The 54,110-nt window shown below is 71.0% G+C and carries 57 protein-coding genes and 2 pseudogenes (1 of these 59 running past the window's edge); 27 read left to right on the top strand and 32 right to left on the bottom strand.

Translation table 11 applies throughout. From position 1 onward, the window contains the following. Window positions 1–350, bottom strand: partial view of an ROK family transcriptional regulator gene (locus AB0H84_RS48045; protein WP_357620166.1) — the start only. It extends 874 nt beyond the left edge of the window; only the first 350 of its 1,224 coding nucleotides appear in the window; its start codon is at window positions 348–350; its stop codon lies beyond the left edge, outside the window. Between the two features lie 323 nt (window positions 351–673). Between AB0H84_RS48045 and AB0H84_RS48040 the strand changes: the two genes are divergently transcribed. From AB0H84_RS48040 to AB0H84_RS48015, 6 genes are all read left to right on the top strand, one after another. Continuing rightward, window positions 674–2,872, top strand: coding sequence for an ATP-binding domain-containing protein (locus AB0H84_RS48040; RefSeq protein WP_357620164.1), 2,199 nt, complete (start codon window positions 674–676; stop codon window positions 2,870–2,872). An 846-nt stretch (window positions 2,873–3,718) separates the two neighbouring features. Then, window positions 3,719–5,338 (top strand): apolipoprotein N-acyltransferase, encoded by a 1,620-nt coding sequence (lnt, locus tag AB0H84_RS48035; RefSeq protein ID WP_357620162.1) that lies wholly within the window; start codon window positions 3,719–3,721, stop codon window positions 5,336–5,338. Further along, a complete protein-coding gene (locus AB0H84_RS48030) occupies window positions 5,335–6,078 on the top strand; it encodes a polyprenol monophosphomannose synthase (protein ID WP_357620160.1) in 744 nt (247 codons plus the stop codon). Before lnt ends, AB0H84_RS48030 begins: the two co-directional genes overlap by 4 nt. Before the next feature lie 82 nt (window positions 6,079–6,160). After that, window positions 6,161–6,637 (top strand): FxsA family protein, encoded by a 477-nt coding sequence (locus tag AB0H84_RS48025; protein WP_357620158.1) that lies wholly within the window; start codon window positions 6,161–6,163, stop codon window positions 6,635–6,637. A gap of 52 nt (window positions 6,638–6,689) precedes the next feature. After that, window positions 6,690–9,137, top strand: a complete 2,448-nt coding sequence (locus AB0H84_RS48020) for a nitrate reductase (protein ID WP_357620156.1) — start codon at window positions 6,690–6,692, stop codon at window positions 9,135–9,137. Then, entirely contained in the window at window positions 9,134–9,616 is a 483-nt protein-coding gene (locus tag AB0H84_RS48015) for a hypothetical protein (RefSeq protein ID WP_357620154.1), read from the top strand. Before AB0H84_RS48020 ends, AB0H84_RS48015 begins: the two co-directional genes overlap by 4 nt. Before the next feature lie 59 nt (window positions 9,617–9,675). Here the strand turns inward: AB0H84_RS48015 and AB0H84_RS48010 are convergent, their stop codons facing one another. The 3 genes from AB0H84_RS48010 to AB0H84_RS48000 all read right to left on the bottom strand — a co-directional run bounded on the left by AB0H84_RS48010 (window position 9,676) and on the right by AB0H84_RS48000 (window position 11,375). Beyond that, window positions 9,676–10,020, bottom strand: a complete 345-nt coding sequence (locus AB0H84_RS48010; protein WP_345002838.1) for an RNA polymerase-binding protein RbpA — start codon at window positions 10,018–10,020, stop codon at window positions 9,676–9,678. A gap of 124 nt (window positions 10,021–10,144) precedes the next feature. Further along, a complete protein-coding gene (locus tag AB0H84_RS48005) occupies window positions 10,145–10,762 on the bottom strand; it encodes a hypothetical protein (protein WP_357620152.1) in 618 nt (205 codons plus the stop codon). 103 nt (window positions 10,763–10,865) lie between these two features. Next, window positions 10,866–11,375, bottom strand: coding sequence for a nuclear transport factor 2 family protein (locus AB0H84_RS48000; RefSeq protein WP_357620150.1), 510 nt, complete (start codon window positions 11,373–11,375; stop codon window positions 10,866–10,868). A gap of 33 nt (window positions 11,376–11,408) precedes the next feature. Here AB0H84_RS48000 and AB0H84_RS47995 point away from each other — a divergent pair, with 33 nt between their 5' ends. Further along, window positions 11,409–11,888, top strand: coding sequence for a helix-turn-helix domain-containing protein (locus AB0H84_RS47995; protein ID WP_357620148.1), 480 nt, complete (start codon window positions 11,409–11,411; stop codon window positions 11,886–11,888). A gap of 8 nt (window positions 11,889–11,896) precedes the next feature. On the opposite strand, the gene AB0H84_RS47990 is transcribed toward AB0H84_RS47995, so the two are convergent. From AB0H84_RS47990 to AB0H84_RS47960, 7 genes are all read right to left on the bottom strand, one after another. Beyond that, complete coding sequence (locus AB0H84_RS47990) at window positions 11,897–13,330, bottom strand: MFS transporter (RefSeq protein ID WP_357620146.1); 1,434 nt, start codon at window positions 13,328–13,330, stop codon at window positions 11,897–11,899. A 65-nt stretch (window positions 13,331–13,395) separates the two neighbouring features. After that, window positions 13,396–14,193 (bottom strand): glycerophosphodiester phosphodiesterase family protein, encoded by a 798-nt coding sequence (locus AB0H84_RS47985; RefSeq protein ID WP_357620231.1) that lies wholly within the window; start codon window positions 14,191–14,193, stop codon window positions 13,396–13,398. A gap of 38 nt (window positions 14,194–14,231) precedes the next feature. After that, the gene (locus tag AB0H84_RS47980; protein WP_345002843.1) at window positions 14,232–14,771 is read right to left on the bottom strand and encodes a TrmH family RNA methyltransferase; all 540 of its coding nucleotides are present in this window, start codon (window positions 14,769–14,771) and stop codon (window positions 14,232–14,234) included. After that, window positions 14,768–15,358, bottom strand: coding sequence for a methyltransferase (locus AB0H84_RS47975; protein ID WP_357620144.1), 591 nt, complete (start codon window positions 15,356–15,358; stop codon window positions 14,768–14,770). The genes AB0H84_RS47980 and AB0H84_RS47975 overlap by 4 nt, the downstream gene beginning before the upstream one ends. 64 nt (window positions 15,359–15,422) lie before the next feature. Further along, a complete protein-coding gene (locus tag AB0H84_RS47970; protein ID WP_357620142.1) occupies window positions 15,423–16,370 on the bottom strand; it encodes a VWA domain-containing protein in 948 nt (315 codons plus the stop codon). Then, a complete protein-coding gene (locus tag AB0H84_RS47965; protein ID WP_357620140.1) occupies window positions 16,367–17,302 on the bottom strand; it encodes a DUF58 domain-containing protein in 936 nt (311 codons plus the stop codon). The genes AB0H84_RS47970 and AB0H84_RS47965 overlap by 4 nt, the downstream gene beginning before the upstream one ends. Further along, window positions 17,299–18,300 (bottom strand): AAA family ATPase, encoded by a 1,002-nt coding sequence (locus AB0H84_RS47960; RefSeq protein WP_357620138.1) that lies wholly within the window; start codon window positions 18,298–18,300, stop codon window positions 17,299–17,301. Before AB0H84_RS47960 ends, AB0H84_RS47965 begins: the two co-directional genes overlap by 4 nt. Window positions 18,301–18,356: 56 nt before the next feature. On the opposite strand from AB0H84_RS47960, the gene AB0H84_RS47955 reads away from it, so the two are divergent. Both AB0H84_RS47955 and AB0H84_RS47950 read left to right on the top strand, forming a co-directional pair. Further along, window positions 18,357–19,127, top strand: a complete 771-nt coding sequence (locus tag AB0H84_RS47955; protein WP_357620136.1) for a hypothetical protein — start codon at window positions 18,357–18,359, stop codon at window positions 19,125–19,127. Window positions 19,128–19,172: 45 nt separating this feature from the next. Then, window positions 19,173–20,036, top strand: coding sequence for a DUF2268 domain-containing putative Zn-dependent protease (locus AB0H84_RS47950; RefSeq protein ID WP_357620134.1), 864 nt, complete (start codon window positions 19,173–19,175; stop codon window positions 20,034–20,036). 118 nt (window positions 20,037–20,154) lie between these two features. Here the strand turns inward: AB0H84_RS47950 and AB0H84_RS47945 are convergent, their stop codons facing one another. Both AB0H84_RS47945 and AB0H84_RS47940 read right to left on the bottom strand, forming a co-directional pair. Then, window positions 20,155–20,799 (bottom strand): response regulator transcription factor, encoded by a 645-nt coding sequence (locus tag AB0H84_RS47945; RefSeq protein ID WP_357620132.1) that lies wholly within the window; start codon window positions 20,797–20,799, stop codon window positions 20,155–20,157. Beyond that, window positions 20,796–22,544, bottom strand: a complete 1,749-nt coding sequence (locus tag AB0H84_RS47940) for a histidine kinase (protein ID WP_357620130.1) — start codon at window positions 22,542–22,544, stop codon at window positions 20,796–20,798. Before AB0H84_RS47940 ends, AB0H84_RS47945 begins: the two co-directional genes overlap by 4 nt. 144 nt (window positions 22,545–22,688) lie before the next feature. Here AB0H84_RS47940 and AB0H84_RS47935 point away from each other — a divergent pair, with 144 nt between their 5' ends. From AB0H84_RS47935 to AB0H84_RS47925, 3 genes are all read left to right on the top strand, one after another. Continuing rightward, on the top strand, window positions 22,689–23,252 hold the full coding sequence (locus tag AB0H84_RS47935) for an ATP-dependent Clp protease proteolytic subunit (protein WP_357620229.1): 564 nt from the start codon (window positions 22,689–22,691) through the stop codon (window positions 23,250–23,252). Window position 23,253: 1 nt separating this feature from the next. Next, window positions 23,254–23,871: an ATP-dependent Clp protease proteolytic subunit gene (locus AB0H84_RS47930; protein WP_357620128.1), complete on the top strand. Its 618-nt coding sequence runs from the start codon at window positions 23,254–23,256 to the stop codon at window positions 23,869–23,871. 118 nt (window positions 23,872–23,989) lie between these two features. Further along, window positions 23,990–24,850 carry a TIGR03619 family F420-dependent LLM class oxidoreductase gene (locus AB0H84_RS47925; protein WP_357620126.1) on the top strand — a complete coding sequence of 287 codons (861 nt, stop codon included), beginning with the start codon at window positions 23,990–23,992 and terminating at the stop codon, window positions 24,848–24,850. Between the two features lie 40 nt (window positions 24,851–24,890). On the opposite strand, the gene AB0H84_RS47920 is transcribed toward AB0H84_RS47925, so the two are convergent. Next, window positions 24,891–25,100: a hypothetical protein gene (locus tag AB0H84_RS47920; RefSeq protein ID WP_357620124.1), complete on the bottom strand. Its 210-nt coding sequence runs from the start codon at window positions 25,098–25,100 to the stop codon at window positions 24,891–24,893. A 61-nt stretch (window positions 25,101–25,161) separates the two neighbouring features. Between AB0H84_RS47920 and AB0H84_RS47915 the strand changes: the two genes are divergently transcribed. Next, on the top strand, window positions 25,162–25,926 hold the full coding sequence (locus AB0H84_RS47915; protein ID WP_357620227.1) for a TSUP family transporter: 765 nt from the start codon (window positions 25,162–25,164) through the stop codon (window positions 25,924–25,926). A 79-nt stretch (window positions 25,927–26,005) separates the two neighbouring features. Here AB0H84_RS47915 and AB0H84_RS47910 read toward each other — a convergent pair whose 3' ends face one another. Then, on the bottom strand, window positions 26,006–26,842 hold the full coding sequence (locus AB0H84_RS47910; protein WP_357620122.1) for an SDR family oxidoreductase: 837 nt from the start codon (window positions 26,840–26,842) through the stop codon (window positions 26,006–26,008). 77 nt (window positions 26,843–26,919) lie between these two features. Here AB0H84_RS47910 and AB0H84_RS47905 point away from each other — a divergent pair, with 77 nt between their 5' ends. Beyond that, the gene (locus tag AB0H84_RS47905; RefSeq protein WP_357620121.1) at window positions 26,920–27,291 is read left to right on the top strand and encodes a helix-turn-helix domain-containing protein; all 372 of its coding nucleotides are present in this window, start codon (window positions 26,920–26,922) and stop codon (window positions 27,289–27,291) included. Here AB0H84_RS47905 and AB0H84_RS47900 read toward each other — a convergent pair. Together AB0H84_RS47900 and AB0H84_RS47895 are read right to left on the bottom strand one after the other, a co-directional pair. Further along, window positions 27,283–28,476, bottom strand: coding sequence for an MFS transporter (locus AB0H84_RS47900; RefSeq protein WP_357620119.1), 1,194 nt, complete (start codon window positions 28,474–28,476; stop codon window positions 27,283–27,285). The two genes, AB0H84_RS47905 and AB0H84_RS47900, sit on opposite strands and share 9 nt — an antisense overlap. Beyond that, complete coding sequence (locus AB0H84_RS47895) at window positions 28,473–29,225, bottom strand: DeoR/GlpR family DNA-binding transcription regulator (RefSeq protein WP_357620117.1); 753 nt, start codon at window positions 29,223–29,225, stop codon at window positions 28,473–28,475. The genes AB0H84_RS47900 and AB0H84_RS47895 overlap by 4 nt, the downstream gene beginning before the upstream one ends. A gap of 44 nt (window positions 29,226–29,269) precedes the next feature. On the opposite strand from AB0H84_RS47895, the gene AB0H84_RS47890 reads away from it, so the two are divergent. The 4 genes from AB0H84_RS47890 to AB0H84_RS47875 are packed head-to-tail and all read left to right on the top strand — an operon-like array spanning window position 29,270 to window position 31,877. Beyond that, window positions 29,270–30,256 (top strand): YafY family protein, encoded by a 987-nt coding sequence (locus tag AB0H84_RS47890; protein WP_357620115.1) that lies wholly within the window; start codon window positions 29,270–29,272, stop codon window positions 30,254–30,256. 50 nt (window positions 30,257–30,306) lie between these two features. Next, on the top strand, window positions 30,307–30,930 hold the full coding sequence (locus tag AB0H84_RS47885) for a LysE family translocator (protein WP_357620113.1): 624 nt from the start codon (window positions 30,307–30,309) through the stop codon (window positions 30,928–30,930). Continuing rightward, on the top strand, window positions 30,927–31,661 hold the full coding sequence (locus tag AB0H84_RS47880) for an alpha/beta hydrolase (RefSeq protein WP_357620111.1): 735 nt from the start codon (window positions 30,927–30,929) through the stop codon (window positions 31,659–31,661). Before AB0H84_RS47885 ends, AB0H84_RS47880 begins: the two co-directional genes overlap by 4 nt. A gap of 3 nt (window positions 31,662–31,664) precedes the next feature. After that, window positions 31,665–31,877: a hypothetical protein gene (locus tag AB0H84_RS47875; protein WP_345002864.1), complete on the top strand. Its 213-nt coding sequence runs from the start codon at window positions 31,665–31,667 to the stop codon at window positions 31,875–31,877. Here the strand turns inward: AB0H84_RS47875 and AB0H84_RS47870 are convergent. Both AB0H84_RS47870 and AB0H84_RS47865 read right to left on the bottom strand, forming a co-directional pair. Beyond that, window positions 31,874–32,299 (bottom strand): SRPBCC domain-containing protein, encoded by a 426-nt coding sequence (locus tag AB0H84_RS47870; RefSeq protein WP_357620109.1) that lies wholly within the window; start codon window positions 32,297–32,299, stop codon window positions 31,874–31,876. The genes AB0H84_RS47875 and AB0H84_RS47870 overlap by 4 nt on opposite strands. After that, entirely contained in the window at window positions 32,296–32,598 is a 303-nt protein-coding gene (locus AB0H84_RS47865; RefSeq protein WP_357620225.1) for a metalloregulator ArsR/SmtB family transcription factor, read from the bottom strand. Before AB0H84_RS47865 ends, AB0H84_RS47870 begins: the two co-directional genes overlap by 4 nt. A 98-nt stretch (window positions 32,599–32,696) precedes the next feature. Here AB0H84_RS47865 and AB0H84_RS47860 point away from each other — a divergent pair, with 98 nt between their 5' ends. Both AB0H84_RS47860 and AB0H84_RS47855 read left to right on the top strand, forming a co-directional pair. After that, the gene (locus AB0H84_RS47860) at window positions 32,697–33,038 is read left to right on the top strand and encodes a VOC family protein (RefSeq protein WP_357620107.1); all 342 of its coding nucleotides are present in this window, start codon (window positions 32,697–32,699) and stop codon (window positions 33,036–33,038) included. An 81-nt stretch (window positions 33,039–33,119) separates the two neighbouring features. Continuing rightward, window positions 33,120–33,590, top strand: a complete 471-nt coding sequence (locus AB0H84_RS47855; protein ID WP_357620105.1) for a pyridoxamine 5'-phosphate oxidase family protein — start codon at window positions 33,120–33,122, stop codon at window positions 33,588–33,590. A gap of 42 nt (window positions 33,591–33,632) precedes the next feature. Here AB0H84_RS47855 and AB0H84_RS47850 read toward each other — a convergent pair whose 3' ends face one another. Together AB0H84_RS47850 and AB0H84_RS47845 are read right to left on the bottom strand one after the other, a co-directional pair. Further along, the gene (locus AB0H84_RS47850; RefSeq protein WP_357620103.1) at window positions 33,633–34,394 is read right to left on the bottom strand and encodes an SDR family oxidoreductase; all 762 of its coding nucleotides are present in this window, start codon (window positions 34,392–34,394) and stop codon (window positions 33,633–33,635) included. Window positions 34,395–34,440: 46 nt separating this feature from the next. Next, a complete protein-coding gene (locus AB0H84_RS47845) occupies window positions 34,441–34,995 on the bottom strand; it encodes a TetR family transcriptional regulator (protein ID WP_357620101.1) in 555 nt (184 codons plus the stop codon). Window positions 34,996–35,048: 53 nt separating this feature from the next. On the opposite strand from AB0H84_RS47845, the gene AB0H84_RS47840 reads away from it, so the two are divergent. Next, the gene (locus AB0H84_RS47840; RefSeq protein WP_357620099.1) at window positions 35,049–35,450 is read left to right on the top strand and encodes a nuclear transport factor 2 family protein; all 402 of its coding nucleotides are present in this window, start codon (window positions 35,049–35,051) and stop codon (window positions 35,448–35,450) included. On the opposite strand, the gene AB0H84_RS47835 is transcribed toward AB0H84_RS47840, so the two are convergent. The 7 genes from AB0H84_RS47835 to AB0H84_RS47805 all read right to left on the bottom strand — a co-directional run bounded on the left by AB0H84_RS47835 (window position 35,428) and on the right by AB0H84_RS47805 (window position 39,849). Beyond that, a complete protein-coding gene (locus tag AB0H84_RS47835; protein ID WP_357620097.1) occupies window positions 35,428–35,862 on the bottom strand; it encodes a DUF4267 domain-containing protein in 435 nt (144 codons plus the stop codon). The two genes, AB0H84_RS47840 and AB0H84_RS47835, sit on opposite strands and share 23 nt — an antisense overlap. A 313-nt stretch (window positions 35,863–36,175) precedes the next feature. Beyond that, entirely contained in the window at window positions 36,176–36,610 is a 435-nt protein-coding gene (locus AB0H84_RS47830) for a DUF4267 domain-containing protein (RefSeq protein ID WP_357620095.1), read from the bottom strand. Window positions 36,611–36,640: 30 nt separating this feature from the next. Continuing rightward, window positions 36,641–37,129 (bottom strand): cupin domain-containing protein, encoded by a 489-nt coding sequence (locus tag AB0H84_RS47825; protein ID WP_357620093.1) that lies wholly within the window; start codon window positions 37,127–37,129, stop codon window positions 36,641–36,643. Further along, entirely contained in the window at window positions 37,120–37,719 is a 600-nt protein-coding gene (locus AB0H84_RS47820; RefSeq protein WP_357620091.1) for a TetR/AcrR family transcriptional regulator, read from the bottom strand. Before AB0H84_RS47820 ends, AB0H84_RS47825 begins: the two co-directional genes overlap by 10 nt. A gap of 387 nt (window positions 37,720–38,106) precedes the next feature. Then, window positions 38,107–38,292: a hypothetical protein gene (locus tag AB0H84_RS47815; protein WP_357620089.1), complete on the bottom strand. Its 186-nt coding sequence runs from the start codon at window positions 38,290–38,292 to the stop codon at window positions 38,107–38,109. A 51-nt stretch (window positions 38,293–38,343) separates the two neighbouring features. Continuing rightward, complete coding sequence (locus AB0H84_RS47810; RefSeq protein WP_357620087.1) at window positions 38,344–39,021, bottom strand: carbonic anhydrase; 678 nt, start codon at window positions 39,019–39,021, stop codon at window positions 38,344–38,346. 249 nt (window positions 39,022–39,270) lie between these two features. After that, entirely contained in the window at window positions 39,271–39,849 is a 579-nt protein-coding gene (locus AB0H84_RS47805; RefSeq protein WP_357620085.1) for a TetR/AcrR family transcriptional regulator, read from the bottom strand. 38 nt (window positions 39,850–39,887) lie between these two features. Here AB0H84_RS47805 and AB0H84_RS47800 point away from each other — a divergent pair, with 38 nt between their 5' ends. Next, window positions 39,888–40,802 carry an NAD(P)-dependent oxidoreductase gene (locus AB0H84_RS47800; protein WP_357620083.1) on the top strand — a complete coding sequence of 305 codons (915 nt, stop codon included), beginning with the start codon at window positions 39,888–39,890 and terminating at the stop codon, window positions 40,800–40,802. A 391-nt stretch (window positions 40,803–41,193) separates the two neighbouring features. Here AB0H84_RS47800 and AB0H84_RS47795 read toward each other — a convergent pair. Next, a pseudogene (locus AB0H84_RS47795) lies at window positions 41,194–41,577 on the bottom strand (N-acetyltransferase family protein); the annotation flags it as partial. On the opposite strand from AB0H84_RS47795, the pseudogene AB0H84_RS47790 reads away from it, so the two are divergent. Then, window positions 41,571–42,039: pseudogene (locus AB0H84_RS47790) on the top strand (ArsI/CadI family heavy metal resistance metalloenzyme). The pseudogenes AB0H84_RS47795 and AB0H84_RS47790 overlap by 7 nt on opposite strands. Before the next feature lie 269 nt (window positions 42,040–42,308). On the opposite strand, the gene AB0H84_RS47785 reads toward AB0H84_RS47790, so the two are convergent. Further along, window positions 42,309–42,827: a MarR family transcriptional regulator gene (locus AB0H84_RS47785; RefSeq protein ID WP_357620081.1), complete on the bottom strand. Its 519-nt coding sequence runs from the start codon at window positions 42,825–42,827 to the stop codon at window positions 42,309–42,311. Between the two features lie 244 nt (window positions 42,828–43,071). Between AB0H84_RS47785 and AB0H84_RS47780 the strand changes: the two genes are divergently transcribed. Both AB0H84_RS47780 and AB0H84_RS47775 read left to right on the top strand, forming a co-directional pair. Beyond that, entirely contained in the window at window positions 43,072–44,925 is a 1,854-nt protein-coding gene (locus AB0H84_RS47780) for a PHB depolymerase family esterase (RefSeq protein ID WP_357620079.1), read from the top strand. A gap of 274 nt (window positions 44,926–45,199) precedes the next feature. Further along, window positions 45,200–47,176 (top strand): hypothetical protein, encoded by a 1,977-nt coding sequence (locus AB0H84_RS47775; protein ID WP_357620077.1) that lies wholly within the window; start codon window positions 45,200–45,202, stop codon window positions 47,174–47,176. 143 nt (window positions 47,177–47,319) lie between these two features. Here AB0H84_RS47775 and AB0H84_RS47770 read toward each other — a convergent pair whose 3' ends face one another. Further along, the gene (locus tag AB0H84_RS47770; protein WP_357620075.1) at window positions 47,320–47,670 is read right to left on the bottom strand and encodes a DUF2809 domain-containing protein; all 351 of its coding nucleotides are present in this window, start codon (window positions 47,668–47,670) and stop codon (window positions 47,320–47,322) included. Window positions 47,671–47,854: 184 nt separating this feature from the next. Here AB0H84_RS47770 and AB0H84_RS47765 point away from each other — a divergent pair, with 184 nt between their 5' ends. Further along, window positions 47,855–50,140 carry an ATP-binding domain-containing protein gene (locus tag AB0H84_RS47765; protein WP_357620073.1) on the top strand — a complete coding sequence of 762 codons (2,286 nt, stop codon included), beginning with the start codon at window positions 47,855–47,857 and terminating at the stop codon, window positions 50,138–50,140. Between the two features lie 95 nt (window positions 50,141–50,235). On the opposite strand, the gene AB0H84_RS47760 is transcribed toward AB0H84_RS47765, so the two are convergent. Next, window positions 50,236–50,628, bottom strand: a complete 393-nt coding sequence (locus tag AB0H84_RS47760) for a MarR family transcriptional regulator (RefSeq protein ID WP_357620071.1) — start codon at window positions 50,626–50,628, stop codon at window positions 50,236–50,238. 159 nt (window positions 50,629–50,787) lie between these two features. On the opposite strand from AB0H84_RS47760, the gene AB0H84_RS47755 reads away from it, so the two are divergent. Further along, window positions 50,788–54,042: an efflux RND transporter permease subunit gene (locus AB0H84_RS47755; protein ID WP_357620069.1), complete on the top strand. Its 3,255-nt coding sequence runs from the start codon at window positions 50,788–50,790 to the stop codon at window positions 54,040–54,042. The last annotated feature ends 68 nt before the right edge of the window (window positions 54,043–54,110 follow it).

Below are 54,110 nucleotides of genomic sequence, written 5' to 3'. Positions count from 1 at the left end.
CGGCGCGGAGTCGGCAGCACGTGCTCGCCGACGATCGCGCCGGTGATGTCGGCCACCTTGGCCTCGATCCGGTCGGGGGTGACGTCTAGGGCGGCCACGTACGCCGCCGCCGGGTTGATGCGGTAGACCTCGGCCGTGCGGCCGGGCAAGCCCTCCCTGATGCCGTCGAGCACGACGAGCCCGGCGTCCTGCAGCCGGGAGAGCAGCTGCGAGGCCGTCGGCTTGGAGAGCCCCGTGAGGGTGCCGATCTCGGGGCGGGTCAGCGGGCCGCGTTCGAGGAGGGCCTGCAGGGCGGCGCGATCATTGATGGCGCGTAGCAGACTAGGGGTCCCCGGGACCGGACCGCTCACAAGATCTCCTTGCTCAAGAGTTAGGAAAGTTTCCTAACTCGGAACATAAGGAGTCGGCCCGTGCCGGTCAAGGGATGAGACCAAGACGTAACAGGAGGGGATCAAGGGAAAGCGAGTAGGAGTGCCTCAACAGGCCTGCTAATGTAGTCGTTTGTCGTAACAACAAGCAGAATGGCCCGGAGTGTCCCATTAACCACAATAATGGTCAGGCGGCAACTCGTCAAACAGAGCTCGCCAGGGAGCAGGCGTACGTCACCGGACTCTACGACCGCCTCGACGAGCTGCGCGAGCGTACCCAGCGGCAGCTCAAAGAGGTGCTGGCCATGGGGGCCGTCGGCACGATGCAGAACATGTCCGAGCGCGACACGTTCGCCGACATGCACGCCTCCCGGCTCGCGCGGCTGTGGGCGGTCGAGCGCGGCCTGGTTTTCGGTCGCCTCGATCACGTCGACGAGGGCCGGCTGTACATCGGCAAGATCGGCATGACCGACGACGAGCAGACGCGCCTGCTCATCGACTGGCGGGCGCCGGTGGCGCAGCCGTTCTACCGCGCCACCCCGGCCGCCCCGATGGGCGTCACCAGGCGGCGCCACCTGCAGACCAAGGGCCGCACCGTGATCGGCGTCGACGACGACCTGCTCGACCTCGACTCGCTCACCGACGACGACCGCGCCACGCTCAACGGCGAGGCCGCGCTGCTGGCCGCGCTCGACGAGCGGCGCACGGGCCGCATGCGCGACATCGTCGCCACCATCCAGTCCGAGCAGGACCGCGTCATCCGCAGCGACCTGAACGGCGTGCTGGTCGTGCAGGGCGGTCCCGGCACCGGCAAGACCGTCGTCGCCCTGCACCGCGCCGCGTACCTGCTCTACACCCACCGCGAACGCCTCGAGCGCCGCGGCGTGCTCGTCCTCGGCCCCAACCTCACCTTCCTGCGCTACATCGAGCAGGTCCTGCCCTCGCTCGGCGAGACCGACGTGCTGCTGTCCACGGTCGGCGAGCTGTACCCGGGCGTGACCGCCACCGCCAGGGAACGGCCCGAGGTGGCTGCCGTCAAGGGCGACCTCCGCATGGCCGAGGTGATCGCCAAGGCCGTCCGCGACCGGCAGCGGGTCCCGCGCAAACCCGTCGAGATCACCATCGGGCGCGTCACGCTCACCATCGACCGCTCCATGCTGGAGGCCGCCAGGAACAAGGCCGCCCGCTCCCGCCGCCCGCACAACCAGGCCCGCGCCGTGTTCGTGCGCTCGCTGCTCAACGCCCTGGCCAGGCAGCAGGCCCGCAAGATCGGCAAGGGGCTCATCGACGAGGACGAGCTGGCCGACCTGCGCGAGGAGCTGCGCACCGAGCCGGCGGTCAAGTCCGCGCTCAACCGGCTGTGGCCGTACCTGACGCCGCAGCGGCTCCTGCTCGGCCTGTACGGCTCCCCGGAGCGGCTCGGGTACGCGGCCTCGGCGCTGAGCCCGGAGGAGCGCGCGCTGCTGCGACGCGACGGCGGCGAATGGACCGAGTCGGACGTGCCGCTGCTCGACGAGGCCGCCGACCTGCTCGGCGACATCGACGAGCAGGTGCTGCGCGCCACCGCGATGCAGGCCGAGGAGGAGCTGGCCGCGGCCAGGCAGGCCGAGGAGCACCAGCGCGAGGCCGAGCTCGCCTACGCCCGCGAGGTCCTCGAGCTGACCGGGCTCTCCGACGTCATGGAGGCCGAGCGCCTGGCCGAGCGGCAGCGCGACGGGGGCCCCTACCTCACCACTGCCGAACGCGCCGCGGCAGACCGCACGTGGGCCTACGGGCACGTGATCGTGGACGAGGCGCAGGAGCTGTCGCCGATGGCGTGGCGGGCGGTCATGCGGCGGTGCCCGACGCGGTCGATGACCATCGTCGGGGACATCGCGCAGACCGGGTCCGCCGCCGGGGCGCGGTCGTGGGCGGAGGTCCTCGATCCGTACGTGGCCGGTCGGTGGCGGCAGGAGCGGCTCACCGTCAACTACCGCACGCCGGTGGAGCTGATGGCGGTGGCCGCCCGCGTGCTGGCCACCATCGACCCCTCGCTGCAGGCTCCGACGTCCGTACGCGAAGCAGGCGTGGAGCCGTGGTCGGCGCCGCTGGCGGCGCTGCCGGAACTGGCCAAGGCGGAGGTGGGGGAGGGCGGCAAGGTCGCCGTGGTGGTGCCGGACGCGCTGCTGGAGTCGCTGGGCGCCGAGGTGGCCGCCACGGTGACGGGCGCGGCGGTGGTGACCTCCGGCGCGGCCAGAGCCGGCTCTGGGGGCTCTGGGCGCGCCGGGGCGGCCGCTGCACTTGACGCCCCGGTGGCCGTGATGTCGGTGGCCGACGCGAAGGGGCTGGAGTTCGACTCGGTGATCGTGGCCGAGCCCGACCTCATCGCCGCCCAGTCGCCACGGGGGGCGAGCGACCTGTATGTTGCCCTCACCCGTGCCACGCAACGGCTCGGAGTGGTGCACGAGCGCCCGCTTTCGCAGGCGCTGAGCGGTCTGCAAAGCCGCTCACCGGCACGCAAATGAGCTTCGATCGGCTTCCGGCCCATGTCCTACCTGCGAAAACTTGATGTTTCTGCTGATCGGGACACGGTTGACATCTGAGGTGGAGTCGGTAGTTTGCTGCCCAGTCCAGCACGGGACTTGGCCGGTTGGCCGTCTCTGACATCGTCGGATCCTGCGTCCGTGACGGAGCGTGACTCCGTCCACACAGCCAGGTGCAGGGCCGTCGGTCCGTCGAGTCGGGGCACCCCAACCGGGCGGGGGGTTGGACCCGGGACGGGTCCGGGAGCCCAGTAGACAACGGAATTCCGCGCTCGCCGCCGACGAGACGGGTCCGGTCCGAAGGGTTTCCGGGCCCTCTTCCCGCTCTCGTGCGCAGGACGGACATGCGCGCCGGGTGGTCCCGTCGGCCACGGGATCACCCTGCCGCCTCCCAGGGATTCTTTTGATCTTCTTCGCCGCGCTGGCTTGAGCCGTGCCCGCGGGGCGGTAGCGTTTTCGCAAGCAGGCGTGCGATTCGGCGGAGGAGACCCCGGAGTGGTTCAGGAGAGAGCGAGCCTACCGCCCACCCCCGGGCGCGACTCGACGCATGCCACCGCCCCGCCTCCCGCCGCCCCGCAGACACCTCCGGACGCTGCCCTTGCCACCGACGCCGCTTCCGCGACGTCGGATGCTGCGCTCGCCAATGGCGCCGCGCCGGTGACACCAGCGGCCTCTTCAGCAACGCCAGCTTCTTCAGCGCCGGTGGCCTCTCAAACGTCGAAGCCCACTCCGGCACCGGCGTCTGCGTCCGAGGCCCTGCCGGTGGCGGCGACCGCCTCTGTGCCGGTCGCCGGGTCCGTGCGGGGCGGGCGTACGGAGGGGCGGTGGGTGTTGCTCGCACGCGTGGCGGCGGGCGTGGTCGGCGGGCTCGCGCTCTACACCGCCTTCCCCCCGCTCGACTGGTGGGTCTGCGCCCCCCTCGGCATCGGCCTGATCGTCGCGTCCCTCTACGGCACCAGGCCCAGGAGAGCCGCCTGGCTCGGCTTCCTGGCGGCTGTGGTGTTCCTGCTGCCCACCCTGGCCTGGGTGCGGGCCATCGGCGACGATGTCTGGCTCATGCTGGTGGTCACGGAGAGCGTCTTCTACGCCGTCATGGCCGCGCTGGCCGCGCTGGTGTTCAGGCTGCGGGCCTGGCCGTTGTGGTTCGGCGGGCTGTGGGTGGCCATGGAGTGGGCGCGCGGGCTGGTGCCCGTCGGCGGGTTCCCGTGGGCGCGGGTGGCGTTCAGCCAGAGCGAGTCGCTGTTCACCGAGTACGCCGCCCTGGGCGGTGCGCCGCTGGTGTCGTTCGCCGTCGCCCTGTGCGGCGCCCTGCTGGCCTACGCCGCCCTGGTCAAGCCCAGAGCCATCCCAAGGCCCGAGCCCGTCCCTGCGCCGTCTGACGGTGTCCTGACGCCCCATGATGCTCCGACGCCGGGGGCCGGTGCGCGACCCGAGGCCGGTTCGGGGGTCAAGGGTGCCGTGTGGCGCAGGGCCGTGCCCGTGGGGGTGGCGTTGGCCGTGCCGGTGCTGACCCTCGCGATCCCCAGGCCGGGCGACGAGGGACGGACCGTCAACGTCGGCATCGTGCAGGGGAACGTCCCGGGAAGGGGCATGGGCTTCCTGGGCGACGAACCCGCCGTTGTCCTGAAAAATCATGCCAACGAGACGAAACGCCTCGCCCAGGCCGTACGCGAGGGAAAGCTCCCCAAACCAGACTTCGTCGCCCTCCCCGAGAACTCCACGGACATCGACCCCTACACCGACGCGTACGCCCGCCAGATCATCCAGGACTCCGTCCAGGACGTCGGCGTCCCCACGCTGATCGGAGCCGTGGTCTCGATCGGTGACGAGAACCGCGCCACCCGCAGCCTCGTGTGGGACCCGAAGACCGGCCCCGGCGCCTACTACGACAAGCAGCACCTGGTCCCGTTCGGCGAGTACACGCCGTTCAAGGAGATCGTGCTGGCCCTGTGGGAACGGGCGAGCCTGGTCGGCAGGCAGTCGGTCGCGGGCGACAAACCGGGCGACCTGAAGCTGGGGCCGGTCACGATCGGCGCGGTCAACTGCTACGAGGTCGCCTACGACGACACGGTGCGCGGCACCGTGCGCGCCGGGGGCAGCCCGCTGGTGATGCAGGCCAACAACGCCACCTACGCCCTGTCCAACCTGCCGCCGCAGCAGCTGGCCATGTACAAGCTGCGTGCCGTCGAGCACAACAGGGCGGTGGTGGCCGCCGCCACCACGGGGATCTCCGCGAACATCGGACCTGACGGTAAGGTCTCCTGGCGGACCCGCGAACTGGTCGCGGACATGAACGTGGTCAAGGTGCCCGTACGCACCCGGGAGACGATCGCCACGAAAGTGGGCGCGGTTCCGGAATGGGCATTGATGATGATGGGAGCGGCGGCGGCAGGAGTCGCCGCGTGGCGTGGCAGGCGGCGAGGCGATCGGATGAGGAACGACGGATGATGGAGACTCTCGGCCGGGTGCTCGTCGTCGTGCCGACCTACAACGAGCACGACAATCTGCCCGCGATCGTCGAGCGGATCCGGGCCGCGGTCCCGGAGGCTCACGTGCTCGTGGCCGACGACAACAGCCCCGACGGCACCGGCGAGGTCGCCGACGCTCTGGCCGCCGACGACGACCACGTGCACGTCATGCACCGGGAGGCCAAGCAGGGCCTCGGCGCCGCCTACATCGCCGGGTTCCGCTGGGGCCTGCGGGAGGGCTACGACGTCCTGGTCGAGATGGACGCCGACGGCTCACACCAGCCCGAGGAGCTGCCCAAGCTGCTCGAGGCCCTGGCCGACGGCGCCGACCTGGCGATCGGCTCCCGCTACGTGCCCGGCGGAAAGGTGGTCAACTGGCCCCACCGGCGCGAGCTGCTGTCCAAGGGCGCCAACCTCTACACCCGGGTCATGCTCGGCCTGCCCGTGCGTGACGCGACCGCCGGCTTCCGGGCCTACCGCGCCGCCACCCTGGAGAAGGTGGGCCTGTCCGGCGTGGAGTCGCAGGGCTACTGCTTCCAGGTGGACCTGACCCTGCGTACGTCCAAGCACGGGCTGCGGGTGGTGGAGGTGCCGATCACGTTCGTGGAGCGCACGATCGGCAAGAGCAAGATGAGCGGCAAGGTCATGTCCGAGGCGCTGTGGCGCATCGGGCTGTGGGGCGTCACCGGCCTGCCCAAGCGCCTGCGCGGCGGCGGCTGAGCGGGCTCTCAGGACGGGCGGAACGCTTTCCGGCCGCCGGGCGTTGTTCGTGCTGTAACGCGTGTGCGGAATCGAGGAAACGATGCGGCTCCTGCTCTTCCTGGCCTTCCTGGTCGTCCCCGTCCTGGAGATCTGGCTGCTCATCCAGGTCGGCTCGGTGATCGGCGGTCCCGCGACCGTGGCCCTGCTCATCGCCGACAGCCTGCTGGGCGCGTGGCTGGTGCGCCGCGAGGGCCGCAGGGCCTGGCAGGCGCTGCAGGAGGCGCTGCGGTCCGGCCGGATGCCCGACCGCGAGCTGTCCGACGGCGGCCTGATCCTGGTGGGCGGCGCGCTGCTGCTGACGCCGGGCTTCTTCACCGACGTGTTCGGGTTCCTGTGCGTGCTGCCGTTCACCCGGCCCCTGATGCGCCGCCTGGGCGCCTGGTTCTTCGACCGCAGGGTCAAGAAGCTCTCCGCGACCTCCCCGTACGCGCATCTCTTCCCGTCCGTCGAGGACCCCGGAGCGGCGCACGGCGGCCGGGTGGTCCACGGCGAGGTCATCCGCGAGGACCGCGACTGACTCCGTCCGCACGGGGCATGCGTCCGGGATCGGACGACTTGCGGGAGGGCGCATGCCGCACGTGGACAGGATCGCCGAGCCATGGGGGACGCGGACCCCGTACGGGCCGGGGGAGCCCTGGCCGGTCCGCGTCGACTCCTTCCTCGAGGCCGGCGTACGCGCGCAGGACGTGGAGCGCTGGGTGCAGAGCGCGACCATCCTGCACAGCAACGGTGACGGGCTGGACATCGCGGTCAAGGACGGGCGCGTCGTCGGGGTGCGCGGGCGCGCCGAGGACCGCGTCAACCACGGCCGGCTCGGCCCGAAGGACCTGTACGGCTGGCAGGCCGTCAACGCGCCCGACCGGCTCACGCGCCCGCTGGTCCGCCAGAACGGCCGGCTGGTCGAGACGGACTGGGACACCGCGATGGAACGCGTGGCCGGCCGGGTCAGGCAGCTCCTCGACGAGCAGGGACCGAGCGCCGTCGGCTTCTACACCACCGGCCAGCTGTTCCTGGAGGAGTACTACACGCTCGCCGTGATCGCGCACGGCGGCATCGGCACCAACCACCTCGACGGCAACACCCGGCTCTGCACGGCCACGGCGGCGGCCGCGCTCAAGGAGTCGTTCGGCTGCGACGGGCAGCCGGGCTCCTACACCGACGTCGACCACGCCGACGTCATCGCCCTGTACGGGCACAACATGGCCGAGACCCAGACCGTCCTGTGGACGCGGATCCTCGACCGGCTCGCCGGCCCGAACCCGCCCGCACTCGTCTGCGTGGACCCGCGCGAGACCCCGGTGGCCCGGGCCGCCACCGTGCACCTGGCCAACCGCCCCGGCACCAACGTCGCGCTGATGAACGGGCTGCTCCACGAGATCATCGCCAACGGCTGGATCGACGAGCGCTACCTGCGCGACCACGTGGTCGGCTTCCAGGAGCTGCGCAAACGGGTGCACGACTTCCCGGTGGAGGAGGCCGCCCGGATCTGCGACGTCCCCCCGGACGCGCTGCGCGAGGCGGCCCGCCTGATCGGCACCGCGCAGCGGCTGCTCTCCACCGTCCTGCAGGGCTTCTACCAGGCACACCAGGCCACGGCCGCCGCCGTCCAGGTGAACAACATCCATCTCGTACGCGGCATGCTGGGCAGGCCCGGCTGCGGCGTCCTGCAGATGAACGGCCAGCCGACCGCCCAGAACACCCGCGAATGCGGCGCCGACGGCGACCTGCCGGGCTTCCGCAACTGGTCCAACGACACCCACGTGCGCGACCTCGCCCGCATCTGGAACGTCGACCCCATCGACATCCCGCACTACGCCCCGCCCACCCACGCCATGCAGATGTTCCGGTACGCGGAGGAGGGCTCGATCCGGTTCCTGTACGTGACGGGGACCAATCCGGCCGTGTCGCTGCCCGAGCTGGAGCGGATCCGCTCGATCCTCGCCCAGGAACGGCTCTTCCTGGTCGTCCAGGACATCTTCCTGTCCGAGACCGCGCAGCTGGCCGACGTGGTGCTGCCCGCCGCGACGTGGGCCGAGAAGACCGGCACGTTCACGAACGCCGACCGCACCGTCCACCTGTCGGACAAGGCCGTCGAGCCGCCCGGCGAGGGCCGCCCCGACCTGGACATCTTCCTGGACCTCGCGCACCGGCTCGACCTGCGTGACAAGGACGGCGCGCCGCTGGTGAAGTGGAGCGACCCGGAGGGGGCGTTCGAGGCGTGGAAGGAGTGCTCGCGCGGTCGCCCGTGCGACTACAGCGGGCTGTCGTACGCGCGGCTGCGGGGGAGCGGCGGCATCCAGTGGCCGTGCGACGCCGACCGCTCCGGCGGCACCGAGCGCCTGTACGCCGAGGGCCGCTTCTGGAGCGCCCCCGACTACTGCGAGGACTACGGGCACGACCTGCTCACGGGGGCGCCGGTGTCCGACACCGAGTACCGGGCGCTCAACCCCGACGGCAAGGCGATCATCAAGGCGGCCGAGTACGTCCCGCCGCACGAACAGGCGGGCGGCGAGTTCCCGTTCTGGCTGACGACCGGGCGTACCCTCTACCACTTCCACACCAGGACCAAGACCGCGCGGGCGCCGCAGCTCCAGAGGGCGGCCCCGGAGCCGTGGGTGGAGATGTCCCCGGCGGACGCCTCCCGCGACGGCTTCGCCGAGGGCGACCTGCTGGAGATCGCCACGCCGCGCGGCGCGGTGCGGGCGCGGCTGCGGATCACCGAGATGCGGGACGGACTGGTCTTCCTGCCGTTCCACTACGGCTACTGGGACCTTCCGGGCGGCTGCGGGCCCGGCGCCGGATCGGGAAGGGCGGCCAACGAGCTGACGATCACGGAGTGGGATCCGGTCTCCAAGCAGCCCCTCTTCAAGACCGCCGTGGCGCGGGTCTCGCTGGTGGAGGTCTGCCCCGGCACGCCGTCCCTGGCGCCGACCACGACGGCGTCCCGTCCCGTCTCCTCCGAGGTGCCCGCGACGGCCGGAGGAGCCGAAGCCCAGGCGGAGGAGTCCCTGCCATGAACCTGGATCTGGTGATCCGCGAACTGCACCGCTCGGAGAACGAGCTGGCGCACGTGCTGCTGCGGATGTCCGAGCGGCACAAGAGCGACCACGAGACGTACCATGTCGCCCGCGACCTCGCGAGCTGGTGCCACGACCACGTCAGGGCCCTGGCCGAGGCGGGCAAGGAGTACGGGCTGGACCTGGACCCGTCCCCGGCGGGCGACCCGTCCATGGTGGAACGCCTGCGCGAGAAGGCCGCCGAATGGCTCGGCCGCCGCCCGGAACCCGGGCTGCTGCTGCTGGCCGACTTCCGCCACCTGTATCTGGCGGCCTCGGGGGTCTCCCTGGACTGGGAGCTGCTGGCCCAGGCCGCCCAGGGGGCGAAAGAGCGGGACCTGATCGAGCTGGCGCGACGGTGCCATCCCCAGACGCTCAGGCAGCTGCGGTGGGCCAACGCCCGCCTGAAGGAGTCGGCCCCTCAGGCCCTGGCGTCCTGACCGCGTACGCATGAAGAACCCCCGGGCGGCAAGCCCGGGGGTTTCACCGTGAGAAGAGGTCAGGCGCTCTTACGACGCTGGGCCCGCAGAACCGCGAGCCTCTCGTTGAGCACCTCCTCAAGGTCTTCGATGGACCGCCGCTCCAGAAGCATGTCCCAGTGTGTCCGCGGGGGCTTGACCTTCTTGGACTCCGGCTGCTCGCCGTCCATGCGTACCGCGGTCGCGCCGCACATGCGGCACTCCCAGGTCGCCGGGATCTCAGCCTCGGCTGCAAGCGGAACCTCGAAGCGATGGCCCTTAGGACAGGTGTAGGACACCTCCTGGCGCGGGGCCAGATCCGTGTTACGGTCGTTCTCGTAGCTGGTTGCCCCGAGCCGGGTGCCACGAAGCGCGCGCTCGCCCATGTCTAAATGCCTCCTACAGGGCCCCCTTGCGTGGGGGGTCTGTCTCCCACGGTGTCTAACGCTTGGTACCGTGATGGGATTCCCACCCGCGGGGTGATCCAATCGCGCTTGGGGCCTCGGTTCTTCACACCTTCGCCGAACGGGCCCGCATCCCGGCCGTGACCAGGGCCGCGGCCAGCCAAAGTCCGCCGATCATGATCAGGACGCCGTGCGCGATCCGCAGCGGATACGGTCCGAAGAACTGCGGGATGAAGAGCGCGAACCCCAGCGCCAGCGCCGTCCCGCTCCACTTGGGCAGCGTGCCGGAGCGCCAGACGGAGACCGCGGCCATGATCGTGCCGACGCCGAGCAGCAGTAGTCCGGCGGCGAACATGGTGACCGCGACGGGCCCGTACCTGAACTCCTGGGCCAGTTCCATCAGCGCCGGCGCCTGGTCGCGGAGCGAGCGCTGGGCGATCACGTTGAGGCCGAAGTCCTCGGCGCCGTAGTACGGAAGGGTCAGGCCCGCGCCCACCCAGGTCACCGCCGCGGCGCGCAGGGACAGGCGGTCGCCGAGCAGCTGGTGCAACCCCAGCACGGCCAGGCCCAGCAGCACGAATCCGACCATGGCGGCCGCGTGCCCGGCGACCCACGCCGTCGAGGCCATGGCCGCGGCGTCGTCGCCTGAGGGGCGGACCGCGGGATAGACGAGGAACAGGATCCCCGCGGCGGCGAAGGCGGCGGAGGTGAGTCTGGGGGCCATCAGTGCTCCTTGAAGAGGGCAATGCTCTTATGCGAGAGCAATGCTCCCGTGAGCGGTCGCCAATGTCAAGAGCGGTGCTCTCTCTTTGGAGCGGCGAATCCCCTCAGCGGGAGCGCCGGCGAGTCAGGAGGGGGACCAGCGTTCTGTCGCCCAGGCGGGTCATCGCCGCCAGCGGCTTGACGGCGGCGCTCACCAGCCAGGGAAGGCCCGGCCTGCCGGTGGCCTTGGCGAGCCCGGGGCCGAGCGCGGCCATCATCGCCGTCAGTCCCGGCAGGGGGCGGATCCACATGGTGATCTCCTTGATCAGCCCGTCCTCGCCCACCTCGACCAGGGCGGCCTCGTGGATCTCCTGACGGCCCAGCCGGGCGGTCGCGGTCAGGGCGCGGCGGCGTCCGTCGCCGACGTCGTTCTGGTAGCGCAGGTCGGACAGGGCGTCGAACACGACCGAGAACAGCTCCCGGACCTCCTCCTTGCCCGTGAAGGAGGCCGTCGCGCTGAGCGGCGAGCGGAAGACCACGTCGTCGGCGAGCGTGGCGAGGAGGGCGTCCACGTCATGTGCCTCTCCGGCCTCGCGGTACGCCCTGGCGGGTGAGTCCTGAATGTGAACTGTCATGAGTTCACTTTATCAACCCACTATTCTGGATGCGTGAACAGGTTCGGTGAGATGCACTGCTCCATCGCCCAGGCCGTCGGCGTGGTCGCCGAGCCATGGACGCCGCTGATCCTGCGCGACCTGTTCCTGGGGCTGCGCAGGTTCGACGACCTGGCGGAGGACCTGGGGATCTCGCGCAACCTCCTCACCCGCCGCCTGGAGCACCTGGTCGCGGCCGGAGTGGTGGAGAAGCGGCCGTACCAGGAGCGTCCGGTGCGGCACGAGTACGTCCTCACGGAGGCGGGCCGCGACGTCGTGCCCGCCCTGCTGACGTTGATGGCCTGGGGGGATCGCTGGTCGACGCCGCCGGGGGGCCCGCCCGCGCTCCTGGTGCACTCGTGCGGCGAGCGCTTCACGCCCGTGGTCACCTGCCCGCACTGCGGCGGCGAGGCCACGGCCGACACGGTGACGGCCGTAGGGGGCCCGGGCGCGGCCCAGGGCCCGGGCACCATGCTCCTCGCGGCGCCGTCATAAGCCGGCCCTCAGAGGCGGTCGGGCACCTCGTTGCCCGCCGCCTCGATGGCCTTGCGGAGGTTGGTCAGGGCCAGGAGGACGAAGCCGACGACAAAGAAGATGATCATGGAGACGATGGCGATGCGGTAGCTGTTGGTCAGCTGCAGCGCGATCGTGACCGTCAGGGAGCCGATGAACGCCGACCCCTTGTCGCTGATCTGCAGCAGGCTGAAGTACTCGGCCTCCCGCCCCTTGGGGATCACCTGCGAGAACAGCGAGCGCGACAGGGCCTGCGTGCCGCCCAGCACGATGGCGATCGCGAAGGCCATCAGGTAGAACTGCAGCTCCTGCTTCTCCGCCACGAACAGCCCCGCCACCACGATCGCCGTCCACAGCACCAGGCTCGCCAGGACGGTGCGCTTGGACCCGAAGGCGCGGGCCAGCCACCCCAGCAGCAGCGCCCCGAAGAACGCCACGAACTGCACCATCAGGATCGCGGTGATCTGCACCGTCTTGTCGAGCTTCAGCGCCTCGGAGGCGAAGGCGGCGCTGTTGCCGATGACCGTCTGCACGCCGTCGTTGTAGACCAGGTAGGCCACCAGGAACAGCAGCGTCAGCGGATAGCGGGGCAGCTCCCGCAGGGTGCGGCCGAGCTGGCGGAAGCTGCCGCCGACCGAGCGCGCCGCCGTGCCCTCGTGGGCGGGCACGGGCCGGTTGCGCAGCCGCAGCAGCGGGATGACCGTGAAGATCGCCCACCACAGGCCCGCCGACATCATGCTGATGCGCACCGCCATGCCCTCGCCCAGGCCCAGGCTCTCGTGCTGCAGATAGAGGACGAGGTTGAGCGCGAGCAGCAGGCCGCCGCCGAGGTAGCCGATGGCCCAGCCGCGCGAGGACACCCCGTCGCGCTCCTCCGGGGTGGAGATCTGCGGCAGGAACGAGTCGTAGACCACGACCGAGGACCCGTACGCCAGGTTGGCCAGGATGAACAGCACCCCGCCCAGCAGGTAGCGGTCGCCCTCGACGAAGTAGAGGCACATCGTGGCCAGCGCCCCGACGTAGGCGAAGCCGCCGAGCAACTCCCGCTTGCGGCCGGTGTGGTCGGCCAGCGCGCCCACCACGGGCAGCGCGACGAGCTGCAGCAGCACCGCGACCGTCAGCGTCAGCCCGAAGAACGCGGCCGGCCTGATGTCGGCGCCCAGCACGTCGACGTACCCCAGGCCCGGGTTGGCGGCGGCCAGCTTGTCGAAGTCGGCCACGCACGTGTCGGACGCGACGGCCGGGAAGTCCTTGGCGCAGGCCGCGGTCTTGGCGACCGGGATGAGGTAAGGGCCGAGGAAGACCGAGATGATCGTGGTGTAGAAGGCGGAGTTGGCCCAGTCGTAGAAGTACCAGCCGCGCTGCTCGCGCCTGCGCGCTGCGGGGGAGTCGTCGAGGGCCGCGGGGGGTGCGGGTACGGGCATGGCGTCGAGTCGCTCCTATGCGGCCGTGGAAGGCCGGGCTACGGGCTTGTGGAGGGGGAGAGGCTTTACGCGGCCAGGCTGCCGGGGTGCCACTGGCCGCGGCGCTCCAGCACGCCGCGCAGGGCCGTGAGGTTGTCGGTCATGATGCCGTCCACGCCGAGGTCGAGCAGGTGCTCCATGCGGGCGGCGTCGTTGACGGTCCATACGTGCACCTGCATGCCGACGGCGTGCGCCGTACGCACCAGGGCCCGGGTGGTCACGCGCAGGCCGCGGAAGCCCACCGGCACCTGCGCGCACGGGATGCCGGAGCGCGACAGGCGGGCCAGCAGGCGGCCGTAGCCGGAGGTGGCGGCGGCGGCGCGCAGCGCGGCGACCCCGCGCGGGCCGAGCGCCGAGCACACCTCCCTGCCCAGCGCCGCCCTGGCCAGCATCAGGCGTTCGTCGGAGAAGGAGGTCAGGCAGATCCGGTCATAGGAGTTGGTACGCCGGATCGCCGCGGCCAGCGGGGCGATGGCCGCCGCCTCCTTGACGTCGATGTTGAACCGGATCTCCGGCCAGGTGCCCAGCAGCTCCTCCAGCAGCGGGATCTCGTGGACCCCGCCGATGCGGGCCTGCCTGACCGCCCGGTAGGGCAGCTCCGAGATGCGGCCCCGGTGGTCGGTCACCCGGTCGAGCGTGTGGTCGTGGAAGGCGAGCAGCACGCCGTCGGAGGTGGCGTGCGCGTCGGTCTCGAGATACGTGTAGCCGAGCGCCACCGCCCGCTCGAAGGCCGCGAGGGAGTTCTCCGCGCTCTCGGCCGCCCCGCCGCGGTGGGCGAAGGCCAGCGGGCCCGGATGGTCGAGAAAGGCGAATCGACGGCTCAGCACGTCCTGAGTATGCCTTCCGTGGGTGAACGGATCGGTTACGGTTCGGGGAGATTCTCCCACTCCTGGCGGCGCGCCTCGGCCAGCGCGATGGCCGCCGCCACCGCCACGTTGAACGAGCCCACCCGCCCGACCTGCGGGATGTAGCAGACGCCGTCCACGGCCTCGAGCAGGGCGGGGGAGCAGCCGTGGTCCTCGCTGCCGACCACCAGGCACACGTCGCGGGCCAGGTCGGCCCGGTGCAGCGGCACGGCTTCTGCGGTCAGCTCGATCGCCAGGACGGCGTAGCCCTCCTCCTTGGCGGCCTTGACCGCCTCGGTGGCCAGGACCGGCTCGTGCCAGGTGACCAGGCGCTCGGTGCCGAGCGCGGTCTTGCCCGCCTTGGGGTTGGTGGGCGGGGTGGCGTTGCCCGCGAGCCAGATCTCGTCCACGCCGAACGCGGCCGCGCTGCGGAAGATGGAGCCGATGTTGAACGGGCCCGTGACCGATTCGATGATCAGGCCGAGGCGGTTTCCGGTGTTCCTGCGCCAGGTGCGGTTGAGCCGCTTGACGTCGGTGGGGCGCAGTTGCCTTCTCATCGGGTCACCTTCAGGATCCGGTAGGCGGCCCGGCTGGCCTCGCGGGAGGCCTGCCAGCCCTGCTCGCCGAGCCAGCGCTGCAGGGAGTCCGAGCCGAGGTGTTTCTGGACGACCAGGTAGGCCACGCCGTCAGGGGTGAGCCTCGTCAGCCACCTGGTGAGCATCTCGTGCAGAGCCTGCTTCCCTATTCGGATCGCAGGATTGGACCAGATTGCCCGAAATTTCACATCATCTGGGACTTCGTCGACATGTACCGATCTTACTTTGTAAAGGCGGGCGGCCTGTGCGTTCCGGGCGGTCAGCTCCAGGCTGCGCCGGTTCACATCGACGGCCCACACCGTCGCCTCGGGCGCCCGCGCGGCCATGGTCAGCGCGATCGGCCCGTAGCCGCAGCCCAGGTCGAGCAGATCGCCCTCCTGCGGAGGCGGCGGAACGCTCTCCAGCAGGACGCGCGTGCCCACGTCGACCCGCTCCGGCGAGAACACGCCGCTGTCGGTCTCCAGCCGCAGGTGCAGATCGGGCAGGACCAGGTCGACCGATCCCGGCCTGCTCGCGGTCTTCGGCTGCTCGGAGAAGTAGTGGGCCACGTCGCAAAACGTTACCGGACCGTCCCGTGACCTCCGCCCACGCCGGGGTCCCGGGGCGGCCCGGTCAGGGGATCCTGGACCCGAACAGCACCGCCGCCCCCGCCACCAGCAGCCCCGCCACGATCGCGGCCACGATGAACCACTGGGTGATCTCCTGGTTGACCAGCTTGTAGCCGAGCGAGGTGCCGATCTGCTCGTAGACCTCGCGCAGCTCGCTGCCGGACTCGGCGGCGTAGGCCCGGCCGCTGGTGCCGTCGGACAGCGACTGCAGGGTCTGCTTGTTGACCGGCACGTTCACCGGCCTGCCGTCGATGCTGACGGTGCCCTCCTGGGTGCCGTACGCGATCGTGGAGACCGGCACGCGGGCCTGCTGGGCCGCGTCGATGGCCTCGTTCACGGACCTGCCGGAGGTGTTGTCGCCGTCGGAGAGCAGCACGATCGCGGCCGGCGGCGGGTCCGTGGCGGCCTGCTGGTCGAACGAGCGCAGCGAGTCGAGGGAGTTGAAGACCGCCTCGCCGATCGCGGTGCCCGGGCGGGTGGTGAGGGTGCCGAGGGCGGTGACCACGGCCTGGTGGTCGGTGGTGGGGGAGATGACGACGTTGGCGGAGCGGGCGAAGGAGACCACGCCGACGTTGAAGCGGTCGGGCAGCTCCCTGACGAACGCCTGCGCGGCGGCCTTGGCGGCGCTGATGCGGTCCGGCTGGACGTCGTCGGCGTCCATGGACAGCGACACGTCCAGCGCGATCATGATGGTGGCGCGGTCGCGCGGGACCCGTACCTGGTCGGCGGGTTTGGCCGCGCCGACGACCAGGAGCGCCATCATGGCCAGGAAGAGCGTGGGGGCGACGTGGCGGCGCCAGCCGGGCCCGGCGGGGGCGACCAGGTCGAGCAGGGCCAGGTTCGTGAAGCGCACGGTGTAGCGGCGGCGGGCGAACATCGACGCGATGTACCCGGCCACCAGAAGCCCCAACAGCAGGAACAGCCAGAGCCAGCCGGGGGCCAGAAAAGTCACTTGGGTCTCCTGTGGGCGAGGTGGCTCATGCGGCGCTGGCGCAGGACGAACTGTGCCACGTCGAACACCCAGTCCCGGTCGGTACGCAGCACCAGGTGCGCGATGCCGGCGCGGCGCAGCGCCACGCGGGTGCCCTCGCGCTGCAGGGCGGCCGCCTCCGCGTACGCTTGCCGAACTTTGGGTGAAAGATGCACTTCGCGTACGTTCCCGGTCTCGGGGTCCGTGAACGCCACCCGGCCCACATCGGGCAGCTCGAGCTCGCGCGGGTCGATCACCTCCACGGCGAGCACCTGGTGCCGGGCCGCCAGCCGCCTGATGGGCCGCTCCCAGGGCCGTTCGGCGTCGGGGTCGAGGGTGGGGTGGGCGTCGAGGAAGTCGGAGACGATCAGCCGCACGCCGCGCCGCCTGCGGCTGGCCGCCAGCACCTCGATGCCCTCGGCCAGGTCGGGCGGGTCGGGCACGACGCGGCCGCGCGGGGCGTCCATGAGGGAGTGCAGCAGCCCGTACAGGGCGGGGCGGCCGGTGCGGGCGGGCATGCGGTGCACGTACTCGTCATGCAGGACCAGCGCGCCGAACCGGTCGCCCATCCTGCTCGACAGGAACCCGATCGCGCCGACGGCCGCCACCACCAGGTCGCGCTTGTCGGTGTCGGCGGTGCCGAAGTCCATGCTGGGCGACAGGTCGGCCAGCGCCCAGGTCTCCAGCTCGCGGTCGGCGATCAGGTCGCGTACGTGGGGGACGGTGGTGCGGGCGGTGACGTTCCAGTCCATGCGGCGCACGTCGTCCTCGCCGGGCACGTAGACCCGGCTGTCGCCGGCCTCGCTGCCCGGCCCCGGCAGCAGGCCCTGGTGGGCGCCGTGCAGCAGCCCGTCCAGCCGCCGGGTGACCGTGAGCTCCAGCCGCCGAAGCGCCTGCTCCGCTGTGCTCGTCACCGGTTCTGGTTCCAGACGACGAGTGGCGGGGGCACGGCGTGCAGGATCTGCCTGACGACCTGCTCGGGGTCGACGCCGTCGGCCAGGGCGTCGAAGGTGAGCATCAGCCGGTGCGACATGACGTCCACGGCCACGTCGCGTACGTCGTCGGGCAGCAGGTAGTCGCGGCCGCGCAGCAGGGCCAGGGCCCGCCCGGCCGAGACCAGGCCCAGGGTGGCCCGCGGGCTGACGCCGATCTCGATGGTCTCGGTGAGGTCGGCCAGGCCGTACTCGGCGGGGTTGCGGGTGGACATGACCAGCCGGACCACGTAGTCGGCGACGAGCTGGTGCACCGAGACCTGCTCGGCCGCCTCCTGCAGGGCCAGCAGCTTGCCGGGGTCGAGCACCCGCTCGGGGACCGGAGGGGTGACGCTCATCCGGTGGAGGATCTCCAGCTCCTCGTGCGCGCTGGGATGCGGCACCCGTACCCGGAACAGGAAGCGGTCGCGCTGCACCTCGGGCAGCGGGTAGACGCCCTCGGACTCGATCGGGTTCTGGGTGGCGAGCACGATGAACGGCTTGGGCAGCGGGTGGGTGACGCCGGCCAGTGTGACCTGCCGCTCGGCCATCACCTCCAGCAGCGCGGACTGGACCTTGGCGGGGGCGCGGTTGATCTCGTCGGCCAGCAGGAAGTTGACGAACACGGGGCCGAGCTCGACGTCGAACTTCTCGTTGGAGGGATGGTAGACGCGGGTGCCGATGATGTCGCTCGGCACCAGGTCGGGGGTGAACTGGATCCGGGCGAACGTGCCGCCCACGACAGTGGCCAGGGTGGAGGCGGCGAGGGTCTTGGCGACGCCTGGGACCCCTTCGAGCAGGCAGTGCCCGCGCGCCAGCAGGGCCACGATGAGTCTTTCGACCATGTGGTCCTGGCCGACGATGACACGCCGGACCTCGTCGAGACTTTGACGCAGCAGCTCCACGTCGTTTCCGCCTGGCAACTCTTCGGCGACGCTCATGACGCCATTCCACCAGAACGCGCCGCAAACGTGCACGACGCCACGTCTGTGCTTTCATGGCAAACGTGGCAAGTCCCCTGCAGTACGGCGATCCACCCCGGCTGGGACCCTACGTGGTCCAGGCCCGCCTGCACGCGGCCCCGGCCGGTTTCGTTTACCTCGGCCAGGGACCGGACGGGCGTGCCGTGTCACTGGCCGTGCTGACCCGAGGGGCCGCGTTCGACGCGGCGGCGCGCGACAGGTTCGTGACCGCGATCAAGGAGGCCAAGGGCGAGCGCTCCGGGGTGCGCGGCTGGCTCGGGCTCTCCGGGCGGTCGCGGAGCGCGGTGCTGGACGGCACGCCTGAGGTGCTCGCCTTCGACGCCGGGCCCGCGCCGTGGGTGGCGGTGCCGTACGTGCCGGGCCGGCCGGGGGCGGAACGCTACCTGGAGCCGGTCATGGTGGGCGGGACGCTCATCGGGCAGGCTCACGGGCCCGACTTCGTGCCGTACTGGCTGACCGACCGCGCGCCCGCCCTGCCGGGGCCGACGCGGCGGCGCAGGCCGCTGACCGAGACCCGCAAGCGGGTGCTGACGGCCGCGCTCGCGCTGGTGCTCCTGGTGATGCTGGTGACGGCGATCCTGCTGATGCTCCTGCTGGGCAGGCGTGACAGCGAGCCGCAGCCCAAGCAGCTGCCGCCGACGGTGTTCGTCCCGACGCCGCCGCCGACGCCGGCGAGCCCCGAGCCGCGGCCCTCCCCGTCGCAGTCTCCGTCGCCCTCGCAGAGCGGGCAGGTCACGCCCGGGCAGACGCCCGGCGACGACGCGGGCGAGGAGTCTCCGCTCTGATATCCGGTTGAGCCTCACGTTACGTGAGGCTTTAGCGTCCGCGGCATGGAATTCATCGTTCACGACACCCTCACGGCCATGGCCGCCCTCCTTCGGGAGCCGCTCGACCGGCGGCCCGACGCGCTGCGGGAGATGCTGGCGCCGATGCGCTCGGCGATCCCGGTGCCCGGCGACATCGTCGACATCCACCACCAGGGCGGCGGCTTCCGCGTCGACGCCGACGACCCCCGCTACCTGCCCGCCGTCCAGCGCATGATCGACGCCGACGTGTGCGGGCAGGTGCGGCGGGAGCTGGAGCGTGCCTCCGCACGGCTCCACGAGGCCAAGCAGGCCGACTCGCTGCAGGTCATGCTCGTGCTGGGCGATCCGGACAACGCGCACCTGATGGACGTGACCGGCGGCTACTACGGCATGGGCGGCGGTACGGGCTGGCTCTACCTGCTGGCCTGGCCCTCGGACGAGGTGATCGGGCGCATCGCGCACCTCGCGGTGCACGAGTTCCACCACAACGTCCGGTACACGAACGTCGAGTGGAACCCGATGACCGTGACCGTGGGCGAGCACGTCGTCGCCGAGGGGCTGGCGGAGGCGTTCGTACGGGAGCTGTCGGGGCCCGAGGCCATGGGGCCGTGGTCGTCGATGGTGAGCGGGGACGCGTTCGAGCTCGCGCAGGAGCGGATCATGGCGGATTTCGAGCTGGCCGGGATGCAGAACACGCCCGCGTACGTGCTGGGGGACTCGACGGTGCGGAAGTTCGGGCAGGAGCCTCGCGGCATTCCGGACATGGCGGGATACGCGGTGGGGCTGCGGCTCGTCGACCGGGCGCTGGCCGCCACGGGGCTGACCGCCACCGAGGCGACGCTGCTGCCCGCCTCCGAGCTCCTACGCCGCGCCGGCCTCAGGCCGTGACCCCGCCGATCGGGGTCCCGGTCCCCTCGCGGGCACGCTCCCTCTCATCAGGCCCCCAGCCCTGGACGGCGAGAGGCGTTCGACCAGCCGATCAGGGTCATGGTCTCCTGGGGCGGCCTCAGGCGGGGGAGACGAAGCCGGACTCGTAGGCGGCGATCACGGCCTGGGTGCGGTCGCGGACGCCCAGCTTGGCCAGCACGTTCCCGACGTGCGTCTTGATCGTCTCCTGGCTGACGACCAGCTCGGCGGCGATCTCGTTGTTGGACAGCCCCTTGGTCATCAGGCGCAGCACGTCGCCCTCGCGGCCGGTCAGCCGGTCGATCCCGGGCACCCGCGCCGAGCCCTGGGGGCGGCGCCCGGCCAGCGCCCGGATCGCGGCGGGGAACAGCAGCGACTCGCCCGCGGCGACCAGCCTGACGGCCCGCACGAGGTCGTCCGGCTTGGCGCGCTTGAGCAGGAAGCCGCTGGCCCCGGCGCGCAGCGCGTCGTAGACGTAGTCGTCGTTCTCGAACGTGGTGACCACGAGGACCTTGGGCGGGTCGTCGAGGGCCAGGAGGCGCTGGGTGGCCTGGATGCCGTCGAGTGCGGGCATGCGCACGTCCATGAGGACCACGTCGGGCCGTTCGCGGCGCACCACGGGCACGACCGCGGCACCGTCGGCGGCCTCGCCGACCACGGTCAGGTCCGGCTCGGCGTCGATGATGATCCGCAGGCCGGCGCGGATGAGGTCCTCGTCGTCGGCGATCACGACTTTGAGCGTCATGGGCTCGACCGTAGCGGCAGGCGTACCGAGACCTTCCATCCGGTCTCGGTGGGGCCGGACTCCAGCTCGCCGCGGAGCAGCCGGACCCGCTCGCGCATGCCGGTCACGCCCCTGCCGCCGGAGTGGGCGCCGTTCCCGCCGCCGGGGTTGGTGATCTCGAGCCGCAGGTCGTCCCCGTGCACGGTGGCGGTCAGGTGTACGGGGTCGCGGCCGTGCTTGATGGCGTTGGTGAGCGCCTCCTGGACGATGCGGTAGGCCTCCCTGGAGACCACGGCGGGCACGGCGGACAGGTCGCCCACCTCCTGCCGTACCTGCGCGCCCGACGTGGCGACCAGCTCGTCGAGGTCGGCCAGCGTGGCCCTGGGCGCCCTCGCCCTTTGCCGCGCGTCGTGCCCGTCGGGACCGCGCCTGGCTCGTCCGGCCGGGTCAGGGTCCCTCCGTGCTACGGCTGCGGTCCTCACGGGGGGCGAAGCACGGTGGGCACCACCTGGGGTCTTTCCAGGGAGCGAAGCGCGGCGGGCACCACCTGGGGTCTTTCCAGGGGGCGAAGCGCGGCGGGCACCACCTGGGTCGCCGGCCACGTCGCTGCCGGGCAGTCCCACGCCACGCCCGTCGCCGTCCCCCTGAGCGGTGCCGTCCGCGTCGCGGTCCCCTCGGGCGGGGCTGCGCGCGTCGTGGTCCCCTTGGGTGGTTTTGCCCGCGCCGTTGTCGCCATGGGGGACGCTGTCCGTGTCGCGCTGCCCATGGGCTGTGCCGCCCACGTCGCGGCCGGGCAGCCCCACGCTGCGCGCGTCGCGGTCGCCTTGGCCGATGTCGGCCGCGTCGCGGTTGTTCCGGGGGACGGCAGGCGGGTCTTGGCCGGTCCGAGAGTCGTTGGGCGGGTCTTGGCCGGCCAGGGAGTCGTTGACCGAGTCTTGGTCGGCCGGGTAGCCGTTGGCCGGGGTGTCGTCGCGGAGCAGGCCGAGGACGTGGTCGAGGTCTTCCAGGGCGGCGCGAGCCGACCCTTCGATGGCGGCCAGGGCCGTCCTCGCCGTCTGGGGGTCGCGATCGAGGACCCGGCCCGCGGCCGCCGCCTGCAGGGTGACGACGCTGAGCGCGTGGCCGACCGAGTCGTGCAGCTCGCGGGCCAGCCGGTTGCGCTCGGCGAGCGTACGGGCGTGCTCCTCCGCGGCGGCCAGGCGTTCGGCCGGGGTGGGGCCGAGCAGGACGGGCGCCAGCCTGGCGAGCAGCTCGCCCGCGCCCGCCGCCACCGCCGCCAGCGCCACGAGCAGCGCCAGCCCGCCCGCCATCCACAGCACGACCGGCCACCCCGGCTCGACCACGATGCCGAGGGCAGGCATCGCCCGCCAGGCGAACGGCAGCGCCAGCGTGGCCAGCGTGAACGGCACGATCGCCAGCGTGCAGCCGCTGACCAGGCCGCCGATCGCCAGGTGCAGGGTGAACCAGGCGGCCGTGCGGCGGCGCTCCTGCCAGGAGCGGCCCGCCTGCCTGGGCGGTGTCTCGACGTGCGCCCCGAGCAGGCCCTGCGCCGCGTTCACCGCGAGCCCGCGCACGGGCAGGAACAGCCCGGTCACGGCCACCACCGGCAGCACCGCCACGAACACCCCGATCTGGATGGGCAGCAGCAGGTTGGCGTGCTGCTCCTGCCACGGAGCCGAGACGACGACCCCGGCCATCATGTACGGCATCAGCAGCGCGCCGCCCAGGACGAGGCACGCCCACCGGCGGGGGAGCTTCTTTCTCACAACCGCGATTGTATGTCGACAGTTATTCGCTCTCGGTGGAATGCGCCCTTGGAGAAATGCGCCGCCAGCGAAATAATCTCAGAATTCCCGGCCGCCGGGTCTAGCGTTTTTCCCGGAAATACCCAGGACAGAAAGGCGACGGTCATGACGGAGACTCAGCGCGCGGCCTGGCCTGACCAGCTCAGTCAGCGCCTGCTGAAGGAGCGCATCGTCGTTCTCGGCCAAGAGGTGGACGACGAGATTTGCAACCGGCTCTGCGGGGAGCTCCTATTGCTGGCGGCCGAGGACCCACAGCGCGACATAACGCTTTACATCAATTCGCCGGGCGGATCCGTGACGGCCGGGATGGCGCTCTACGACATGATGCAGTTCATTCCGTGCGACGTGGCGACGGTGGCGATGGGCTTCGCCGCCTCCATGGGGCAGGTGCTGCTGACGGCGGGCGCCAAGGGCAAGCGTTACGCCCTGCCCAACGCCCGGATCGTCATGCACCAGCCGCTCGGCGGCATCGGCGGCTCGGCCAGCGACATCCAGATCCAGGCCGACAACATGCTCTACACCAAGCGCCGGATAGCCGAGATCATCGCCCACCACACCGGCCAGCCGCTGGAGCGCATCCAGGCCGACTCCGACCGCGACCGGTGGTTCACCGCCCAGGAAGCGCTCGAATACGGCTTTGTCGACCACATCTCAGAGGGGATGAACTGATATGAGCGGCCGTTACGTGCTGCCCTCGTTCACCGAGCGCACGTCGTACGGGGTCAAGGAGATGACCCCGTACACCAAGCTCTTCGAGGACCGGGTCGTCTTCATCGGCGCGCCCATCGACGACGTCGTGGCCAACGACGTGATGGCCCAGCTGCTGACGCTCGAGTCGCTCGATCCCGACCGTGACATCAGCATCTACATCAACTCCCCTGGCGGGTCGTTCACGGCGATGACGGCCATCTACGACACGATGCAGTTCGTCCGGCCGGAGATCCACACGGTCTGCATCGGCGAGGCCGCCTCGGCGGCGGCGGTCCTGCTGGCGGCGGGCGCGGCAGGCAAGCGCGCCGCCCTGCCGCACGCCCGCGTCCTGCTGCACGAGCCCCACACGGAGGGCGGGCGAGGCCAGGGGAGCGACCTGGAGATCCACGCCAGGGAGATCCTGCGGATGCGTGACCAGCAGGAAGAGATCCTTTCCCGGCACACGGGGCGGGGCATCCTGGAGATCAGGAAGGACATCGAGCGCGACCGCATCTTCACGGCGGAGCAGGCGCGTACGTATGGGCTGGTGGACGACGTCTACGCCTCCAGAAAGCGCACCCTGACCGCGGCCCGCTGAGCGGCCGCGTGCCCGAGCCCGCATCCGGCCCCGCATGCCCGGGTGCGGGCTCCTCGCCGCGAACCGATGACTTTTCTCTGCCGTCCGAGTCCAATCAGACAGCAGAGAGGAGCAGGAAATGGATCTCGGAATCGGTCTCCCCACCTCAGGGCGGAACGCGGACCCTGAGGCGATCAGCAGAGTGGCGCAGGCGGCGGAGCGGGCGGGGCTGGGGGCGGTGTGGGCGTTCGAGCGGCTGCTGCGGCCGGCCGAGGCGGTGTTCGCCGGCACCGACCAGTCCATGCCGCTCCCCGACAACAACGCCCTCGTCTACGACCCCTTGGAGACCTTGGCCTACGTCGCGGCCAAGACCAGCACGATCCGGCTCGGCACGAGCGTCGTGGACGCGCTGTTCCACAGTCCGGTCGTGCTGGCCAAGCGGCTCGCGACGCTCGACCGGCTCAGCGGCGGCCGTGCCATGATCGGCCTGGGACAGGGGTGGATGCAGCAGGAGTTCGAGGCGACCGGCACTCCCGTACGGCGTCGCGGCGCGGGGTTCGAAGAGCACGTCGCGGCCATGCGCGCCTGCTGGGGCCCCGACCCGGTGAGCTTCGCCGGCCGCTTCTACACGATCGCCGAAGCGGAGATCAACCCGAAGCCCACCGGGCTGACGCTGCTGGCCGGAGCGGCGGCGCCGCCCGCGATCGAGCGGGCGGCCCGGCTGGGGATGGGGATCACGGTGGTCGTGTTCGCCTGGGACCAGCTCAGGCAGGCCGTCGAGACGTACGGCAAGGGCTCGGGCCCGGTGGTGGCGCAGGTCAACGGCGTGATCACGGACCGGCCGCTGGACGAGCGGATGCCGCTGACCGGCTCGGTGGAGCAGGTTGCCGAGGACCTGGCCGAGGTGCGGGGAATGGGCGTGGACCACGTGTTCTGGCACACGTTCGACGCGGACCCCGACGAGATGGTGGAGCGCGTCGGGCGGCTCACCACCGCTTGACGGCGCCGGGGGCCGGCCACGGACACCGTCATGGCCCTGCTCACCCGGTGGCGACGTCGAACGTCTTGTTCCTCATGTCCGCGCCGTTCATCAGTTTGCCCGTGGCCGGCCCGATGACCGGCGCGCGCATCAGGCGCAGCATCGCGGCGCGCAGGATCCGCTCCTTGTGGTCGTGGGGAGTGAAGATCCTGCGCATGATCAGCGCGCTGCTCTGCTCGGTCTCGATGAACGGCCGGAAGCGGGCGGCCAAAACCGGGCAAAGTACACCTTGTACACTCTTGACGTTTATCGGGGGAAACGGGGGAGTGGCGTTGCCGCTGGAGCAGGTCCTGGTGTTGCTGGCCGCAGCGGCAGGGGCGGGGTGGGTCGACGCCGTCGTGGGCGGCGGCGGGCTGTTGCAGCTTCCCGCGATCATGATGACCGGAATGCCGACCGTCGAGGCGATGGCCACCAACAAGCTCTCCTCGGTCTTCGGCACCGCGTCGGCCGCCGTCGCGTACGCCCGCTCCACGAAGATCGATCGGCAGGTGGCCTTCCCCGGCGCGGGACTGGCCGTGCTGAGCGCCGGGTTGGGCGCATGGGCGGCCGCGGCGATCTCGGCCGAGGTGCTGCGGCCCGCCGTCATGGTGGTGCTGCTCGGGGTGGCCGCGTTCGTGACGTTGCGGCCCTCGCTCGGGGCCGTGCCGGTGCCTCAGCTGCGTACCGACACCAGGGTGTTCGCCGCCGTGGCGACGGCGGGGATCGGGATCGCCTTCTACGACGGCATCGTGGGACCCGGTACGGGCACGTTCTTGATCATCGCCTTCACCACCATCCTCGGGCTCGACTTCGTCTCGGCGTCGGCCTCCGCCAAGATCATCAACGTCGGGACGAACCTCGGGGCGCTGGTGGTCTTCGGCCTCCAGGGGCACGTGAACTGGGCGCTCGGGCTCGGCATGGCCGTGTGCAACGTGGCCGGGGCGCAGTTCGGCGCGCGGATGGCGCTCAAGCGCGGCGCCGCCTTCGTGCGGATCGTCCTGCTCTGTGTCGTGGTGGCGCTGGTCGCGCGGCTGGGCTGGCAGCAGTTCGGCCCCTGATGTCCCTGAAGCTCCCTCAAGCGAAGGGGCGCCTCCGCGGCGAGCGGGGGCGCCCCTTCGCCGTCCGGGGCCGCGGGAGTCAGGCCAGCAGGGAGCGGACGTGGTCGCCGATCGTCCGGGTGGGGCGGCCGATGAGCTCGCGCAGCGTCCCGGGGGTGTCGGCGAGCCAGTCACGGGAGACGTTGACGTCCACATCGGCCAGGATCTCGGCGAACGGGGCCGGGACGCCGGTGCCGGCCAGCACGCCCGCGTACTCGTCCTTCGGCAGGTCGCGGTAGACGACCTCCTTGCCGGTGACCTTGGAGATCTCGGCGGCCAGGTCGGCGCGGCTCCAGGCGGTGTCGCCGGCCAGCTCGTACACCTGGCCGTCGTGGCCCTCGCCGGTCAGCACGGCGGCCGCGGCGGCGGCATAGTCGGCGCGGGAGGCGGAGGCGACCCGGCCGTCACCGGAGGCGCCGTACACGGCGCCGAGCTGGGGCGCCGCGGCGATCGCCGGGTCGTAGACCTCGTTGTACCAGTTGTTGCGCAAGATCGTGTACGTCACCCCGGACGCCTTGATGTACTCCTCGGTCGCCCGGTGATCGGCGGCCAGGGCGGCCTCGGTGGTGTCGGCCTTGGGCGCGCTGGTGTAGACGAGCACGGCCCCGGCCCGCTTCGCCGCGTCCACGACGGCCGTGTGCTGCCGCGCCCGCTGCGGCTCGACGCCGGAGATGAGCAGCACCCTGGCCGCGCGCCGTACCGCGGCCTCGATCGTCTCGGGCCGGTCGTAGTCGGCCTCGCGGACCTCGACGCCCAGGTCGGCGGCCTTCTGCGGGGTACGCGCGGCCGCGACCACCTGCGCGGCGGGAACCCGCTTCGTCAGCTCCTCGACCACCAGCCGGCCCAGGTGCCCGCTCGCTCCGGTTACCACGATCATGGTTTCGCTCCCTCGGTACTTTCTGTTGGTTAGTGCTTTCTATCAGAAAGTACACCCAAAGGCGTAAGCTGTCTTCCATGGAGGAGTTCGATGAGCTGGTGGCCGACGTCTTCTCGCGCAGGTGCACCTCGCGCACGGTGCTGGAGACCCTCACCGGCCGATGGGCGATCCTGGCGCTGGTGGCCCTGCACGAAGGGCCCTACCGCTTCAACGCGCTGCGCCGCCGCGTCGACGGGGTGAGCGAGAAGATGCTCTCCCAGACGCTGCACGCCCTCGAACGCGACGGCATGGTGCTGCGGGTGGCCGAGACCTCGATCCCGCCCCGGGTCGAATACAGCCTCACCTCGCTGGGCCGTGAGGCCGCCGAGCGCCTGATCCCCCTGCTGGAGTGGGTGGAGGAGCGCATGCCCGATGTCGTGTCCGCCCGCGAGGAGCACGCCTCACGCTAGCCGGCGACCCGCAGGGGGCGTACGGGGGCGCAGCGCCGTGGCGGTCACGGCGACGAAGGCGGCCAGCACCGCCGGGATGGCCAGCGCGAGGGGCAGCCCGATCAGCTCGGCCGCGGCCCCGATGAACACCGGCCCCGACAGGATCCCCATGTACCCGATGGAGGCCACGCGCGCCAGCGCCCGGCCCGCGAAGGCGGGATCGCGGTGGCCCGCGGCCGAGAACACCTGCGGCACGATGCACGACAGCCCCGCCCCGAAGCAGCCGAACCCGATCACGCCCGCCACCTGGTGCCCGCCCAGCAGCGCCAGTCCCAGCCCTGTCGCGGCCAGCAGCCCGCAGCAGCGCACCAGCGGCACAGCGCCGAACCTGGCCGCCAGCCGGTCACCCGCCAGCCGCCCGGCCGTCATCATGATGGAGAACGCGGCATACCCCGCCGCCGCGAGCCCCGGCGAGGCGCCCAGGTCCTCCCGCAGGTAGACCGAGCTCCAGTCGGCCGAGGCCCCCTCGCCCACCAGGCAGCAGAACGCCAGCACGCCCAGGAACACGATCCCCTTGGGCCGCGCGGCCGGGCCGCCCTCGACCGACGGGTCCTCTGCGGGGGACGGGAGCGAGCGCAGCGCCCAGCGGGCGGCCCAGAGCGCCAGCAGCACGACGGCCGCGCCCACCGACACGAACGTCGCCGCGGCCGACAGGTCAAGATGCGCGAACAGGCCGCCCGCCGTGGCGCCCGCGAACCCGCCGATGCTGTAGACGGCGTGGAACGACGACATGATCGGCCGCCCGTGGGCCCGCTCCACCTCCACGGCGTTGGCGTTCATGGCCACGTCGAGGATCCCGTGCACGGTCCCGAACGCCAGCAGCGTGCCCGCCAGCGCCCACAGGTTCGGGGCGTAGGCGGGCGGCACGAGCACGACGCCCTGCAGGAGGGCGGCCGGGATCATGACGCGGCTGCTGCCGTGGCGGTCGACCAGCCGGCCCACCGCGGTCATCCCGGCCATGGCCCCGCCGGCGATGGCCAGCAGGGCGAGGCTGAAGTGGCCGTCGCCCAGCCCCAGGTGCTCCTTGATGGCGGGGATGCGGGCCGTCCAGGTGCCCATGGCCGTGCCGGCCAGGAAGAAGAGCAGGTAGACCGCCGTACGCTCGCGCAGCAGGGCGCCCCGCCGGGTGCCGGGCGCGGTCCTCACACGGCCTCCCTGACCGTCACCCCGGCCGCCACCAGGGCGTCGCGCTCCTCGCCCGGTATGCCGGGGTCCGTCACCACCACGTCCAGCCGCGAGATCGGGCACACCGCGCCGAAGGCCGTACGCGCGAACTTGCCCGAGTCGCACGCCACGATCACCCGCCGCGCCGAGGCGATGGCCGCCTGCTTGACCGCCACCTCCGGCAGGTCGTGCGCGGTCAGCCCGTGCTCGGCCGACAGCCCGCAGCAGCCGATCACCGCCGTGTCGAACCGCAGCGCCTTGAGCGAGCTCTCGGTCAGCGGCCCCATGACGTTCAGCTCGCCCTGGCGTACCTCGCCGCCGGGCAGCACCAACCGCACGCGCGGCGCCGAAGCCAGCAGCGCGACCGCCTGCAGGGCCAGCGGCAGCACGGTCAGGCGCCGGTCGTGCAGGGCCCGGGCCACCTCGAGCGCGGTCGTGCCGCCGTCCAGCACCACCGCCTCCCCGTCGGCGATCAACGACGCCACCTCCGCACCGATGCGCTGCTTGGCCTCCACCGCCTCCCGCTCGCGCACGCCGAACGGCGGCTCCTCGCCGCGCAGCAGCAGCGACAGCGCCCCGCCCCTGACCCGGCGGACCACTCCTTGCTGGGCCAGCTCGTCCAGGTCGCGCCTGATGGTCATCTCGGAGACGCCGTGCTCGGCGGCCAGTTCGGCGACCGAGACGCTGTCGTTGGTGCGCAAGGCGTTCATGATGGCTCGCAAACGTTCCATGTGTGCATACAAACACGGCATATGTGCGCAATACAATGGGGTGCATGCGTGCCAGCCGCCTGCTCTCCCTGCTGCTGCTCCTGCAGACGCGCGGCCGCATGACCGCGCCCGAGCTGGCCGCGGAGCTGGAGGTGTCGGTCCGTACGGTCTACCGCGACGTGGAGGCGCTGTCGGCGGCCGGCGTGCCCGTCTACGCCGACCGGGGGCCTGCGGGCGGCTACCAGCTGCTCGACGGCTACCGCACCCGGCTGAACGGGCTGACGGCCGAGGAGGCCTCGTCGCTCTTCCTGGCGGGGCTGCCCGGTCCGGCGGCCGAGCTGGGGCTGGCCGAGGTGGCCGCCACCGCGGAGCTGAAGCTGCTGGCCGCGCTGCCGCCCGAGCCGCGCTCGCACGCCTCGCGGATGCGCGAACGGTTCCTGCTGGACGTGCCGAGCTGGTACCGCTCGGCCGACGACGTGCCGCATCTGAGCGAGGTGGCCGAGGCGGTGTGGGACCAGCGGCCGCTGCACATGACGTACCGGCGCTGGGGGCAGCAGGAGATCGACCGGGTGGTGCACCCGTACGGGCTGGTGCTCAAGGGCGGCTCCTGGTACATGGCGGCCGCGCCACGCCAACACAACGAGCAGGGCGGCAGCCCGCGCACGTACCGGGTGGCGCGGATCCTGACGCTGGAGACGCTGCCGGGGCGGTTCTCCCGGCCCGAGGATTTCGACCTGGGCGGCTTCTGGCAGGAGTACGCCAAGGAGTTCCGCGAACGGATGTACACGGCCGAGGCCGTGATCAGGCTGGCTCCCGGCTATGAGGATCTGCTGGCGTACACGATGGGCTCCGACGTCGTGGGCGCGGCGCTGGCCGCCGCGGGGGAGCCCGATCCGGAGGGCTGGGTGACGCTCACGGTGCCCATCGAGTCGATCTCGCACGGGCGCTGGCTGCTGCTGCGGATGGGGGCCGCCGTCGAGGTGCTCGGTCCGCCGGAGCTGCGGGCGGCGATGTGCGAGGCGGTCGCCGAACTGCACAAGCTGTACGGTTGAGCCCGGTTATTCAGGCGATATTCGGGCGTTCTTCTGGGAGCATGCCCGGCATGTATCTTCTTGCTTTCGCGGGCGCGTGCGTCCTGATCGCCATGGTGCCGGGGGTCAGCACGGCCATCATCCTGCGGCAGACGCTGCGCGCGGGCCGCGGCTCCGGCCTGGCCGCCACACTGGGCAACGAGACGGGGATCCTGCTGTGGGGATTGGCCGCCGCGTTCGGCCTGTCGGCGCTGCTGGTGGCCTCGCAGCTGGCCTACGACCTGATGCGGGTCGCGGGCGCCGTGGTGCTGGTGGCGATGGGCGCGCAGGCGCTGTGGCAGGCCCGCAAGGGCGTCCGGCCGGCCGAGGAGGCGCCCGACGGGGTGGTCGTGCCGGGCTGGCGCGGTCCGTACCTGGCGGGCGTCGGGACGTGCCTGGCCAACCCGAAGGCGGCGGTGTTCGCGATGTCGTTCCTGCCGCAGTTCGTCCCGCCGGGGCAGAACGTGCCGCTGACGCTCGTGACGCTGGCCGTGGTGTGGGTGCTGGTGGACCTGCTCTGGTACGGGCTGCTCATCTGGGCCGTCGGCAAGGCCAAGGCGTGGCTGGGCAGGCCGGCGGTGCGCCGGCGGCTGGAGCAGGTCTCCGGCGTGGTGCTCATCGGGCTGGGCGTGCGGCTGGCGGTGGAGGCGCGATGACGATCTGGCACGCCGAGCACGGCACGGGCGAGCCCGTGGTGCTGCTGCATTCGGGGGCGGTCGACTCCGGGATGTGGGACGCGCAGGTGGAGGCCCTGTCCGGCCGCTTCCGGGTGATCACAGTGGACTTCCGCTGGTACGGCCGCAGCGCCTTCCACGCGGACGGGCCCTACAGCGACGCGGGCGACGTGATCCGGGTGCTGGACGAGCTGAAGGTGAGCCGCGCGGCGCTGGTGGCGTCGTCGGGCGCGAGCGAGGTCGCGCTGGAGCTGGCCGCGGCCGGGCTCGCCGACCGGCTGGTGCTGCTCAACCCCGTCTCCGCGCTGCCGGCCACGGACGACGTGAAGGCGTACTGGCAGGAGGAGGAGCGGCTGCTGGAGGAGGGCGACGTCCAGGGGGCGGCCGAGCTGAACGCGCGCACCCTCCTCGGGCCCGAGGCGACGCGGGAGGCGTTCGGGCGGGTGGTGGAGATGCAGCGGCACGCGTTCGAGGTGCAGCTCGCCGCCGATCCGGAGCCCGAGCGGGTGAAGGGGGAGGTCGCGGCGGCGGAGATCGACCTTCCCGCGCTGGTGGTGGTCGGCGCGCGCGATCTGCCGTACTTCCTGGCCGGCGCCCGCCACCTGGCCGGCGAGCTGCCCCGGGCGCGGCTGGTGGAGCTGGAGTGGGCCGGCCACCTGCCGGCCCTGGAGCGGCCTGAGGAGATCAACCGGCTGCTCCTGGACTACCTTTAGGGCATGACGAACGACCTGGCGACCCTCGTGAGGCAGGCGCAGGACGACGATCCGCTGCTGGCACTGCACGCCACCACCGCGCTGCGCCGTGAGATCGAGCGTCTGGAGGCGGTCCAGGTGCGGCGGGCCAGGGTGGCGGGGCTGGCGTGGGCGCAGATCGCCGACGCGATCGGGGTGAGCAAGCAGGCCGTGCACAAGAAGTACGGCCGCCGCTAGCTCTGCTTCCACTGGTCGGCGAACCAGTCCAGCACGATGTTCCAGGCGTAGCCGCGCCGGATGCGCCCGGCCACGTCCGGGGGCAGGGTGTCGAGGCCGCGGTGCTCGAGCAGCACCTCGGTGCCGCCCTCGACCGGGTCGAAGGTCACCTCGATCTCCATCCGGCCGGTGGGGTTGATGAGGTCGGCCCAGACGAGGCGGCGCGGCGGCTCCCAGGCGATGATCCTGCCGGTGTCGACGTGGCCGCCGTCGGACCACAGCTCGCGCAGGTAGCCGTCCTCGAAGCGGATGCCGGTCGCGCGGGCGGGGTCGACCCAGCTGTGGCGGCCGCGTACGTACCAGCGGTCGATCTCGTCGGTGAAGATCCGGAACGCGGTCGCCGGGTCGACGGGCACGGTGACGCCGGCCTGGACGGAGTTCACCGGCCGCGCTCCACGTGCTGCTTGAACGAGCCGAGCTGCTCGGCCCAGAACGCCTGGACCTGGTCCAGCCAGGCCTGCAGCGCGGTGAACGGCTCCTGGCGCAGCGTGTAGAGGCGCAGCCGGGCGTCGGCGCCGCCGGCCTCGGCGCGTACGAGACCGCCGGCCCGCAGCACGCGTAGGTGCCTGCTGAGGGCGGGGGCGCTCATCTGCACGGCCTGCGCCAGCTCGCCCGCCGGCCGCGGCCCGTCGCGCAGCAGGTCGATGACCTTGCGCCGGGTGGGGTCGGCGAGCGCGGCCAGCGTGGCGTCGAGATCGTTAACGTTGGTGTTAATTGTTGCCTGCTTCCGTTAGGGTGTTAATCCTTAACGATAGCGACAATTATTGCGGAGGTCTGTACATGAGTGCCGAGCTGGGGTACTACACGCTGTCCGTGGCGGACCTGGACCGGGCGGCCGCCTTCTACGGGGCGCTGTTCGGCTGGGAGTTCAAGCGCGAGCACGAGACGTACCTGCACGTCACGAACACGGCCGTGCCGATGGGCTTCGTCTCCGACGGGCCCTCCTCGCAGCCGAACCTCTACTACCACGTCACCGACCTCGACGCGGCCGTCGAGCGGGTGCGGGAGCTGGGCGGCAGCACCGGCGCGGTGTACGACAGCAAGTCGGGGCGCGGCTGCTCCTGCACCGACGACCAGGGGACGCGGATCAGCATCTGGGAGCCTGTGCCGGCTTTCGGCTGATTCTCCGTACGCCGGGCCCCGGCGCGGGAATCGTGAGCCGCCTCCTGGGTTTCTGTCGGTGGCGTCGGCCAGGATGTCGCCATGGCTTCATGGCAGGAGTTCGAGGGGCAGGCGCCGGAGCTGGCCGCGGCGGCGCGGCGGGTGATGGGCACGTGCAAGCACCGGGTGCTGGCGACCTCGCGCAAGGACGGCTCACCCCGGGTCAGCGGCATCGAGACCATGTTCAGGGACGGTGAGCTCTGGACGGGGTCGATGCCCCGGGCGGTCAAGGCCTACGACCTGCGGCGGGATCCGCGCATGGCGATCCACGTCGCCTCTCCCGAGCCCGCGGAGTCCGATCCGTCGGCATGGGAGGGCGACGTGAAGCTGGCCGGACGGGCCGTCGAGGTGACCGACGAGGCGGTGCGGGAGTCGTTCGGCCTGCCCAGCGCGGAGTCGCACCTGTTCCGGATCGAGCTGACGGAGGTGGTGTGGACGCGGGTCGAGGGCGACGAGGTCGTCATGACCGCCTGGCACGAGGGGGCGGGGGTGCGGGAGCTCCGCCGCAAGTAATCTACAAAGTAAAGGCGCTCGGCCCGAGTTTCCGCAAGGACGTCAGTGGACGGAGAAGCCGCCGTCCACGAAGAGCATCTGGCCGGTGACGAAGGCCGAGGCGTCGCCGGCCAGGAACACCGCCGCGCCCGCGAAGTCCTCCGGCACGCCGTTGCGTCCGACCATGTGGCGGGCGGCGAGCGCTTCGACGCGGCCGGGGATGGCCTGGGCGGGCTCGGTGAGCGGGGTCAGCACGAAGCCGGGGATGATCGTGTTGACGCACACGCCGTCGGCCGACCAGGCCTCGGCCTGGGAGCGGGTCAGCCCGGCGACGGCGGCCTTGGCGGCGCCGTACGCGCCGCTGTCGCCGAAGGCGCTGATGGACTGCTGGGAGCCGAGGTTGATGATGCGGCCCCAGCCCCGGGCGGCCATGCGCGGGCCGAAGTGCTGCCCGAGGAGGTAGGGGGCGGTGAGGTTGACGGCGATGGTGCGCTCGTAGTCCTCGGCGGTGAGCTCGGCCATGGGCTTGCGGATGTTGTTGCCGGCGTCGTTGACGAGGATGTCGATGTCGCCGGCCGCGGCGCACACGCGGCGGATGTCGTCGCGGTCGGCGAGGTCGGCGCTGATACGGGAGGCGGTGACGCCGTGCTCGCGCAGCCGGGTGACGGCCTTGTCGAGCTCGGCCTGCCTGCGGGCCACCAGCACGACCTCGGCCCCGGCCCTGCCGATCGCCTCGGCGATGGCGTACCCGATGCCGGAGCTGCCGCCGGTCACCAGGGCGCGCCGGCCGTCGAGGGAGAACAGTCCCCGCAGATAGTCAGACATGGACGGACAAGCTAGCACCCCACGCTCCGGAGCCCCGCGTGAGTCCCTACCGGGCGCCGACCAGGCTCTCGAAACACGGGCGCAGCAGGGCGAGGATGTCGTCGGCGGGCGCTTCGGCCAGCGAGCTGAGCTTGAGCAGGTAGCGATCGACGACCACGCCCATCATGATCGCGCCGATCAGCCCCGCGCGCAGGTCGGCGTCGCCGGCCGGGACGGCCGCCTCGATCCGCTCCAGCCACTCGCTCGCCGCCTCGCGGAGCCCGTCGGCCGCTTCGGCGTGCGTGAGCATCGAGCGCAGCAGCACCAGCGACGCGACGGGCTCCCCGTCGAGGCGCTCGCGCAGCACGGCGAGCAGGGCCTCGGCAGGGTCGCCCGGCGGCAGCTCGTGGGATGAGAGGCGGGCCGCGCGGGCGAACAGCTCCTCTTTCGACCCGAAGTAATGCATCACCAGGCCCGCGTTGACCCCGGCCGCGGCGGCGACCGCGCGGATCGTCGTGCGCTCGTAGCCCAGCCCGGCGAACGTCTCGCGGGCCGCGGTCAGGATCCGGGCCTCGGTGTCGCGGCGTTGCTGTGCGCGGGTGCGGCGGGGCTGCTCGGTCATCGTCTCATTGTACGAGCGTTGAACGAGCCGCCATTTCGTTATACGCTCATTCAATGAACATGCGTTCAACGAAAGTGGTGGAAGACATCATGCGGGCCGGTCTCGCGGGCGACCACGAGCGGTTCCTGGAGCTCATGGCCCCCGATGGGGTGATCGAATGGCCGTACCGCCCTGACGGCGTACCGGGAGAGCTGCGCGGCAGAGAGGCGATCGGGGCCTTCCTGGCCGCCAACAGGCACCTGATCACTTTCCACGAGTACACCGACGTGGTGTTCCACGAGACGCTCGACCCGGGGGTGGTCATCGTCGAGTACGTGGCGCACGGCACGGTCACCGCCACCGGGGAGCCGTTCGAGCAGCGACCGCTGGCGGTCTTCCGGGTGCGGGAGGGGCAGGTCGTGTCCTATCGCGACTACATCAACCCGCTGCCCCTCATGAAGGTCCTGCACCCGTAAGCGGCGGGCTCGCCGGAGCGGCCGCCACCTTGCGGGTCTCACGCATCAGCAGCAGGCCGTTGACCACCATCAGCGTCGCGGTCAGGCCGTGGATGCCGAACGCGGCGGCCACGGAGCCGTGGTGGGCCAGCACGGTGGTCATGTCGCCGTACGCGGCGAGGGCCTCCACCAGCAGCACCCAGCCCAGCGCCCGGCGGTGGCCCGTCACCAGCAGGATGCCCAGCGCCAGGGCCAGGACGACGTCGCGGATTCCCTTGATGATCAGGAAGCCGCCGCCGTCGCCGGACGGCCAGCTCGGCAGGCCGAGGCCCGGCGCCGTCGTCTCCGGGGTCAGGATGTACTCCGACCCGAACCAGAGGATGAAGAGGATGAAGGCGGCGGCAAGGACAGTGTTGATCTTCTTCAGTGACATGGTTCCTCCTTGCGAGTCTTTGTGAAACTTGGTGAGCCGTATGGGGCCTGGTCAGGCGGCGCGGACGCGGCTGAAGAGGGTGAGCAGGGTGAGGTTGGGCGTGGTGGCACCAGGTGGTCACTCAGGGAGGCCCGTTCCTCTTCGGTGATGTGCTCGGTGGCGAGCGGAAGGAGGGTGGCCGCCTCGTCGTCGAGGGGTCCTGTTGAGCGTGGTCTCAGCGCGCTCGTGCTGGTCCTGCATGCGCAGGACGATGTCCGCCTCCGGATCGACCCGGGACAGGAGCGGCGGCTCAGGTGGCCGAGCGGGCGGGTGCCTATCGGCTTTCGACCGCGAGCGCTACAGGCGGCGCAACGCGGGAACCGCTGAGCAGGAGGCCGCCGGCAAGGATGACTGCCGCGGCAGTGGCGCCGTGCACGCCGAAGGCGGTTGCGGGCTCTCCGCCGGAGAGCAGCACGATCAACATGTCGCAGATCGGGGTGAGCGCCGTGGCCAGCATGACCCACCCCAGGACGCGGCGCTTGCCTGTCATCAGCACCGTGAGAATCACCAGGCCGGACGCCAGGTCCCGGGCTCCCTTGACGGCAAGGAATCCCGCACCCTCGCCATGCGGCCAGCTCGGTAGGCCGAAGTTGGGCGCCATGGATTGGGGAGCCAGCAGATAATTCACCCCGACATAGCCGATGAACAGGGCGCCGACGAAAGCGGGAACAGTACCGATCGTGGTACGAGATGGCAGCTTTGCGGACATCAAGGATCTCCCTCAATGCTGGTTGGGGGGTCAGGACGCCTGGCGGTCGCGTGTCCAGGCAGGGCTGTCGAGGAAGTGGTTGTCGTACAAGTCCTGGGAGGCCAGCAGTTCCTCGAGGGTGGCCTCGCCCCTGCGCAGGCGGTCGAGCAGGCGGAAGTACTCGAAGCGCTGGATGCCGGGGGCGACGATGATGAGCAGGTCGGCGGTGTGGCCGGGGGCGGCGGCGAAGGCGTGGGGCATCAGCGGGGGCACGGCCGCCACGTCGCCCGCCTCCAATGTCACGATCTCCTCGCCCGACAGGACGCGCGCCTTGCCTTCCAAGATGTAGAACAGCTCGGTCGAGGTGGCGTGGTGGTGAGGTACGGCGCCGTCCGCGCCTTCGGCGAGCGTCATCCTGATGGTGCTCAGCGCGCCACCGGTGTCGCTGGAGTCGAGCAGCAGTCGTCCGGTGGCTGTGGGCGAGATGATGGTCTCGGCGTCGATCTCGCGGACGATGGCCGTTTCTACGATCATTGACATGTCAGGTTCCCTTCGAGCGCGGAGGACACGAGCCGTTCTACGTAGGCTCGGTCGACCGGCGCCCCTGTGATCAGCACTCGGTAGTAGAGGGCGCCGGCCAGCTGGTCGAACAGCGCCTCGGCGTCCAGGTCGGCACGCAGCTCGCCGCGCACGCGTGCCCGCTCGATCAGGGCGAGCCCGAGGGCGTTGCGCTCGGCGTACTGCTCGCGGGCCAGCTTGCCGATGTCGTCGTGCCTGGCCGCGGCAGCCACGAGCTCGCCGGCGACCCCCGCGGACGGGCCTTCGCGGCCGCCTGCCGCGCGCATGCGGTTGAGCGCGGCGGCGATCTTGTCCAGATTGTTGACGAGGTCGGCTCGGATGTCGCCGGTCTCGTCGATCTCGTGGTCGGCCTGCAGCCGTGCCACCACCGCGACGGCCAAGTGGTCCTTGGTCGGCCAGCGGCGGTACAGCGTGGTCTTGGCCACACCCGCCTGCTCGGCCACCTCGTCGATGGAGAGGCCTGTGTAGCCGCGCTCGAAGATCAAGTCGGCGGCGATGCGCAGCACACGCTCGTCCACCTGCGTGTCACGCGGGCGTCCGCGAGGTGTCATCATGCCCTCCCATTCCGATACCGAGGTAGCGAAATAGAGAGTACAGCTGCCTCAGGCAATTACGCAACACCAGTTTCGTATTCTGATGGGTGGCCGACTGCCGCGACCCGCACTGGCTTGCGTTCAGGTGCCCGTCCCGGTTGATCATGATCGGATCGAGTGGTTGGGTGGCACGCCGTCGTGACAGGGCACGGCCATCGCCGAGCTTCTGTTCTGCGCGGGCTGGCTCCTCCCGCTCCCGTGCCTGGCGGCCAGGGGACATGTCCGGGAGCGGAGGGGCTCTGGACCCGGTTGAAGCGAGCCAATGTGACGGCGCGGAGCTCGTCGAGGTCGCTCTACCCCATCGCGAGAGGGTCCATGGAATCGCCGCAGGCGCCGAAGGGCCGGTCAGACGATGATGAGGGCCATGGTCCGCGTGCGCGGCGCCTCCATGAGCGGCCGCCCGGCCACGGTGTGCTCGGGCGGGCCGAGGGGCAGCTTGCTGATCGCCCGCGGCGGCGTGGTCCGGCTGACCGGCGCCGGTCGGCCGCCAAGTTTTCGCCGTCCTTCAGGACGGCGGCGCAGTCGTCGCACCTGCCGCGCGCCACCGCCCCGGTGCGGGCGATGGCGCGCGACGCCGTGCTTCTAGACGAGGCGGGTGACCTCGCCGGTGTCGAGGGAGTAGTACGCGCCCACGATCTTGAGCTGCTTGCGCGCGATGCGGGGGGCGAGGAGCTTGTCGGCCTTGAGCTTGGCGACGACGTCCGTGGTGTTGTACTTGATCATCTTGTCCACGTCGCCGTGGGTGTGCCGGTAGGCGGGGCGCAGGACGTCGACGATGTTCTGCAGGTGGCCCGGGAGCTTGGTGTGGTCGTGGATGGCGTGCGCGGCCGCCGTCACCGCTCCGCACCGCTGGTGGCCGAGCACCACGATGAGCGGTGTGGCGAGCTCGACCGGGCCGTACTCGATGGCGCCCTCGACGAGCGAGTCGACCGTCTGGGCGGCGCTGCGCACGGTCAGCAGGTCGCCGATCCCGGTGTCGAAGACCAGCTCGGGCGCCACGCGGGAGTCGATGCACGATACGACCACCGCGTACGGCTCCTGCTTCTGCGCGACCTCGGTGCGCCGGTCGGAGTCCTGGTGGGGGTGGGTCGCATCGCCGGAGACCCAGCGCTTGTTGCCCTCCCGCAGCATGGCCCACGCCTGGTCCGGCGTGATGCTGGACGTGGCGGCGTACGCCGTGCCGGTGCCTAACAGCAGACCACCGGCGGCCAGCCCGGCGGTCTGGAGGAGGGCGCGGCGGTTGAAGATCTTTTCTCGCATGGGTCGAGTATGCGAGTTGCCCGGCCGTCTTCGCTGATAAATCGGGATATACGAGCAGCTCCACCACGTGATCTCCGCCACGCCAGCGCCCAGTGCTCCAGCACACGTGGCGTACGGCGGGAAGACCCGCCGGCGCGGGCGGCGGGGCGCGCGGGGTGGCGCTCAGCCGTCCCCCGGCGGCGCGAGGGCGTCGACGGCATGGCCGAGGACGGCTGCATCATCGCGGGCGCCGTTGGGAGGGCCCGGCCATCAGGTCCGGTACGAGTCCAGCAAGGGCGATAGTTCGGCGACCACGGCGTCCAGCGGAGCGACGTTCCTACGGACCCTGGCGAACATGATCGCGCCTTCCAGGGCGCCGATCATCAGCGTCGCCACCGCGCCCGCGCGCTCCCCGGGCACGCCCAGCCGCACCAGCTCGGCGGCCACCGCGCGCTCCCACCGCCCGAGCGCGGCACGTACCTGCTCGTTGACCGCGGACTCCTCGCCCGCCAGGTCGGCGACCGTGGCCATCACAGGGCAGCCGCGCTCGTAGCCCCGCGCCGAGAACTCGGCCTTCCACTGCTCCACCATGTGGGCGAAGAGCCCGGCCGGTGACGGGTCGGCGGCGGTGCCCGCGTAGGAGGCGACCCGCTCGGCCGCGAAGCCGGCGGCCCAGAGCAGGGCCTCGCCGACGAGCTGGTCCTTGCCGCCGGGAAAGTAGTGCTGGAACGACCCCCGCGGCGCGCCCGCGTGCTCGACCACGTCCCGGATGCCGGTTCCTGTCACCCCCCGCGTGCGCAGCAGCTGCGCCGCGCTGTAGACCATGCGCTCTCTCGGACCGTGCGCCATCTGACCACTGCTCCCTTCATGACGCTTGTCATAGTACGATGGCGGCGGAGGTGGTCATGGACGCGGGTTTCATCGGCCTCGGCGTCATGGGGCAGCCCATGGCGCTCAACCTGGCGCGCGCGGGGATGAAGATCGTCGTCTGGAACCGCTCGCCAGCCAGGAGCGAGCCGCTGCGCGCGGCAGGCGCGAAGGTGGCGGCCCGCCCCAGCGAGGTGTTCGAGCAGGCGCGCACCGTGATCCTCATGCTGGCCAACGACACGGCGATCGACGTCGTCCTGGGCCGGGGCACCCCCATGTTCGAGACGTACGTCGCGCGGCACGCGATCGTCCACATGGGGACAACCTCACCGGAATACTCACGCGCGCTGGAAGCCGACATCCGCGCCGCCGGCGGCGCCTATGTGGAGGCGCCGGTCTCGGGCTCACGTAAGCCGGCCGAGGCCGGGCAGCTCGTGGCGATGGTGGCCGGCGAGCCGCCCGGCACGGAGGACGTACTTCCGCTGCTCCGCTCGATGTGTCACGAGACGATCGGGTGCGGGCCGGTCCCCAACGCGCTGCTCATGAAGCTTTCGGTCAACCTGTTCCTGATCACCATGGTCACCGGCCTGGCCGAGGCGGCCCATTTCGCCGACCGTCATGGCCTCGACCTGCGGCGGTTCGTGAGCGTGCTCGACGCCGGGCCCATGGCGAGCAGCGTGTCCCAGACGAAGGCGGCCAAGCTGGTCGACCGGGACTTCGCCGTACAGGCCGCGATCTCCGACGTCCTGGACAACAACTGCCGGCGGATCGCCGAGGCGGCGCGCGCGGCAGGGATCGCCTCGCCGCTGCTTGACGTCTGCCACACCCTGTACGGCGAGAGCGCCGCCTTGGGGCTCGGCGGCACCGACATGGTGGCGGTGATCCGCGCGATCGAGGAGCGTACGGCAGCGACGATCCGGGCCACGGTCCGGTAGGCGGGCGACGGCCAATCGCGGTGGCGAGATGGAACTCACCGGCGCGGCCAGGGTGAAGGCGACCCGACACCGCTACCGAGGGCAGCATCGCCACCCCCGGACCCCGACGCCGGCGACCGCCACATCCAGCGGCTGGCCACCGTTCGACACGTGGAGAGCCCGGTGCTGTGAGAGGAGTACGCAGGGTTCGGCGTGCTGGTGGGAGCCATGGCCGCTGCAGGTGAAGTAGGCGTAGCCCAAAGTTTCGGGGAACGAGACGCACGAGAGGCCGTCACCGCATGTGACATGGACTTCGTACTCGTACAAGGTGATACAAATCGCGCTGCCCGAGACGCGCCCGGCGTCGGAGAAGTACCCCGTGCACGGAGCACGTGCGGAGGCGGCGGCCCTGTCAGGAGATCTGGGGACTGCGTCGTTCGATGAGGACGACGTCACGCCACACGCCATGGTGGCGGCCGATCCGCTCGCGGGTGCCGATGACGCGGAACCCCGCGCGGGCGTGCAGGGCGAGGCTGGCGGTGTTCTCGGGGAAGATCCCGGACTGGATCGTCCAGATCCCGGAGGCCTCGGTCGAGGCGATCAGAGCGCCGAGCAGGGCCGTGCCGGCGCCGCGGCCCCGGGCCCGAGGATGGACGTAGACGGAGTGCTCCACGACGCCGGCGTAGACGCACCGATCGGACACCGCGGTGGCCGCGACCCAGCCGACCACCTGCCCGGCGTGGTCGAGGGCGACGTGGCGGTGCGCGGGCAGCTTGGCGGCGTCGCGCCCTGCGCGTCGGCGACCTGGAAGGCTGGATCGCCTTCTACGCCAAGCTGTTCGGCGTCGAACCGGCCAAGCGCCGCCCCGGCTATGCCAACTTCGCCATCGCCGAGCCCCCGCTCAAGCTCGTGCTCCTGAAGGGGGAGCAGGGCCAGGAGACCGTCATGGACCACCTCGGCGTCGAGGTCTCCCGCACCGACGACGTCAACGCCGCCACCGAGCGGCTCAACCGGCCTGGCGACATTCGCCGAGAACGACACCTCCTGCTGCTACGCCCTGCAGGACAAGGTGTGGGTGCGCGGCCCGGGTGCCGAACCCTGGGAGGTCTACGTGGTCAAGGCCGACGCCGACACCCTCGGCAGGTCCGCCGCCACCGATCCGGCCGCCGCCCCCGCCGCACCGTGCGCCTGCGGCCCGACCGCCGACCGGGCAGACGGGCAGAACGCACCGGCCGCCGCAGGCGCCGGCTGCTGCTGACCAGCGGCTAAGCAGAGTCAGGCGTCAGGGCGGATGCTTGCCGGTAACAAGCACATTGGGTGACCTCGCGCGGCCTACGCCGCGATCGCCACGGATCCACGACCGGCAACGCGTAGCCGAAAAGACCCCTTGCGAATAGGCATCCCGCAAGTGACCCCCAGGTGGTCGATTCTGAGACCACGAACCTCCAGCCGCACGCGCCTGCACGACTGCTGACGCCCCCAAGGTGCCGGCTGCGGCTTGTGGTCCGTGGCCGGCCGCGGAGCACACTATGGCCAGGACGACGGTGGTGGTTTCTGCGAGCGAAGGACTGGGGTCAGGGCCCGCGTGTCTGGGTGGAGGGCTTGGGCGCACAGCGTGAGCGTTTCCGCGAGTGTCATGCGGTCCGGGTCGTCGATCTCGGCGAGCATGACGGCTTCGATGCTGTCGAGGGAGCGGTCGCATCGCCGCAGGGTGCTCAGGCCTTTCGGGGTAAGACGGGTGCGCAGAGCGCGACCGCCACGGGGATGCGGGTCGCGGCGGATCAGGCCGCGCTGTTCGAGATCGCGGATGACCAGGTTCATCGCCTGCGGGGTGACGAAGGCGATGCGGGCCAGGTCGGCCGAGGATGGGGCGTCGCGCAGGCGCAGCTCGCTGAGCGCCATGTACTCGGTGGTCGTGATGCCGTGGCGGGCGAGCGCGTCGTCCAGGCAAGCGCGGATGCGGCGTTCCAGCCGGAACACCAGGTAGCTCACACGGGGCGGCGGTGCGTCCGGCGCAGCGGCCGCGGGGACACCCGGATCGGTCACCAGGAGACGATATCGCGCCCCGTCAGAACGGGCCTCATGTAAGTTTCTCACCGCGTTATCAAGGACCTTGATAACAAGTTGCTTGATAACCAGGGGAAACGGCTCTCTGCCAGGTCAACTGGCGGACCCGCGCACCAAGCGCGCATTGACGGTGGATTGCGGACCTTCTATTTTCCAGCGACCGATGTCAATACGCGGCGGACCGATCCGCGACGCGCCGCGGATATGGAGAGGAGGAGCGCGAATGACACGATTGACCACGGTGCTGGCTGGTGCCTGCGCCGCGGCGCTCTTTGCCGTCATGACCGTGGTACTCGGATCGCCGGCCGTCGCCGCCACTCTGGTGGAGGTGACCAGCTTCGGCAACAACCCGGGCAACATGCGGATGCACGTCTACGTGCCGGACTCGCACCCGGCCTCGCCGGCGATCGTGGTCGCGATGCATGGCTGCGGCGGCTCCGGTCCCGGCTTCTACCAGGGCAGTGAGTTCGCCTCGCTGGCGGATCGATACGGCTTCATCGTCATCTACCCGACCGCCACCCAGTCGGCAGGGTTCGGCAACTGCTTCGACACCTGGTCCGACGCGGCCAAGAAGCGCGGCGGCGGCAGCGATCCGGTCTCGATCGTCTCAATGATCGACTATGTCGAGCGGAACTATCAGGGAGACCCGAACCGGGTCTACGCCACGGGAAGCTCGTCCGGCGGCATGATGACCCAGCACATGCTCGCCGTCTACCCGGACCTGTTCAAGGCAGGGGCCTCCTTCATGGGCGTGCCCTTCAACTGCTTCGCCGGCGCCTCCGACTACCCGCCCGGAAGCAGCAGGTGCACCGGCGGGAGCATGGACCGGACACCCCAGCAGTGGGGCGATGCGGTCCGCCAGGCGTACCCGGGATATTCCGGCCCCCGCCCGCGCATGCAGCTGTGGCACGGCACCAGCGACACCCTCGTGCCCTACTCGCTGCTGCGTGAGTCGATCGAGCAGTGGACCAATGTGTTCGGGCTGAGCCAGACCCCGACCAGCACCGACACCCCGCAGGCAGGCTGGACCCGCAGCCGGTACGCCAATCAGTCCGGCACCGTGCAGGTGGAGGCGTACAGCATCCAGGGCGCCGGGCATGTTCTTCCGCAGAGCGGCATGGCCCGCTACGCCATCGAGTTCTTCGGCTTGACCACCAGTCAGACCGACACCACGCCGCCGACCACGCCAGGCACCCCGGTCGCGTCCAACGTGACGGCCACCAGTGCCACGCTGACCTGGACCGCGTCCACAGACCAGGGCGGCTCCGGCTTGGCCGGCTACAACGTCTACCGGGAGCAGGGCGCCACCGACCCGCAGCTCGGCCAGTCCACCACCACCTCGATCACCCTGACCGGGCTGAGTGCCAACACCCAATACGAGGTGTACGTACGGGCGCGTGACGGCGCCGGCAACCTGTCGGGCAACTCCGCGCCGGCCACCTTCACCACGGCCGCCACCGGAGGCGACACCACACCGCCGACCGCCCCGGCCGGGCTCACCGCCTCGGGCACCACCACCACCGGCACCAGCCTGACCTGGACGGCCTCCACTGACGACACCGGCGTGACCGGCTATGACATCCTGCGCGCTCCCGGCGCGACGGGCGGCACGTTCACCCAGGTCGGCACCTCGGCCACGACCTCGTTCACCGACACGGACCTGACGGCGAACACCACCTACCGCTACCAGGTCCGGGCGCGCGATGCCGCCGGCAACACCTCACCGGTCTCCAACACCGTCCAGATCACCACTCAGGGAGGCACGACCGGTGCCTGCTCGGCCACCCCGACCGTGCAGTCCCAGTGGGGGAACGGGTATGTGATCCAGCCGCTGACCATCACCAACACCAGCACCTCGACGATCACCAGCTGGACCGTCACCTTCACCCTGCCGGCCGGGCACACCCTGACCGGCTCGTGGAACGCCACCGTCACCACCAGCGGCCAGACCGTCACCGTCAGAAGTGTCAGCCACAACGGCACGCTCGCGCCGGGAGCCAGCACCACCAACTTCGGCTTCCAAGCCAGCAGGCCCAACGGCAACACCGCCCTGCCGTCCGGCTACACCTGCGCCTGACCGTCAGCGCGCTTCCCTGATCACGGCCCGTCATTGACAGGCGGGACCGGGCCGTGATCAAGGGATGGGGGCCGAGCACATGCATCGTTTCCTCGCCGACCTGCGCCAACGTGAGCGCCACGGCCCGCTCGCGTGGAGCATCCACCGGCGCGAGCGGGCGGTCGCGCCGGTAGGCCGGATGTCGGGGTGGTCGGGTGGCGAGCACCCGATGCTAGCGGTCGCCTGGTGCCGGATGATGCAGGCGGCAAGATCCCGCCAACAGGAAGGCTTGTCCATGCGACCTCCCCTCCGGTTACGTCGCTGGCGGCTGAGCCTCATCGGGCTCGTGGCCGCCCTCGTCGCGACCGTGTTCGCCAGTGCTCCGGCTTTCGCAGGGCCGCCTGTCGTCGCTCCGCCCCCGCCCAAGTCGACGTTCAAGCCCGTCCCGACGTTCCCCGCGCCACCTCCCACCAGCATCCCCCCTCAGCCCACCGTTCCGCCGACCGTCCCGCCGACGGTCCCGCCGCCGAACGTCAAGGTGGGCGGGGTCGGCGACAGCTTCTCGAGTGGTGAAGGGGCGAGCGTCGACCCGGAGAACGACTACGAGAAGAACCCGGACGGCACGGAGAACTTCGGGCATCGGTCTCCGTACGCGCCGCTTCATCTGGCCTTCAACTACCTGGAAGCAGGCAAGTACAACCTCACACCGATCACGATCCGGCCGCCCGAGTTCCACCTCACCTGGGGCAGCGATCGGTTGGTCTTCAACGCCTCGTCCGGGGCCGAGACCAAGCACCTCAAGCGATCGCAGTGCGACGACGTGGAGGTGCCCGATGATCAATGCCTCAAATTCCGGAACCCGCCGCAGCTCCAGGGTCTTGAGGGCAGCGACATCGTCTATTTCGGGCTCGGCGGCAACGATGCCGGCTTCGGGTCGCTGATGGCCACCGCGCTCCAGTCGAACCTCATCGACCGGTTGAACTCCGACGACATCAATGAGCGGCGCAGGAAGCAGACGCAGGCGGTCCACGCCGAGGTGCACCGGCTGCTGAAGAACATGCCGCAGGTCTCGGCGAACGTCGAACAGGCTCTGGTGGACGTGAACCTGGTCGTGAACCCCCTGAACTCGACGCACGCGGAGATCGTCGTGGCGCTCTACCCCTTGGGCGTCAAACCATCAGGTAACCCCAACACGAAGTACATCACCGCGACAGCCCTGGACGAGATGTATCCGTTCGCCGTCGCGGTGAACAAGGCGATCATGGACGCGGTCCAGCGGTTCCGCGCCAGATTCCCCGACATCAAGGTCCATGTGTTCGACCCGAACACGGCCGGACCGAACGGCACCAGCGTGGTGGCCGGTCACGAGCTCGGCCAGCCGGACTCCTACTTCAACGGCGTGAGGAGCCGGACGAACCTGCTTCTGAAGAACAAGTTCAAGGCGCTTCAGGAGAGCTTCCACCCCAACCAGGTGGGCGCCGTGGCGATCGGGCAGGCGCTGGCCACCTTCATGGGCCGCGAGTTTCCCCAGTACTATCCCAACGGGCCCCGCTTCGACCTCATCCTCACCCATCCGCAGGCCTTCGCCCAGGATGAGGCCGCAGACCAGGCCCTCGAGGAATGGGCAAGCACTCACCTGGACAAGATGTGCGAGGGGACCCACATCGACAGCGTGTGTCATTTCATCGGCCAGGACGGCGAACTCAAGTTCCCCGTCGAGATCGTGACCAACCCGGTCCCGCTGCCCCCGATTCCCGGAGCTCCGGTGGTCGGCGGCGGCAGCGGTCCAGGCGGTGGCAGCGACCCGACGTACAGCTGGATCCCGGCGACCTACCCGGTCTACACCGGCGGCTCCACCGAGAACGGCGGCGGCAGCACTGCGCCGGGAGGTGGCAGCCCGGGTGGCGGCGGCCCAGGCGGCACCGGCCCAGGCACCGGCCCCGGCACCGGCCCCGGCACAGGTCCCGGTACTGGTCCGGGCACCGGCCCGGGTACTGGTCCCGGTACGGGCGAGGGTGGCGGGGGCGGCGCCACGAACGCGCCCACCGGAGATCCCTGCAAGCTCACGGAGGCGGACCCGGGCAGCGGAGTATCGGGCGGATGGACCATGCAGGCCACAACGTCCCAGGTGAGCGGGGGACGGCTGCGCGTGGCCATCAACCTCATCTGGATCCAGTTCAACAAGGTCCAGCCGTCCGAGCCGGACCCGTGCAAGCCCAGCATCCACATGAATGACGACGTCACCGAGGTCACGGACGAAGAGTGGGCATAGACCACTGAACAGGAGCCGCCGGACGCATGAGGTCCGGCGGCTCCCACCGTCACGGTGCGGCCGGCGGCCGCAGAACGGGCGGGTGAGTCCGGCGCGTCCAGCTGACCACCCTGCCGCGGAGCGGCACCAGCTGATCGACCACATCACGTGTCATATCTGCGCAGCCAGAGCGTGTGCGCGGCCCAGGCCGCCGCGGCGCCCACCGCGTACCAGAAGAGGTCGGGCGGGTTGAACGTGCTGCCCAGCAGCGGCCGCAGCACCGCCGGGATCTCCCCGAGCTGGGCGAACTCGATCATCCAGCTCGCCCCGGCCGCCAGCGCCGCCGCCACCCAGGGCCTGATCCTGGGGAGGATCAGCGCCACGAGCGTGTAGATCAGCACGGTGTAGAGGGCATCGCCCGCGTACTTCGACACGGGGCCGTCGAACAGCGCGCGCACCCCCAAGCCGGCCGCGACGGTCAGGATGGCCACGCAGAGAATGGGGAAGCGGGACATCCGATCACGCTACCGCCAGACGCGGTGAGGTGTCCGAGCCGGAGAAGTGGCCGCAGACCGGCCAAGCGGTCGAGAACGTCGATGAGCCGATCGTTTGCGCGCGGCCTCGCGCGGGGTTAAGCTCGAATGCCCCATTTTCAAGAGCAGAACTCCACACCACTTCCGTATAGGAGTATACCACCGAATGACTAATCGTCAAGATGGTCTCGCGGAAGCCCTTGACAGCGAACAGCGCACCGTGTCGTGGCTGTACGGCAGGCTCGACGTCGCCAGGGAGCGGGCGCAGGCGGCGCTGCGCGAGGTGTACACCAGGGCCGGCGGCACCCGCCAGGCGATGGTCGAGCGCGAGGCGCTGGCCTCGGAGCACGCCAGGAGGCTGGCCCAGCTGAGCGCGGTAGAGCGCGGCCTGTGCTTCGGCCGCATCGACGACGCCTCGGGCGCCGGCACGTACATCGGCAGGATCGGGCTGCGCGACGAGGATCACGAGTCGGTCCTGATCGACTGGCGGGCCCCCGCCGCGCGGCCGTTCTACGTGGCCACGGCCACCGACCCGGGCGGGCTGGTGCGCCGCAGGCACCTGCATCTGAAGGACCGCACGGTGGTCGGCATCGACGACGAGGTGTTCGACCTGGAGCGGATGAGCGACGGCGACCGGCGCACGCTCGTGGGCGAGGCGGCACTGCTGGCGGCGCTGCGGCGGGGCAGGACGGGCCGGATGGGCGACGTGGTGGCCACCATCCAGACCGAGCAGGACCGGGTCATCCGCTCCTCGCTGCAGGGGGCGCTGGTGGTGCAGGGCGGGCCGGGCACCGGCAAGACGGTGGCGGCGCTGCACCGGGCGGCGTACCTGCTTTACACCCACCGCGACACCCTCGAGCGGCGCGGCGTGCTGGTGGTGGGGCCCAACCCGATGTTCCTGCGCTACATCAGCCAGGTGCTGCCGGCGCTGGGGGAGACGCAGGTGGTGATGACCACGGTGGGGGAGATGTTCCCGGGGGTGCGGGTGAGCGCGGCCGACACGCCGGCGGCGGCGGTGGTCAAGGGCGACGTGCGGATGGCGGAAGTGGTCGCCCGCGCCCTGGAGCTGCGCCAGGGAGTGCCTCGGGGCGACCTCGTGGTCGAGCTGGACGGGCTGAGCCTGCGGGTCCCCCGCGAGACGTGCCTGCGGCTGCGCGAGCGGGCGCGGGCGGTGCGCCTGCCGCACAACATGGCCCGCAAGCTGTACGTCACCGAGCTGCTCAAGGAACTGGCCAAGGCCGAGGCGCGGGCCCTGGAGGAGTCGCTGCACATCGAGGAGCTGGTCATCGAGGACGAGCCGGAGCTGTCGCAGCCGCTCGACCTGGAGGGCGATCTGGACGAGCTGGATCTGGAGCTGGCCTCGCGGCGGCTGTGGGGCGAGCCGGAGGTACGGCGGGCCGTGGACGAGCTGTGGCCGGAGCTGACGCCGCAGCGGCTGATCTCCGAGCTGCTGTCGTCGTTCGACACGCTGTGGGCCGTGGCCCCCTCGGGCCTGGACTGGCACGAACTGCTGCGCCCGCCGGAGGCCGGGTGGACGGTCGGGGACGTGCCGCTGCTGGACGAGGCGGCCGAGCTGCTGGGCGAGGACGACTCCGCCCGCCGGGTGGCGGCCAGGCGGGCCTCGCGGGAGCAGGCCGAGCAGCAGCTGTACGCGCGGGAGGTGCTGCAGGTGACCGGCGTGCTGGAGGAGGGCATCTTCGGCCGCGCCGACGTGCTGGCCGAGCGGCACGCCGACGACGGGCCGGAGCTGACGACGGCCGACCGGGCGGCGGCGGACCGGACGTGGGCGTACGGGCATGTGATCGTGGACGAGGCGCAGGAGCTGTCGCCGATGGCCTGGCGGATGATCATGCGGCGGGTGCCGGCGAAGTCGCTGACCGTGGTGGGCGACCTGGCGCAGACCGGGTCGGCGGCGGGCGCGCGCTCGTGGGGGGAGATGCTGGACCCGTTCCTGGCGGGGCGCTGGCGCGTGGAGCGGCTGCTGGTCAACTACCGCACGCCGGTGGAGATCATGGCGGTGGCGGCGGACGTGCTGCGGGCGTTCGCGCCGGACCAGGAGCCGCCGGAGTCGGTACGCGAGGGCGGCGCGCTGCCGCGCGCGGTGCGCATGCCGCTGTCCGGGCTGCCGGGCCTGGTGGCCGAGGAGCTGGCCTTGATCGGCGAGGGCCGGGTGGGTGTCGTTTCCGCCGACGCCCGCCATGCGGAGGTGTCCGCGCTCTTCCCCGGTGGGGACCTGGACGCGCCGGTGGTGGCGCTGACGGTGGGGCAGGCCAAGGGGCTGGAGTTCGACGCGGTCGTGGTGGTCGATCCGGCGGGCATCCTGGGGCAGTCGCCGATGGGGGGCCAGGATCTGTACGTGGCGGTGACGCGGGCGACGCGGCGGCTGACGGTGGTGTACGAGGGGGACCTGCCGCAGGTGCTGTCCCGGCTGGCTACGGAATCTACAACGTAAAGGCGCCGGACCGGTTCTTCTCGACACATGGCAGGGGGCTCGGTGTCGTGCGCGTTGCGCCGAGCCCCTGCACCGAGCCCCTGCGCCGCCGGACGTCAGGTGTTGTAGAGCTTGTCGGCCACCGCGCGGATGGTGCGGGTGACGTGCTCGAGGGAGCGGAGGGTCTCGGTGTCCAGGTGGTCGAGGATGCGGCGGTAGTGCTCGAAACCGGCGTTGTTGATCTCCTCGATCAGGGCGGTGCCTGCCGGGGAGAGCTCGACGCGGCGGACGCGGCGGTCCTGGGGGTCCTCGTGCCGGGTGGCGAGGCCCTGGGCGACGAGGCGGTCGACGATGCCGGTGACGGTGCCGAGGCTGACGCCGAGGTGGTGGGCGAGGTCCTGTCCTGAGGCGGAGCCGTTGAGGGACAGGAGCATGACGACGTGGAGCTGTCGCATGGTGAGGTTGGAGGAGAACAGGGGGGATTGGTGCTGGGCGAACAGTCGCCCCATGCCACGCTGTGTTTCGCTGATCTTGTGGATCAAGTCTTCGCGTTCGTCGCTCACGCTCACCTCTCGCTTCCTGAGAAGGTTATCAGGAAAGCTCAATCTGTCTAAATATTCGTTCGAGGCAAAGTGTTAGTCTGGGCCGTACTCTTGGAGGGGACGCCTATGACCGCATTCGCCCGGTTGAGTCTGCTCAACCGCAGCCTTGTGATTTTGGTCGCGGTCGTGATCAGCGCGTTCGGCGCGTTCACGATCCCGCAGTTGAAACAGCAGTTGCTGCCGTCTTTGAGCTTTCCCGGCGCGTTCGTGGTCGCGTCGTTCCCCGGCGCCTCGCCGGAGATCGTCGAGGACCAGGTCACCAAGCCGATCGAGGACTCCTTCCAGGGCCTGGCCGGGATGGAGCAGATGACCTCGACGTCGAAGGAGGGCCTGGCGCAGATCCAGGTGGCCTTCGAGTACGGCACCGACGTCGAGTCGTCGCTGAACAAGATGCAGCAGGCCATCAGCAGGGTCACCCTCCCGGACGGAGTGGATCCGCAGGTGGTCGCGGGCAACACCGACGACATCCCGGTGGTGGTGCTGGCGGTGGGCGACGGCGGCGACGAGCGGGCGATGGCCGACAAGCTGCGCCGGATCGTGGTGCCGGAGCTGCAGGGCGTGGAGGGCGTACGGGAGGCTCAGGTCACCGGCACCCGCGACGAGGTGGTGACGATCGAGCCCGACGCCAAGAAGATGGCGGCGGCCGGGGTGTCGGCCTCGCAGATCCCCGACGTGCTGCGGGCGAACGGCACGCCGATCCCGGCGGGCACGCTGACCTCTGACGGCAAGTCGCTGACGGTGCAGGTGGGCGCGCGGGTCGACTCGGTGGCCAAGCTGAAGGACCTGTATCTGACCCCGGCCCAGCCGGCGGCGCTCCCCCAGCAGCAGGGCCAGCAGCAGGCCCAGTCCCAGGCGCGGCCCCCGACCGGGCAGACGGCGCGGCCGGGTCAGGGTCAGCCGAGCCAGGCGGCCCTCGCGCAGCAGCAGCAGGTCAAGCCGAAGCCGCTCAAGCCGGTGAAGCTGGGTGACGTCGCGGAGATCAAGCGGGGGCTGGCGGACGCGACGACGATCACCCGTACGGACGGCAGGTCGAGCCTGGGCGTGTCGGTGACGATGACGCCCGACGGCAACGCGGTGTCGATCTCGCACGACATCCAGGCGAAGCTGCCGGACCTGACCAAGGCGCTGGGCGACGGCTCGGACACGGCGGTGTCGGTGGTGTTCGACCAGGCGCCGTACGTGGAGGAGTCGATCCGGAGCCTGACGACCGAGGGCCTGCTGGGGCTGGCGTTCGCGGTGCTGGTCATCCTGGTGTTCCTGCTGTCGGTGCGTTCGACGCTGGTGACGGCGGTGTCGATCCCGCTGTCGGTGGTGATCGCGCTGATCGTGCTGTGGGCCGGCGACTACTCGCTGAACATGCTGACGCTGGGCGCGCTGACGATCGCGGTGGGCCGGGTGGTGGACGACTCGATCGTGGTGCTGGAGAACATCAAGCGGCATCTCGGCTACGGCGAGGCCAAGCTGCAGGCGATCCTGGCGGCGGTGCGCGAGGTGTCGGGGGCGGTGACGGCCTCGACGCTGACGACGGTGGCGGTGTTCGCGCCGATCGCGGTCGTGGGCGGCATGGTGGGCGAGCTGTTCAGCCCGTTCGCGATCACGGTGGCGGTGGCGCTGCTGGCCTCGCTGGTGGTGTCGCTGACGGTGGTGCCGGTGCTGGCGTACTGGTTCCTGAAGGCGCCGGAGCTGACGCCGGAGGAGGCGCGCAGGCAGCGTGAGGAGGCCGAGGCCAAGGAGCTGCGCTCGCCGTTGCAGCGGGCGTACCTGCCGGTGCTGCGGTTCGCGACCCGGTTCAAGCTGACGACGGTGCTGATCGGGGTGGCGGTGTTCGTCGCCACGATGGGCCTGGCGGGCGGGTTGCAGACGAACTTCCTGGACTCCTCGGGCCAGAACACGATCTCCCTGTCGCAGAAGATGCCGGTCGGCACGGACCTGGCGACCACCGACAAGGCCGCCCAGAAGGTGGAGGGCGTGCTGAAGGACCTGGACGGGGTGCAGACGTACCAGGTGAACGTGGGTGGCGGCAACGCGATGCAGGGTGGCGCGGTCGGCGGCGGCGCGGACCGGGCGTCGTACTCGGTGACGATCAAGGAGGGGGCCGACGCGGACAAGGTGCAGCAGGTGCTGCGCGACCGCGTCAAGGAGCTGTCGGGCGTCGGCGAGGTCACCGTGGGCGGTGCCGGCGGGGGCGGTTTCTCCTCCGACACGATCGACGTGGTCGTGCAGGCGCCGGACGCCGAGACGCTGCGTACGGCGGCCGACACGGTCAAGACCGCGATGGGCGCGGTGCCGGGGCTGCGTGATGTGGCCTCCAACCTGGAGGCCAGCGCGCCGCGGGTCGAGGTCGCGGTGGACCGGGAGAAGGCGGCCGAGCGCGGGCTGAGCGAGGCGCAGGTGGGGCAGTCGGTGGCGCAGGCGTTCCGCGGCGCGCCGCTGGGCCAGATCACGTTGGACGGCCGCGCGAGCGACCTGGTGCTGCGTGGCGCGGACGCGCCGGACGACATCAAGGCGATCAAGGATCTGAAGCTGGCGACGGCGTCCGGGATGGTGAAGCTGTCGTCGGTGGCGGACGTGCGGCAGGTGGCCGGGCCGACGCAGGTGACGCGGATCGACGGTGAGCGTTCGGCGACGGTGTCGGGCAAGGCGGCCGACGCGGGGAACCTGGGCAGCGTGACGCAGGCGCTGACGACGAAGCTGAACGGGCTCGCGCTGACCGGGGGCGCCACTTACAAGATCGGCGGCGCGTCGGCGCAGCAGGCGGATGCGTTCTCCGATCTGGGGCTGGCGATGCTGGCGGCGATCGCGATCGTCTTCCTGATCATGGTGGCGACGTTCCGCAGCTTCGTGCAGCCGCTGATCTTGCTGGTGTCGATCCCGTTCGCTGCCACGGGCGCGGTCGGGCTGCTGGTGGGAACCGGCACGGCGCTGGGCGTGCCGGCGCTGATCGGCATGCTGATGCTGATCGGGATCGTGGTGACGAACGCGATCGTGCTGATCGACCTGATCAACCAGTACCGCGAGCAGGGCTTGGGCGTGGTGGAGGCGGTCATCGAGGGCGGCCGGCGCAGGTTGCGGCCGATCCTGATGACGGCGGTGGCCACGATCTGCGCGCTGACGCCGATGGCGCTGGGGGTGACCGGGTCGGGCGGGTTCATCTCGCAGCCGCTGGCCATCGTGGTGATCGGCGGTCTGATCAGCTCGACGCTGCTCACCTTGGTCCTCGTTCCGACGCTCTACACGATGGTGGAGCGGGCCAAGGAGCGGATGCGGCGCAAGCCGGCCGAGCCGAAGCAGGAGGAGAAGGTCCTCACCCCGGCTTCCTGACCGCCTCCTGCCGGGTCTGCTGAAGCGCCCGCACGGCCCGCCCGGCGCCGGGCGGGCGCGTCAGGGTC

It is taken from the genome of Nonomuraea sp. NPDC050786 (assembly GCF_040654115.1).
GTDB lineage: Bacteria > Actinomycetota > Actinomycetes > Streptosporangiales > Streptosporangiaceae > Nonomuraea.
The sequence above is the reverse complement of the archived record's forward strand: the minus strand, read 5'-3'. Positions and strand labels throughout refer to the sequence as shown.

What these genes read in the sequence shown, in the direction of transcription:
- AB0H84_RS48040 (WP_357620164.1), top strand. Translation starts at nt 674, where the DNA reads ATGGGGGCCGTCGGCACGATGCAGAACATGTCCGAGCGCGACACGTTC.
- AB0H84_RS48030 (WP_357620160.1), top strand. Translation starts at nt 5,335, where the DNA reads ATGATGGAGACTCTCGGCCGGGTGCTCGTCGTCGTGCCGACCTACAAC.
- AB0H84_RS48025 (WP_357620158.1), top strand. Translation starts at nt 6,161, where the DNA reads ATGCGGCTCCTGCTCTTCCTGGCCTTCCTGGTCGTCCCCGTCCTGGAG.
- AB0H84_RS48020 (WP_357620156.1), top strand. Translation starts at nt 6,690, where the DNA reads ATGCCGCACGTGGACAGGATCGCCGAGCCATGGGGGACGCGGACCCCG.
- AB0H84_RS48015 (WP_357620154.1), top strand. Translation starts at nt 9,134, where the DNA reads ATGAACCTGGATCTGGTGATCCGCGAACTGCACCGCTCGGAGAACGAG.
- AB0H84_RS48010 (WP_345002838.1), bottom strand. Translation starts at nt 10,020, where the DNA reads ATGGGCGAGCGCGCGCTTCGTGGCACCCGGCTCGGGGCAACCAGCTAC.
- AB0H84_RS48005 (WP_357620152.1), bottom strand. Translation starts at nt 10,762, where the DNA reads ATGGCCCCCAGACTCACCTCCGCCGCCTTCGCCGCCGCGGGGATCCTG.
- AB0H84_RS48000 (WP_357620150.1), bottom strand. Translation starts at nt 11,375, where the DNA reads ATGACAGTTCACATTCAGGACTCACCCGCCAGGGCGTACCGCGAGGCC.
- AB0H84_RS47990 (WP_357620146.1), bottom strand. Translation starts at nt 13,330, where the DNA reads ATGCCCGTACCCGCACCCCCCGCGGCCCTCGACGACTCCCCCGCAGCG.
- AB0H84_RS47980 (WP_345002843.1), bottom strand. Translation starts at nt 14,771, where the DNA reads ATGAGAAGGCAACTGCGCCCCACCGACGTCAAGCGGCTCAACCGCACC.
- AB0H84_RS47960 (WP_357620138.1), bottom strand. Translation starts at nt 18,300, where the DNA reads ATGAGCGTCGCCGAAGAGTTGCCAGGCGGAAACGACGTGGAGCTGCTG.
- AB0H84_RS47955 (WP_357620136.1), top strand. Translation starts at nt 18,357, where the DNA reads ATGGCAAACGTGGCAAGTCCCCTGCAGTACGGCGATCCACCCCGGCTG.
- AB0H84_RS47950 (WP_357620134.1), top strand. Translation starts at nt 19,173, where the DNA reads ATGGAATTCATCGTTCACGACACCCTCACGGCCATGGCCGCCCTCCTT.
- AB0H84_RS47945 (WP_357620132.1), bottom strand. Translation starts at nt 20,799, where the DNA reads ATGACGCTCAAAGTCGTGATCGCCGACGACGAGGACCTCATCCGCGCC.
- AB0H84_RS47935 (WP_357620229.1), top strand. Translation starts at nt 22,689, where the DNA reads ATGACGGAGACTCAGCGCGCGGCCTGGCCTGACCAGCTCAGTCAGCGC.
- AB0H84_RS47930 (WP_357620128.1), top strand. Translation starts at nt 23,254, where the DNA reads ATGAGCGGCCGTTACGTGCTGCCCTCGTTCACCGAGCGCACGTCGTAC.
- AB0H84_RS47925 (WP_357620126.1), top strand. Translation starts at nt 23,990, where the DNA reads ATGGATCTCGGAATCGGTCTCCCCACCTCAGGGCGGAACGCGGACCCT.
- AB0H84_RS47910 (WP_357620122.1), bottom strand. Translation starts at nt 26,842, where the DNA reads ATGATCGTGGTAACCGGAGCGAGCGGGCACCTGGGCCGGCTGGTGGTC.
- AB0H84_RS47905 (WP_357620121.1), top strand. Translation starts at nt 26,920, where the DNA reads ATGGAGGAGTTCGATGAGCTGGTGGCCGACGTCTTCTCGCGCAGGTGC.
- AB0H84_RS47895 (WP_357620117.1), bottom strand. Translation starts at nt 29,225, where the DNA reads ATGGAACGTTTGCGAGCCATCATGAACGCCTTGCGCACCAACGACAGC.
- AB0H84_RS47890 (WP_357620115.1), top strand. Translation starts at nt 29,270, where the DNA reads ATGCGTGCCAGCCGCCTGCTCTCCCTGCTGCTGCTCCTGCAGACGCGC.
- AB0H84_RS47885 (WP_357620113.1), top strand. Translation starts at nt 30,307, where the DNA reads ATGTATCTTCTTGCTTTCGCGGGCGCGTGCGTCCTGATCGCCATGGTG.
- AB0H84_RS47880 (WP_357620111.1), top strand. Translation starts at nt 30,927, where the DNA reads ATGACGATCTGGCACGCCGAGCACGGCACGGGCGAGCCCGTGGTGCTG.
- AB0H84_RS47875 (WP_345002864.1), top strand. Translation starts at nt 31,665, where the DNA reads ATGACGAACGACCTGGCGACCCTCGTGAGGCAGGCGCAGGACGACGAT.
- AB0H84_RS47860 (WP_357620107.1), top strand. Translation starts at nt 32,697, where the DNA reads ATGAGTGCCGAGCTGGGGTACTACACGCTGTCCGTGGCGGACCTGGAC.
- AB0H84_RS47855 (WP_357620105.1), top strand. Translation starts at nt 33,120, where the DNA reads ATGGCTTCATGGCAGGAGTTCGAGGGGCAGGCGCCGGAGCTGGCCGCG.
- AB0H84_RS47850 (WP_357620103.1), bottom strand. Translation starts at nt 34,394, where the DNA reads ATGTCTGACTATCTGCGGGGACTGTTCTCCCTCGACGGCCGGCGCGCC.
- AB0H84_RS47845 (WP_357620101.1), bottom strand. Translation starts at nt 34,995, where the DNA reads ATGACCGAGCAGCCCCGCCGCACCCGCGCACAGCAACGCCGCGACACC.
- AB0H84_RS47840 (WP_357620099.1), top strand. Translation starts at nt 35,049, where the DNA reads ATGAACATGCGTTCAACGAAAGTGGTGGAAGACATCATGCGGGCCGGT.
- AB0H84_RS47835 (WP_357620097.1), bottom strand. Translation starts at nt 35,862, where the DNA reads ATGTCACTGAAGAAGATCAACACTGTCCTTGCCGCCGCCTTCATCCTC.
- AB0H84_RS47830 (WP_357620095.1), bottom strand. Translation starts at nt 36,610, where the DNA reads ATGTCCGCAAAGCTGCCATCTCGTACCACGATCGGTACTGTTCCCGCT.
- AB0H84_RS47825 (WP_357620093.1), bottom strand. Translation starts at nt 37,129, where the DNA reads ATGTCAATGATCGTAGAAACGGCCATCGTCCGCGAGATCGACGCCGAG.
- AB0H84_RS47820 (WP_357620091.1), bottom strand. Translation starts at nt 37,719, where the DNA reads ATGACACCTCGCGGACGCCCGCGTGACACGCAGGTGGACGAGCGTGTG.
- AB0H84_RS47810 (WP_357620087.1), bottom strand. Translation starts at nt 39,021, where the DNA reads ATGCGAGAAAAGATCTTCAACCGCCGCGCCCTCCTCCAGACCGCCGGG.
- AB0H84_RS47805 (WP_357620085.1), bottom strand. Translation starts at nt 39,849, where the DNA reads ATGGCGCACGGTCCGAGAGAGCGCATGGTCTACAGCGCGGCGCAGCTG.
- AB0H84_RS47800 (WP_357620083.1), top strand. Translation starts at nt 39,888, where the DNA reads ATGGCGGCGGAGGTGGTCATGGACGCGGGTTTCATCGGCCTCGGCGTC.
- AB0H84_RS47780 (WP_357620079.1), top strand. Translation starts at nt 43,072, where the DNA reads ATGACACGATTGACCACGGTGCTGGCTGGTGCCTGCGCCGCGGCGCTC.
- AB0H84_RS47775 (WP_357620077.1), top strand. Translation starts at nt 45,200, where the DNA reads ATGCGACCTCCCCTCCGGTTACGTCGCTGGCGGCTGAGCCTCATCGGG.
- AB0H84_RS47770 (WP_357620075.1), bottom strand. Translation starts at nt 47,670, where the DNA reads ATGTCCCGCTTCCCCATTCTCTGCGTGGCCATCCTGACCGTCGCGGCC.
- AB0H84_RS47765 (WP_357620073.1), top strand. Translation starts at nt 47,855, where the DNA reads ATGACTAATCGTCAAGATGGTCTCGCGGAAGCCCTTGACAGCGAACAG.
- AB0H84_RS47760 (WP_357620071.1), bottom strand. Translation starts at nt 50,628, where the DNA reads ATGGGGCGACTGTTCGCCCAGCACCAATCCCCCCTGTTCTCCTCCAAC.
- AB0H84_RS47755 (WP_357620069.1), top strand. Translation starts at nt 50,788, where the DNA reads ATGACCGCATTCGCCCGGTTGAGTCTGCTCAACCGCAGCCTTGTGATT.